Consider the following 55291-nt stretch of genomic DNA (forward strand, 5'->3'; position numbering starts at 1 on the left):
GTCCGGCCGCGTGCGTGATGGCCTGCTGATGAGCCGACAAATCCCAAACAGGACAGCCCGAGGCGTCAGTCAGGGGGCGGGTCAGGCTCATCAGCAGAACCACCAGTCACATCATCACTGTCAGGGGGTGACGACCGGGAACGCCGGGTCGGACTCGTCCAGGACCGCGAACAGCCGGTCCAGGACGGCCGGGTCGCCGCTGAGGTCGATCCCGTCCCGGCCCCGGCCGGCCAGCAGGTCGAACAGCTGCGGCTTGGTGAGGGTGGCGGTGAGGTCGGCCGGGCCCGGATCCCGGGTGACCTCGCCGTGCACCAGGACGCCGTTGTGCAGGGTCGCCCGGTGGGTGGTGCCGAGGTCGGTGAACTTCCAGACGGTGCTGAGCCGTTCGCCCCAGGCCGCGGGGCCGTTGACCCGGATCGCCAGCGAGTCGAAGACCTGGTCGACGGTGAGCGCCCCGGCGAAGCTGCCGGCCCCGAACGGCATCGCCTTCGGGGGGTTGCGCAGCTCCAGCGCGCCCATCAGGTAGCAGTTGCGCCAGGTCGCGTTCTCCGCCCCGTACCCGAGCCGTTCGAAGACCTGCGCGAGCTGCTCCTTGGCGTCCTTGCTCTCCGGGTCGGCGAACACGGCGTGCTTGAGCAGTTGGGCGGCGAACCGCAGGTCACCGGCGTCGGCGTACTCCCGGGCCTTGGCGAGGACGGCGTCCTGGCCGCCGATGCAGTCGACGTAGCGCCTGGCGCTCTCGGTCGGCGGGTGCTCCCAGAGCGAGGCCGGGTTGCCGTCGTACCAGCCCATGTAGCGCTGGTAGATGGCCTTCACGTTGTGGCTGACCGAACCGTAGTAGCCGCGGGCGTGCCAGGCGGAGGCCAGCGCGGGCGGGAGTTCCAGCTGCTCGGCGATCTCCGGCCCGGTGAGGCCCTGGTTGAGCAGGCGCAGGGTCTGGTCGTGCAGGTAGCCGTACAGGTCGCGCTGCTCGGACAGGAAGCGGGTGAGCCGCTCGGTGCCCCAGGTCGGCCAGTGGTGCGAGGCGAAGACCACGTCGGAGTCGGCGGCGAAGAGCTCGATCGCCTCGGTGAGGTAGCGCGACCAGACCCGGGCGTCGCGGACCACCGCGCCGCGCAGGGTCAGGATGTTGTGCAGGTTGTGGGTGGCGTTCTCGGCCATGCACAGGGCGCGGCGCTCGGGCAGGAAGAAGTTCAGCTCGGACGGCGCCTCGGTGCCGGGCGTGAGCTGGAAGCGGAACAGCACCCCGTCGAGCCGCTCCTCCTGCCCGGTGCGGGTGACGTCGAGGGTGGCGGGCAGCAGGCTCGGGGTGCCGTGCGAGGCGGTGTGGCCCAGGCCCATGCCGACCAGGCCGGTCGGGCCGGGCGGCAGGTCGCCGCCGGAGTAGTAGTCGCCGCGCCGCAGCATCGCGGTGCCCGCGTACACGTTCTCGGCGACCGAGTGCTCCATGAACCCGGACGGGGCGACGATCGGGACGTCCGAGCCCGGCTCGATCACGCCGTGCACGCCGCCGAAGTGGTCGATGTGCGAGTGGGTGAACAGCACGGCGGTGACCGGGCGTTCGCCGCGGTGCTCCCGGTAGAGCGCCAGGCCCGCGGCCGCACACTCGGCGGACACCAGCGGGTCGACCACCACCACCCCGCGCTCGCCCTCGATCAGCGTCATGTTCGACAGGTCGAAGCCGCGGATCTGGTAGACGCCCTCGGTGACCTCGAACAGCCCGGCGCGGGCGGTCAGCTGGGACTGCCGCCAGAGGCTGGGGTGCACGGTGTCGGGGCACTCCCCGGCCAGGAAGTCGGTGGCCCGGAAGTCCCACGCCACCCGGCCGTCCGCGGTGGTGACGGTGTCGGTGACGGGCGGGGCGATCAGCCCGCGGTCGGCGTCCTCGAAGTCGGTGCGGTCGGAGTAGTCGAGCTGGTCGTGGTGGCTCACCGTGGCGCCTCCCGGGTCGCGGGCCGCACCCGCGCCGCTCGCGGAGCGGACCCTCTGCCCACCCTCCGTCCCCGCGCCCCGCCCCGGCCCGCACTGCTGCTCCGAACCGGTGAACGGCGGGCCGCGCGTCCGTCCACAGGCCTGTGGACGGACGCGGGCTCAGGCGTCGAAGTCGTACTCCAGGATGTACGAGGCCGAGTCGAGCACCATCTCGTTGACCTCCACCGCCTGCCCGTCCTCGGCGAACGCGATCCGGTGCACCAGGAACACCGGCGTGCCGGGCGCCAGCGCCAGCCGCTCCGCCTCGTCCCCCGCGGGCATCCGGGAGCGGATCTGCTCCTGGAAGTGCACCGGCTTGTGGCCCAACTCGGCGAGCCGGGCGTACGTGCCGCCGGGGCCGGTGTCGGGGTCGGTGATCCGGCTGCCCGCAACCAGCGCGGCCGGCAGGTACGAGTCGGAGAGCAGCACCGGCTTGCCGTCCAGCACGAAGCGGCGGCTGCGCACGCAGGCGGGCTCGCCCGGCTTGAGGCCCAGCACGGCGGCGATCTGCTCGGGCGCCTCCCGCTCGGCGACGCTCAGCTGGTCCACCGCCAGCTCGCGGGAGGCTATGTCGGCCGACCAGACCGAGGCGCCGCCGCCCCACGTCCGGTCGGACAGCCGCTGGATGCCGCGGCGCCGTATCGGCCGGAACTCCCGGACGAACACGCCCACGCCCCGGCGGGCCTCCGCTATCCCCTCGCCCTGCAGCACCCCGAGCGCCTGACGGGCCGTCATCCTGGCCACGCCGTACGTCGCCATCAGGTCGTTCTCGCCGGGGAGCCGGTCGCCGGGGCGGTAGCGGCCGGCGTCGATCTCGCGCTTGAGGTCATCGGCGATCCGCTGGTACTTGGGCTGCGTGACGCGCGGGCTACTGGTCATGGCGGCGGACTTCCTTCCCCTCTTCTCTAGACATCCTACGCAGGAGCTGCCCCTGACGCATTGACATCTCTAGAGATTTCAGCTTGTCTAGAGATGTTGGGATCTGACATACCCTCATATCGGCTGCCGAGTCCCCGCCCATCGGGCGAAACCGCGTGAGGAGCCTGCCGTGTCCGTCCACCGTCGATGGTTCTCACTGCCCCGCGAGCCCGCCACCGTCGCCGCCGGACGCCACCGGGTCCGCGACCTCCTCGCCTCCTGGAACACCCCCCTCGACGAGGACACCCGCTTCACCCTCGACCTCGTCACCTCCGAACTCCTCGGCAACGCCGTCCGCCACGCCACCGGCCCCGCCGTCACCGTCGGCGTCCACGCCGACCCGCTGCACCACCGCGCCGTCATCGAGGTCTACGACTCCTCCCCCGCCGTCCCCGTCCTCGCCCCCGGCCACCCCGCCGAGGACGAGGAGTCCGGCCGCGGCCTGCTCCTGATCGCCGAACTCGCCCTCGCCCACGGCGTGGTGCGCAAGCGCGGCGGCAAGTGGGTCTGGGCCGAGATCGCCCTCCCCGGTGCCGCCGCCCGCCCGGCCGACGGCACCGCCGACCCCCCGCCGCACCGGGCCCCGCACGGCGGGATCGCGCCCTGGGCGATGACCTGCCAGTGACGGTGCCCCGGGCGGGCCGGGGCCGGGCGGGCCGGGGCCGGGCGGTCGGGGTCAGGCCGTCAGCGCCCGGTGCAGCTCCTCCGTGCCGCGGCCCAGGGAGCGCGCCGCCAGCCAGGCCGCCGCGCCCGCACCGTCCCCGGCCGGGCGGAGCGGGGCGCCGGGCCAGCGGGCGGCCAGCAGCGGGCGGAGCCGGGCGGCGAGCGGGGTCGGGGAGCTGAGCAGCCCCCCGGCCAGCACGATCGGGAGGGCGCAGTCGGGCGGACGGAGCAGGGCGAGCGTGTCGAGCAGGTGGTCGGCGGCCCGGGCGACCAGGGCGAGCGCCGCCGGGTCGCCGAGCCCGGCCCGCTCCAGGACGACGGGGGCGAGCCGGGCCAGCCGGGCCGGGGCCTGCGCGTGGACGGCGGCGATCAGCGTCGACCGCGGGTCCTCGCCCGGACCGTCCGGGCCGGTCAGCGCCTCGGCGACCGCCGCGTCCAGACCGGTGAGCGGCGCGTCCCGGTCGATGGTGGCGAGGGCGCCGGAGACCGCCTCCCGGCCGAGCCAGACGCCCGAGCCGCGGTCGCCCAGCAGCCAGCCGTGCCCGTCCGCGGTGCGGCGCAGCTCGTGGTCGAGGACCTCGGCGGCCATCCCGCCCGTCCCGCTGAGCACCACGTTCCCGTCCGGCGCGGAGCTGCCGGCGGCGTGCGCCAGCAGGACGTCGCTCACCAGCACCGGGTGCGCGCCCAGGCCGAGCCCGTCCCACAGCCCGGCGAAGTCCGGCTGCACCACCAGCCCGCCCGCGAGCCCGAGCACCCCCGCCGCGACCCGCCCCGGGTCCACCCCGGCCAGCGCGGCCCGCACCGCTCCCCCGATCTCGGCCGCCGCGGCCTCCGCCCCGTGCGCGACCGGGTTCCCCCCGCCCCCGCGCGCCTGTCCGACCACCCGCCCGTCCAGCCCCGCCACCAGGACACGCGTGCTGGTGCCCCCGACGTCCAACCCCAGCACCAACTCCGCACCGGCCACCACGCACCTCCGGCTCCATGCTCCCACCCCCCGGAGGGCCCACCCCCGAGGGCCCGCACCCAGGGGCCCGCAGCAGCACGGACTCACCGTTCCCCGATCTCCTGATTTCGCTTCCCGCCGTTCCCCGGCCCCCTGAAATCCGCTACCGCACGGCTGCCCGACGGGTCAGCATGGCGAGGTGGAGGAGACACCGAAGAGGCAGGTCCGGGCCCGGTACGACGACGAGACGGTGACGGTCTACCAGGCGTTCCGCCCGGAGATCGCCGAGCCCGCCGCGGCCGAGGGCCGGTTCCCCGCGGCGTTCAGCACGGAGCGGATGACGTGGGTGAAGCCCTCGTTCCGCTGGCTGATGCACCGCAGCGACTGGGCCCGGAGCGAGGGGCAGGAACGGGTGCTGGGGGTGGTGATCCGGCGGGAGGGGTTCGACGCGGCGCTGGAGGCGGCGGTGCTGAGTTCGTACGAGCGGGGGGTGCACGCCTCGCGGGCGCAGTGGCAGCGGGAGTTGCGGCGCAGCGCGGCCCGGGTGCAGTGGGACCCGGAGCGGGACCTGGGGCTGCAGCCGCTGGCGCACCGCTCGCTGCAGCTGGGCCTGGGCGGGGAGCTGGTGCGGCGCTACGCCGGGGAGTGGCTGGTGCGGATCGAGGACCTGACGCCGCTGGCCCGCGCGTTGCACGCCTCGCGGGACGCGGCGTTGCTGCCGCCGGAGCGGCCGTACCCGGTGCCCGCGGGTGCGGCCGCCCGGCTGGGGGTGTCCTGACCGCCCGGCCTCAGCCGTGCAGGTAGACGATGCCGAGCTTGGTGAGCCGCCAGTGCTGGGCGGCGGAGCCGTTGTCGGCGGCGAGCCGGACCAGGCGGTTGCCCTGGGCGTCGGTCTGCGTGGTGGCGGTGGCGAGCTTCGTCGGGTCCTGGGAGTCGGCGAGGGTGTAGGTGCCGTCGCCGACGGGCTTCAGCAGCCAGTGCTGGTTGCCGCCGCCGTTGCAGCGCCACTGCTCGATCGTGGCGCCGGGCGCGGTGGAGGCCCCGGCGACGTCGAGGCACATGTCGCGGTTGCCGCTGAAGTCGAGCTCGTAGCTGCCGCCGGCCTTGGCCTCGAACACGAAGGACTGGTTGAGGCCGCCGGTGGCCGGATAGGTGATGGCGGTGCGGCCGTTGGTGGCGTCGCCGTAGCTGCCGCCGCCGGCCAGGTCGAGGACCCTGCCGTCGGCCTGGTTGGTGAGCTGGTACCAGGCGCCGTCCTCGGGCCCGTCGGGGAAGGGCGCGCCGGGGGTGAGCGGGGTGATCGAGGTGCCGTCCTGCTGGTTGAGCGAGCAGAACGCCTGGGCGAGCGCGGCCTGCTGGTAGAACTGCCGCAGGCAGGCGGCCTCGGCGGCGTACCCGGCGACCCGCAGGTGGTACGACTGGCGGACGTTGTTCATGCACAGGCCGGGGATGGCGATCGGGCTGTCGCAGCCGTTGCGGGTCGTCTCGGACAGGTCGATCACGTCGCCGTTGGTGTACTCGTACGGGGAGCTGGTCCACTCGGCGCAGACCTCGTGGCCGAAGGCGACCCGGCGCTGGTCGAGGTAGCGCACCCCGGGGACGGCGGCGGCGGCTTCGCGCAGGGCGTCGCTGAGGGTGGGGACGACCCAGTTGTGGCCCCAGGCGAGGTCCTCGGGGAAGGCGGGGCAGCCGTCGGCGACCTTCCCGGCGTAGTCGTTGCGCCGGATGTCGGGGGTGATCGGGTTGAAGTAGGACTGGTAGACGAGCTGGTAGGAGTCGTCCGAGTAGCCCGCGGCCCGCATGGTGCTGCGGATGTTCGTGAGCGCGGCGACGACCTTGGGCTTGACCCCGGCGGCGCGGCGGGTGATCTCGGCGCTGCCGATGGTGTCGCGGCAGCCCTTGGACTGCGGGATCGGGAAGTACTGGGCGAGGCAGTCCATCATGATGTTCGCGAACTCGAAGTCGTCGTTGGCGCCGATCGTGACGACGACCATCTTGACGTCGTACTGCCGTGCGACGGAGGCGAGTTGGACGTCCTGCTTGGGCTCGCCGAAGTCCCCGCTGCCGGGACCGGTGGTCTTCGCCAGCTCGGGGTCGCTGACCAGGTCGCCGGTCTGGGCGCCGGAGCAGGCCAGGTCGATCGGGGTGACGCCGGGCAGTTGGGTCACGAAGATCTCGGACCGGGTGGAGCGGTGGCAGTAGTTGGTGGGCGTGTCGGTGCCGGGGACGTAGTCGTCGCCGGTGTCGGTGCCCGCGCCCTCGCCGGAGATCGCGCTGTCGCCGAGCGAGACGATCGCGGCGGGCTTGCCGGGACTGCCGGACGCGGCCCGGGCGTCGGCGGCGCCGAGGCCGCTGCCGAGTCCGAGGGCGGCGAGCAGGGCGGCGGTGGCGAGCAGGGCGGGTGGGCGGCGGCGGGCGGCGCCGCGCGGTGACCTGGACACTCATGACTCCTTGCGAGGGTGGGGGATCGCCCGGCGGCTGCCGGGCGGCGCGGAGCACGGGTGCCGAGCGGGGCTCGGCGAACATGAGGCAGGCTCACATGCTAGGTACTGACAGGTAACACAACAAGAGTCACGACGAGTTGACCCGCCGTCACCACCCTTGCCGCTCCCGGCCGGAAACGCGGCCGAGCCGCCGCCCGCACCTCACCGGGAGGATGCGGACGGCGGCTCGGCCGACCAGGGGGCTCGCGTCAGCCGACGTTGGCGCAGGAGTTGCCGAACGCCGGGTTCAGGGCGCCGATGACGTCCACCGAGTTGCCGCACAGGTTGACCGGGATGTGCACCGGAACCTGGATCTCGTTGCCGGAGGCGACACCGGGGGAACCGGCGGCGACACCCTCGGCGCCGCTGCTCGCCATGGCGGAGCCCGCACCGGCGGCGACGATGCCCACGACAGCGGCGCCGACGGCGGCGGCCTTCTTGATGCTCATTGAGTCTCCTCGATAAATCAGATCTTCCAATTGCCGCGCCGGGGGCTGCCGGTAGGAAGCACACGGGACGTGCACCAGGCCAACGAAGCCGCCCGGGCACAGTTGCGCACGCCCTCGAACAATCACCCACTCGGCCTAATCCGCCGCATTCGGGTGATCGGCGAATCCGACCGTTTCCCCGACCGCGCCGGCTCGTTCTTCCTCACGAACACCGCTCCACAGGCAGCCCCGGGCCGCCCTGGAAGCGCCGCGAAGCGACCGCTCCCCGCCGTGAGTGAGCAGTCGCGGGCGCACCCCGACGCGGCACGTACCGCCCAAGCCACGGGCGACACGAGGGTGTTGGGCCGCGTGAGTGACATTCACGGCGCATCCGGAAAACCGCGGGCGATGATGCCAATCGCCCGGCACCCGACCATCCACAGTCGGGCAGAACGTGAGGAAGAAAGCTATGCGCAACTTCAAGAAGGCCGCGGTCCTGTCCGTCGCCGCCGCCGGCCTGGTCCTCGGCTCGGCCGGTCTGGCCAACGCCTCCGCGGGCGCCGAGGGCGTCGCCGCCGGCTCCCCCGGCGTGCTCTCCGGCAACCTGATCCAGGTCCCGGTGCACGTCCCGGTCAACGTCTGCGGCAACACCGTCAACGTCATCGGCCTGCTGAACCCGGCGTTCGGCAACCACTGCGCCAACGTCGGCTGAACTGCCTGACGCAGCGCCCGCGCCGCACCGCACGCCCGTCGTGCGGTGCGGCGCACCAACTCCCTGTGTGATCTAGGAGATCAACCCCCATGCAGAACGTGAAGAAGGCCGCCGTCCTGTCGGCCGCCGCCGCCGGCCTGGTGCTCGGCTCGGCCGGTCTGGCCAACGCCTCGGCCGGCGCCGAGGGCGTCGCCGCCAACTCCCCCGGCGTGCTCTCCGGCAACGCCGTGCAGGTGCCGGTGCACGTCCCGGTGAACGTCTGCGGCAACTCGATCAACGTGATCGGCCTGCTGAACCCCGCGTTCGGCAACTCCTGCGCCAACATCGACGCCCCGGTCGTCGAGGAGCCCCCGGCCCCGGTCGGCGACGACTGCTGAACAGCCCACGGCTGATCGGTACCCCCGTGCAGACTGCCCCCCGGCCCGGTGGCCGGGGGGCCGCGCGCGTTCTCCTCGGAGCCCCGCTCCACTCACCCCGTAAGGATTGGCCGATGTCCCGGAAGACCACCGGCGCCGTGGCCGCGCTCGGCGCCGCGATGCTGCTCGGCGGCGTCACCGCGCAGGCCGCGCACGCCGAGACCGAAACCCTCGGCGGGCTCCCCGTGCCCACCACCCACCTGCAGAACACCGACCCCCAGCAGGCCGTCGGCGGCACCACCGGCGCGCTGGGCTACGCGATCGCGCCGGTGAAGGAGCTGCGGCTCGACCCGTGGGCCGGCTCCGGCGCGGACGTGCTGAACAACGGCGTCGCGGTCGTCCCCGACAACGGCGTCGCGCCGGTCGGCACCGCCCCGCTGACCGCCCCGCTGTCCGGCGGCGGCGGCGCGGAGGACCTCCCGCTGGCCGGACCGCTGCTCGGCGTGCTGCCGGGCTGAGGGCGGACGCGCGTACGGCCCGGGCCCCTCCGCGGAGGGGCCCGGGCCGTACGCGCGTCGGGCTGCCGTCAGACCTGGGCCTGGTTCAGCCCGTCGGCGAGGATGCCCACCGGGTCGGCCTGGTTCACCATCTCGCCGGTGGTGGCGGTGGTGGTGGCGGCCAGGTTCCGCACCGAGTCGGTGACCGAGATCTGGTCCTGCTCGCCGCCGAGCGAGGCGCTCGCCCCGGGGACGGCCTGCACCGGCGCGGTCACCAGGTGCGGGTCGACCTTGTCCAGGGTCAGCGCGGCGTCGGTGAGCTGGCCGCCCTGACCCTCCACGAAGGAGACCGGCTGGCCGAGGCCGACCGCCGGACCGGCCAGGTTGAGCGGGGCGGCCGGGGCGTCCAGGCCGAGGGTGCCCAGCTCGGCACCGCGGTCGACCTCGGGCAGCGGCAGCACGGCGCCCAGCGAGGGGCCCGCCTTGCCGCCGTTGATCGCGGGCAGCACGTGGTCCGGGATCGGCTGGGTGGGGCTCTGCCCGGTGTCGGTGGGCGGCATCAGCGGCGAGGTCGGGATCCCGCCGTGGATCTCGCCGCCGTCCGGCAGCAGCGGGAGCGGGGCGGTCGCCGCGCTGAGCGGAATGCTGAACGGCACCTCCTGGGTGGCCAGGCCGTTCTCGATCGCGGCCACCTCGGCCGGGGTCTTCGGGGCCGCCTGGGCCACGCCCTGGGTCGCCGCCACGCCGGCACCGACCGCCAGCAGCAGGGCGCCGGTCGCCCGCTTGGAGAGCTTCATCGTGTTCGCCGTTCGTTCGGGAAACTTCGTTCGGGAAAGTTCGTTCGGGGAAAGTCCGTTCGGGGAATCGGTTCGATTGCCCGGTAGGCACCCTGGCGAACGAGCCAGCTCCCGCGCGGATAGCGGGAGTTAACCGGAACGGCTGAATAATCCGATCTCCGCATCGTCGAAAATCCGACCGGCGCGCGGGGAAAACGGTGAACGCCGACGAATTTCCCCGTGACCCCGTAACTTTCCGAGTCGCCATTCTTTGATCCCGACGACGACGGGGCAGCACCCCTCGAACGGCATTTCAGAGAGGTATCTCCACCATGCTCAAGAAGACTTTCGCTACCGTCGGCCTGGCCGCCGCCGCGCTGGCCGCGGTGTCCACCCCCGCCGTCGCTATCGGCAACGCGGACGGTTCGGCCGGCTCGATCCAGGGCAACGGCGGCACCAACGCCACCGGCACCTGGGGCAACAACAGCCCGAACTTCCACTTCGCCGACAACCCGAACCTGTGCCTCCCGGAGATCCACAACATCGGCGTTGCGGTGCTCGGCGTGGCCGTCCCGGTCGAGGTCGACGCGCTCAACAACCAGCCCAAGCAGACCTGCGTGGTCGGCCAGGGCACCCTCGGCAGCGGCGACGGCGGCGTCTCCCACCTGGTCGGCTGACCCACCGTCACTGCCCCCGGCGCGGAGCCCCACGCTCCGCGCGGCACGACCCGCCGGGTCCGCTCCCCCGGCCCGGCGGTGGGACCGGGCGCGAGCCACGCGCCGGTCCACTGCTCCACTCCATCAGATCCGAAAAGGAAAACCCAATGATCAAGAAGGCTCTCGCCGCCGCCGGCGTCGCCGCCGCCGGTCTCGCCACGATCGCCTCCCCGGCGATGGCCATCGGTGACGCGGACGGCGCCGCCACCTCGGTCCAGGGCAACGGCGGCACCAACGCCACTGGCACCTCGGGCAACCACAGCCCGAACTTCCACACCCTGGACAACCCGAACCTGTGCCTCCCCGAGGTGCACAACATCGCCGTGGCCGTCATCGGCGTCGCGGTGCCGATCGAGGCCGACGTCCTGGACAACGAGCCGTCGCAGACCTGCGTCGTGGGCCAGAACACCGTGGGCAGCGGCGACGGTGGCGTCTCCCACCTGATCGGCTGACCTCCCGGTCGCAACCGACCGCCGGGTCCGGGGGAGCGATCCCCGGGACCCGGCGGTTCCACGTCTCCGGCCGCTCCCGGAGACCCGTTCGTCTGCGGCGCGATCGGGTGATCGGAGCACCGGTGGGCGCGTGCAGCGCCGCTCCAGCCGCACCCCTGTGTTGACGTAGAGACGCACCACCTGACGCAGAGAGGAACTTCCCCATGAAGAGCAAGCTGGGCAAGGCCGTCATCACCTCGGTCGCCGCGCTCGCCCTGGCCGGCATCGCCGCCCCCGCCTACGCGCACGTCGCCGTCGGCGGCGGCGTCGAGGGCGTGGCCACCGCCGACGAGCCCTTCGTCGCCGGGCACTGGGCGGGCTTCGCCGAGACCTCCCACATCTTCACCGCGGGCGGCGGCTACGGCTGGGCCACCGACACCGCCGTCGGCGGCGGCGAGGGCGGCGTCGTCGCGATCGACTGACGCCGGATCGAACGCGGAGGGCGCGGAGGCCGTCAACGGCCTCCGCGCCCTCCGTGCTGTCGGTTCCCCGGCGCGCCCGACGGTCCGTCAGCGCAGCATGCCCGCGGCCTCGACCGCCCAGTAGGTGAGGATCTGCTCGGCGCCGGCCCGGCGGATCGAGGTGAGCGTCTCCAGGATGGTGCGCTCGCGCTCGATCCAGCCGTTGGCCGCGGCGGCCTCGACCATCGCGTACTCGCCGGAGACCTGGTACGCGGCGACCGGCACCGGGGAGGCGTCGGCGACCTGGCGGACGACGTCCAGGTAGGACATCGCGGGCTTGACCATGACCAGGTCGGCGCCCTCCGCGACGTCCTGGGCCAGTTCGCGCAGCGCCTCGCGGGCGTTGGCCGGGTCCTGCTGGTAGGTCTTGCGGTCGCCCTTGAGCGAGGAGCCGACGGCCTCCCGGAACGGGCCGAAGAACGCGGAGGCGTACTTGGCGGTGTAGGCGAGGATGCCGGTGTCCTGGTGCCCGGCGGCGTCCAGCGCCCGGCGGACCACGGCGACCTGGCCGTCCATCATCCCGGACGGGCCGACCAGGTGGACGCCCGCGTCGGCCTGGACCACGGCCATCTCGGCGTAGCGCTCCAGGGTGGCGTCGTTGTCGACCGAGCCGTCGGCGGCGAGCACGCCGCAGTGGCCGTGGTCGGTGAACTCGTCCAGGCACAGGTCGGACATCACCACCAGCTCGTCGCCGACCTCGGAGACCACGTCGCGGATGGCGAGCTGCAGGATGCCCTCGGGGTCGGTGCCCGCGGTGCCGGTGGCGTCCTGCACCGCGGGGACGCCGAACAGCATGATGCCGCCGACCCCGGCCTCGGCGGCCTCGACCGCGGCCCGGCGCAGGGTGTCGCGGGTGTGCTGGACCACGCCGGGCATCGAGCCGATCGGCTGCGGCTCGGCGATGCCCTCGCGGACGAAGGCGGGCAGGATCAGCTCGGCCGGGTGCAGCCGGGTCTCGGCGACCAGGCGGCGCATCGCCGGGGTGGTGCGCAGGCGGCGCGGGCGGACGGACGGGAATTCGGCGGACACTTCGAAGGCTCCCTGAGTCACGGAAGAACGCGTCGGGGGGAGGCCCGCGGGCCTCCCCCCGACGTGAGGGTCAGCGCGCCTTGCGGCGCGAGCCGGGGCGGCGTTCGCTCGGCCGGTAGACCGGCTCGCCCGCCGCGGTGGCGGCGTCCCGGCGGTTGGCCCCGAAGTCGGCGAGCGCCTGGGCGAGCGCCGACGCGGACGGGGCCGGGGCCATCACGTCGACCCGCAGGCCGTGCTCCTCCGCCGTCTTGGCGGTGGCCGGGCCGATGCAGGCGATGACGGTCACGTTGTGCGGCTTGCCCGCGATGCCGACCAGGTTGCGGACGGTCGAGGACGAGGTGAACAGCACCGCGTCGAAACCGCCGCCCTTGATCGCCTCCCGGGTCTCGGCCGGCGGCGGCGAGGCGCGCACCGTCCGGTACGCGGTGACGTCGTCGACCTCCCAGCCGAGCTCGACCAGGCCCGCCACCAGGGTCTCGGTGGCGATGTCGGCGCGCGGCAGCAGCACCCGGTCGATCGGGTCGAACACCGGGTCGTACGGCGGCCAGTCCTCGAGCAGCCCGGCCGCGGACTGCTCGCCGGAGGGCACCAGGTCGGGCTTGACGCCGAAGTCGACCAGGGCCTGCGCGGTGGTCTCGCCGACCGCCGCGACCTTGATCCCGGCGAACGCCCGGGCGTCCAGGCCGTACTCCTCGAACTTCTCCCGGACGGCCTTGACGGCGTTGACCGAGGTGAAGGCGATCCACTCGTAGCGCCCGGTGACCAGGCCCTTGATGGCCCGCTCCATCTGCTGCGGGGTGCGCGGCGGCTCGACCGCGATGGTCGGCACCTCCTGCGGCACCGCGCCGTACGAGCGCAGCTGCTCGGAGAGGCCGTGGGCCTGCTCCTTGGTGCGCGGGACGAGGACGTTCCAGCCGAACAGCGGCTTGGTCTCGAACCACGAGTGCGAGGCCCGGTGGGCGACCTGCTCGCCCACCACGGCTATCACCGGGGTCGCCGGGTCCACCGGGGCGGAGACCGGCGAGGGCAGCACCCGGGCGGCCTTCAGGTCGGCGGCGATGGCGGCCAGCGTGGAGGTGAAGGTGCGCTGCCGGGTGGTGGTGCCGGACAGCGTCGCGGAGAGCGCCGCGTCGGGCTTGCGGCCGTGCGCCACCAGGGAGTTGGCGGTCGCGGGCAGCTGGCCCAGGGTGGTGCGCACCACCAGGGTGGTCTCCGGCGCGCCCAGGTCGACGACCTGCCCGGCCAGCAGCGCCTCGGCGTCCACGAAGCGGACGTCCGCGCCCTGGCCGCCGCGCAGCGGGACGCCCGCGTAGGCGGGCACGCCCACCGACTGGGCGACGCCCGGGACAACCTCGAACGGCACGCCCGCCTGGGCGCAGCGCAGCATCTCCTGGGCGGCGCAGCCGTCCAGGCCGGGGTCGCCGTCCACGGTGCGGACCAGGTGGCGCCCGGCCTTGACCGCGTCGGCGGCCAGGTCGGCGAGCTCCCGGCCCGCGTCGGCCGGGTCGATGACCTGGACGCCGCTGGGACAGTGGGTGCGGACCGCGGCGGCGGTCAGCGGGTCGGCGATCAGCACGTCGGCGGTGCCGAGCACGTCGACGGCGCGCAGGGTGAGCAGCCCGGGGTCGCCGGGGCCGGCGCCGAGGAAGGTGCAGCGCCCTGCGGGCGGGTGGAATCCGGCGGCGGTCATCGGGCGCGCTCCCCCATCAGGTTGGCCGCTCCGGTGTCGAGCAGCCGGGTGGCCAGGGCGCGGCCCAGGGCCGCGGCCTGCTCCTCGGCGGTCTCGTCGGGGACGAGCGGGCCGTTGGCGGACATCTTGAGCAGTTCGGCGCCGTCGGTGGTGCCGACCACGCCGTCCAGGCGCAGTTCGGTGCCCGCCCAGGTCGCCAGCGCGGCGACCGGGGCGGAGCAGCCGGCCTCCAGGGTGGCGAGCAGGGCGCGTTCGGCGACCACGGCGGCCCGGGTGGGGCGGTGGTCGAGCCGGGCCAGGACGGCGGCCAGGGTCGGGTCGACGCACTCGACGGCGAGCGCGCCCTGCCCGGGGGCGGGCAGCATCAGCTCGGGGTCGAGGTGCTCGGTGATCTCGGCGGAGCGGCCGAGCCGGTTGAGCCCAGCGGTGGCCAGCACCACGGCGTCGAGCTCGCCGGAGGTGACGTAGTTGATCCGGGTGTCCACGTTGCCGCGGATCGGCACCGTCTCCAGGTCGGCGCCGCGGGCCCGGGCCCAGGCGTTCAGCTGGGCCATCCGGCGCGGGGAGCCGGTGCCGACCCGGACGGTGCGGCCGGTGCTCTTGCCGACCAGCTCGGCCAGGGTCAGGCCGTCGCGGGCGACCAGCGCGTCCCGGACGTCCTCGCGCTCGGGGACGGCGGCCAGCTGCAGCCCGGCGGGGGCGGCGGTGGGCAGGTCCTTGAGCGAGTGGACGGCCAGGTCGATCCGGCCCTCCAGCAGGGCGTCGCGCAGCGCGGAGACGAACACCCCGGTGCCGCCGATCTGGGCCAGCGACTCGCGGGAGACGTCCCCGTAGGTGGTGATCTCGACCAGCTCCACCCGGCGGCCGGTGACCTTGGCCACCTCCTCCGCGACCATGCCCGACTGGGCCATGGCGAGGGCGCTGCGGCGGGTGCCGAGGCGCAGCGGAGTCACTGTCTCTTGACCATTCATGAGGTGATCGTCCTGGTCGTGCTGGGGGGCTGACGGGGTGTTCATCTGGTGGCTCCGGCGGGCGGGGCGGTGGCTCCGGCGGACGGGGCAACGGCGGCCTGGGCGGCGGGGATGCCGCCCGGCGGGATCGAGGACCCCGCCTGGGCGCCGATCGGGGTGCCGGAGACAGCGTGCACTGCCGCGGGGTCCAAGTCGAACAGTTCGCGCAGGGCCTCCGCGTAGGAGGCCCCGCCGGGTTCGGCGGCGAGCTGCTTGACCTTGACGGTCGGGGCGTGCAGCAGTTTGTCGACCACCCGGCGCACGGTCTGCGAGATCTCCGCGCTGGAGCGCTCGTCCAGGTCGGGCAACCGGGAGGCGAGGCGGGCGAGTTCGCTGCTGACCACCTCGGAGGCCATGGCGCGCAGGGCGACCACGGTCGGGGCGATCCGGGCGGCGCGCTGCGCCTGGCCGAAGGCGGTGACCTCGTCGGCGACGATGGTGGCGACCGCGTCCACGTCGCCCGCGCCGGGGGTGGCGGCGTGCGCGTGCGACAGGCTCTCCAGGTCGACCAGCAGGGCGCCGTCCAGGTCGCGGACGGCGTGGTCGACGTCCCGGGGCATGGCCAGGTCGAGGAAGGCGAGGGGTTCGGGCGCGTTCCGTGCGGCGAGCGCCGCGGCGACCTCGGGGGCGTCGATCACGGTGCCGGCCGCGCCGGTGCAGGAGATCACCAGGTCGACGTCGGCCAGCGCCTGCGGGACCTTGGCGAGGTCCAGGGTGCGGGCGGCGCCGCCGAGGATCTCCACCAGCCGCTCGGCGCGGGCCGGGGTGCGGTTGGCGATCAGCAGGTCGGTGACGCCGGAGCGGGCCAGGGTGGCGGCGGCCAGCGAGCTCATCGAGCCCGCGCCGACCACCAGGGCGCGCTTGCCCGCGATCGGGCCGGCCCCGGCGGCGACCTGCTCCAGGCCGAAGGTGACCAGCGACTGCCCGGCCCGGTCGATGCCGGTCTCGCTGTGGGCGCGCTTGCCGACCCGCAGGGCCTGCTGGAACAGCTCGTTCAGGCCGCGGCCCGCGGTGTGCTCCTCCTGCGCCTTGGCCAGCGCGTCGCGCAGCTGGCCGAGGATCTGGCCCTCGCCGACGACCATCGAGTCCAGGCCGCAGGCCACCGAGAACAGGTGGTGGACGGCACGGTCCTCGTAGTGCACGTACAGGTGGGGGGTGAGCTCGTCCAGGTCGACGCCGCTGTGCCCGGCGAGCAGCTGGGACAGCTCGGCGACGCCCGCGTGGAACTTGTCCACGTCGGCGTACAGCTCGATCCGGTTGCAGGTGTTGACCAGCGCGGCCTCGCCGACGGTCGCCGAGGCGGCCGCCTCGTGCAGCACCCGGGTCGGGCTGTCGCCGGTGAGCGCGGCGCGCTCCAGCACGCCGACCGGCGCGGTCCGGTGGCTCAGACCGACTACCAGAAGACTCATGCCCCCACCTCGTCGTGACGGATGTTCGTGCTCACGCCGGCATCACCGCGGACAGGTCGTCGTCCGGACCGCCCTTGGCGGCGGGCGCGGTCTTCGCCGGTGCGGTCTTCGCCTGCTCGGCCTTGCCGCCGCCGGCGGCCCGGCGCAGCTTGGCGGCGGCGGCGCGGACCGGGCCGGGGGCGCGGTCGAGCACCGAGTCGCCCGCGGACGGCTCGTCGCCGGCCTTGCGCTGCTCGTGGAAGGCGAGGATCTGCAGCTCTATCGAGAGGTCGACCTTGCGCACGTCCACCCCGTCCGGCACGGTCAGCACGGTCGGGGCGAAGTTCAGGATGCTGGTCACGCCGGCCTCCACCAGCCGGTCGCAGACCTGCTGGGCGGCACCGGGCGGGGTGGTGATCACGCCGATGGAGACGTGCTGGGTGGCGACGATCTCCTCCAGCTCGTCCATGTGCCGCACGGGCAGGCCCGCGGCGGTGCTGCCGACCACGTTCGGGTCGGCGTCCAGCAGCGCGGCTACCCGGAAGCCGCGGGAGGCGAAACCGCCGTAGTTGGCGAGGGCGTGGCCCAGGTTGCCGATGCCGACGATGACGACCGGCCAGTCCTGGGTGAGGCCCAGCTCGCGGGAGATCTGGTAGACGAGGTACTCCACGTCGTACCCGACGCCCCGGGTGCCGTAGGAGCCCAGGTAGGAGAAGTCCTTGCGGAGCTTCGCGGAGTTCACCCCGGCGGCGGCGGCCAGCTCCTCGGAGGAGACGGTCGGCACGGAGCGCTCGGAGAGCGCGGTGAGCGCCCGCAGGTAGAGCGGGAGGCGGGCGACGGTCGCCTCCGGGATGCCCCGCGCGCGCGAGGGTCGGCGCGCGGCTCCGGGGTCGGGCGTCTGCGAACTGCTGGGTGAGGGTCGGCCGATTGCCACGTTGCTCCTGCGGGTGAAGCTGGGCTTGGACCGCCAGGCTATGCGTTTGTGAACGTGTGCACAAAGATGGTGTCCGATTTGTCCCCGAACAGTGACACGCATCACTCGTAACCCGCCGAACCGATCAGCGCCCGCGGGCCCTCCACCCCGGCCGGCCACGGCCCCAGCGGTGCCACCCGGCGCAGCAGCGGGACGTCCTCCCGGGCGCGCACCGAGCGGGACGGGCCCAGCCGCGGCCAGGGCACCACCGGCTGCGCGGGCAGCTGCACCTCCGCGCAGCCCGTCCGGCGGCAGTGCCGCAGCAGCTCCACCGTGGCCAGCGCGTCCCCCAGCGCGGTGTGCGCCGGGAACCAGCCCAGCCCGGCCGCGTCCACGCACGCGGACAGGCCGAAACCGCCCGCCTCCGGCAGCAGCCGGCGGGCCATCCGCATCGTGCACAGCAGCGGCAACGGGGGGAGCGTCACCCCGATCCGCGCGAACTCCCGCTCCAGGAACGCCCGGTCGCAGGTCACGTGGTGGCCGACCAGCACCCGGCCGGCCAGCAGCTCCAGCAGCCGGGGCGCGATCTGCCGGAACCGCGGCGCCCCGAGGACGTCCTCCTGCGCTATCCCGTGCACGTGGGTCGGCCCGACCGGTCCGACCGGGTCCACCAGCGTGGCGAACTCGCGCTCGACCCGCAGCCCGGCGTCCAACTGCACCACGGCGACCTCGACCACCCGGTGGCGCCAGGGGCTACGACCGGTGGCCTCGACGTCGACGACGGCGTAGCCGTTCATCGCGCCCTCCTCTTGCACAGCCCCCGGCGGACACGGAAACCGTTCGATCGTAAGCCGAGAAGTCAGCGAACTCCTAGGGCGATCTTCATCGGACGTTCACGAAGCACCGGTTCCGCGGGGCCCGCTCAGGCCCCGAGCGCCTTGCGCAGCCGGGCCTCGTCGACCCGCCAGAAGTCGTGCTGGCGGCCGTCGACCAGCGTCACCGGGATCTGCTCGGCGTACTGCTCGTACAGCGCCGGGTCCTGCAGGATGTCCTTCTCCTCGAAGGCGGCGCCCAGCTCGGCGGTGACCTTGAGGATGACCGCCCGGGCGTCCTCGCACAGGTGGCAGCCGGGCTTGCCGATCAGGGTCACGGTGGTGTCGGCGGGGTTCTTCTTCGCGCGTCGCAGCAGGCTCACCGGTTCATTGTGCCGCCGCGCGTTCACTGCCCCGGCACTCCGGCGACACGGGGTCGGTCGGCCGCGCTGACTATGCTCGTCGCATGGCAGCGCTGCGAAGGCTCACCCGGGCAAGGCGTTCCACCGCGGACCTGACCGCCCTGGCGGGAGAGGCCGCGGCCGACGCCGCCGAGGCCCAGCTCCCGGCGGCGGACGCGAGGTCCCCGGAGGGGGACCACACGCCGGTGCCCGGGGACGTCCGGGCGGCCGCGTTCTTCGACTGCGACAACACCATCCTGCGCGGGGCCGCGATCTTCTACCTCGGGGTCGGCCTGTACCGGCGGCGCTTCTTCTCCCGCCGCGACCTGCTCCGCTTCGCCTGGCAGCAGGCCGCGTTCCGGCTGCACGGCGCCGAGAACCCGGACCACATCGCCGACGCCCGGGACAGCGCGCTCGGCCTGGTCGCGGGCAAGCGCACCGCGGACCTGGAGCAGATCTGCGAGGAGATCTTCGAACCGGTGCTGGCCGAGAAGGTCTGGCCCGGCACCCGGGCGCTGGTGCAGATGCACCTGGACGCCGGGCAGCGGGTCTGGCTGGTCACCGCCGCGCCGCAGGAGGTGGCCCGGCTGATCGCCCGCCGCCTGGGCATGACCGGCGCGCTCGGCACCGTCGCGGAGACCCGGGACGGCGAGTACACCGGCCGGCTGGTCGGCGGGATGCTGCACGGCCAGGCGAAGGCCGCCGCGGTGCAGGCGCTGGCCCGCCGCGAGCAGTTGGACCTGGCGCGCTGCGCGGCGTTCAGCGACTCCGCCAACGACATCCCGATGCTGAGCCTGGTCGGCCACCCGTACGTGATCAACCCGGACGGGGCGCTGCGGCGGCACGCGCGGGCGATGGGCTGGCGGGTGCGGGACTTCCGGACCGGGCGGAAGGCGGCCCGGATCGGCGTCCCGGCGGCGGCCGGGCTCGGCGTGCTGGCCGGGGCGGCCGCGGCGGCCGTCGCGGTGCACCGGCGGCAGCGGGCCTGAACCCAGGCCCCGGCGCGGCAGCGGGCCCGGACCCCGGCCCCGGCCGGCCCCGTCAACGCGGCGTCGACGACACGCCCTCCGGAGGGTGATCCCGGCAGGTCAGCGGGGGTGAATCCGGCGGGGGCGTCCGGCAGTTCGGGAACGTCCGGCCCTGACCGGAACTGATCGTTCGACAGTCGGCCAAAGTCATGGGTTGGGATCGCGGATCGCGGGGAAACCCGGCCCGCGCCCCGGTGTTCGGTCACCTGGCGTGCACAACCGGTCACATTGAGCCGGATGGATGGCGCCAACTCCGGTCACTGACAGGTGAATATGCGCAAGAAGTGGACCTCATCCGACCACTTCGACCACGCGGTGTAGCTGTCATTGCACAAAGCGTTATTCTCTCCTGGATGCACCCCACCCGAACGTCCCCGTGACGGGTGGCCAGTGCGGCGTGCTCTCCGCACAGGCGGAGGTGATCCGTCCACAGTTCTGCCTCTGGGAGTCCCGTGTACCCACCCGTCCGGAACGACGCGCCAGCCACCTCCCGCCCGTCGACCGCCACTCTGCGCCGCGGTGTGCGCCTGGAACGGCTGTGGGCCGCGATCCGCGAGTTCGAACTGATCGCGCCCGTGCCGCAGCCCGCGGTGGCCGGTGCCGCGTTCGCCGCGCCGGCCCCCGCCGCGTTCGCCGGGCCGCTGCTGCGCTCGACCGCCACCGGCCCCACCGCCGGCCCCGCCGCCGCGGGCGGCAGCGCCCCGGCCACCGGGGCGCGCGGCCGCACCGTGCCCGCCCCCGGCACCCGCGGCCGCTCCCGCAGCGCGCCCGCCGGGCCCGGCTACGACACCGAGCACAACCCGGTGGTGGAACTGGTCGAGCGGGCCCAGAACGGCGAGAGCGAGGCCTTCGGGCGGCTCTACGACCACTACGCCGACACGGTCTACCGGTACATCTACTACCGGGTCGGCAGCCGGGCCACCGCCGAGGACCTGACCAGCGAGACCTTCCTGCGCGCCCTGCGCCGGATCGGCACCTTCACCTGGCAGGGCCGCGACTTCGGCGCCTGGCTGGTGACCATCGCCCGCAACCTGGTGGCCGACCACTTCAAGTCCAGCCGGTTCCGGCTGGAGGTCACCACCGGCGAGATGCTGGACTCCAACGAGTGCGAGCGCAGCCCCGAGGAGTCGGTGCTGGAGTCGCTCTCCAACGCCGCCCTGCTGGACGCGGTGCGCCGGCTCAACCCGCAGCAGCAGGAGTGCGTCACGCTGCGCTTCCTGCAGGGCCTCTCGGTGGCCGAGACGGCCCGGATCATGGGCAAGAACGAGGGCGCCATCAAGACGCTGCAGTACCGGGCGGTGCGCACGCTGGCCCGCCTGCTGCCGCCGGACGCCAGGTGATCCGCCGACCGTGGACGCGATAGCCCACAGACCGTCGTCGCCGCCCCCGGCGACCGACGGCCCGTCAACCCGCCCCTGGCGCCTGCACGTCCGGGTGACGGGGCGGTCATCTGCTCTGCTTAATACGCCAGGGGGGTCGTGCGTAACCGACTCCCGACACCGCTCGTTGGCCAGCGTGCAATCCCCCACCGGGCCCGCAGTCAAGTGGGAACTCGTACTGTCACCCGATGGTGTGGTTTCGGTCTGCCGGGACAACCAACTGGCAGGCCACGGTGTCGAAAACGACGAAGGGAGGTGTGGCCCGTGACGGCAAACGTGCTGGAGCACCGGCGGGCGAAGTCCTTCGCCGAGGCGCTGGAGGCCCACCAGAGTGACCACCGGAGCAGCGGCTCGCACCGGGCCGGCTCCGCCGCCATGACCGAACTCCTCGCCATGGCCGACGCGCTCGGTGCGGTCCCCGCCCCCGAGCTCGCCGCCGAGACGCGGACGGTCCAACGCGCCCAGCTGATGGCCGCGTTCGAGCAGGAGTGGGCGGGCGGCGCCCCCACCGCGGTCCTCCCCGCCCAACGCAGCCGACGCCTCCGCGGCACCCGCTGGGGCCGCCGCCTCGCCATCGGCGGCCTGGTCGCCGGCGTCGCCGTCGGCTCCCTCGCCGGAGCCGCCGCCGCCTCCACCAACGCCCTCCCCGGCGACGCCCTGTACGGCATGAAGCGCGGCCTCGAAGGGCTGCGCCTCGACTGGGCCGACGACGACACCGAGCGCGGCGCACTGCTGCTCCAGCAGGCCACCACCCGGCTCGACGAGGCGCAGACCCTGCTCGACCGCGCCAACGGTCCGGCCGCGCTCAGCCCCGACACCGTCGACCAGGTCCGCCGCGCGCTCGACGACATGCACGCGGAGGCGCTGCGCGGCCGCGACCTGCTGCGCGCCGTCTACCGCACCAACGGCTCGCTCACCCCGATGCGCCAACTCGCCGGTTTCGCCGGGGAGGACCAGCGCTGGACGGCCCTGCAGTCCAAGCTGCCGTCCGGGCTCAGCAGCCAGGCGTCCAAGGTCGACCAGCTCTTCGACGACATAAGCGAGGACGTCGCGCCGCTGCGGCTGGGGCAGCTCCCCGGCCAGGGCGGCAGCGGCGGCAGCGGGGCGGCCACCGGGGGCGGCGGCGAGAGCGGCGGCACCGGCAGCGGGACGGGTCAGCAGCCGCTGCTGCCCGGCACCGGCGCCTCCGGCGGCGCGAGCGGCGGCCACGCCCCGAGCACCGCTCCCAGCGCCCGCTCCACCCCCGCGCCCGGCGCCTCCACCGCGGGCGGTCTCGGCGACCTCCTCGGCGGCCTCACCGGCACCGGCGCCACCCCCGCGCCCTCCGGCTCCGCCGCCCCCGCGACGGGCAGCACCCCCGCCCCGTCCGGCTCCCCCGCGGCACCCCCGGCGGACACCGGCCAGGGCATCACCGTCCCGCCGCTCATCCCGGGCCTGCTGCCCGGACTGACGCTCAAGTAGCGCAGGCACACCGACAGGACGCGCGCCGACCGGGGCGCGGGGAACCGCGCGCAGCGGTTCTCCCCGCGCCCCGGTTTCGCTTCCGCCTCAGCCGAAGACGGAACGCCGTTGCACCAGCAGCTTGTACAGCGTGTGCTGGATGGTCTCGCGGACCTGGTCGGTGAGGTTGAAGACCAGCATCGGGTCCTCGGCCGCGTCCTTCGGGTAGCTGTCGGTGGGGATGGGCTCGCCGAACTGGATGGTCCACTTGGTGGGGAGCGGGATCGCCCCGAGCGGCCCGAGCCAGGGGAAGGTCGGCGTGATCGGGACGTAGGGCAGGCCGAGCAGCCGGGCCAGGGTCTTGAAGTTGCCGATCATCGGGTACGTCTCCTCGGCGCCGACGATCGAGCAGGGCACGATCGGGACGCCCGCCCGCAGCGCGGAGGCGACGAAGCCGCCGCGGCCGAAGCGCTGCAGCTTGTAGCGGTCGGCGAAGGGCTTGCCGATGCCCTTGAAGCCCTCGGGCCAGACGCCGACCACCTCGCCGCGTTCCAGCAGGGTCTGGGCGTCCTCGTTGCAGGCCAGGGTGTGTCCGGCCTTGCGGGCGAGCTCGTTGACCACGGGCAGGACGAAGACCAGGTCCGCGGCGAGCATCCGCAGGTGCCGGTCGGCGTGGTCGTGGACGGCGACCTGGGTCATCAGGGCGTCGAGCGGGATGGTGCCGGAGTGGTTGGCGACGATGAGGACGCCGCCCTCGGCGGGGATGTGCTCGGTGCCGCGGACCTCGATCCGGAAGTACTTCTCGGCGAGCGGCCGGAGCAGGGCGAGGAAGACCTCCTCGGTGAGCTCCTTGTCGAAGCCGAAGTCGTCGACCTCGTAGTCGCCGGTGAGTCGGCGGCGCAGGAAGCCGAGGCCGTTGGTGGCGCGCTCCTCCCAGCCCTTGCCGAGCAACCGGGTGGCGGTGGCGCCGAGTTGTCCGGCGAGGGCGGTGCCGAGGCCGTCGGCGATCCGGTCGGCGAGGCCGGGGCGGGGTTCGGGGCCGCTCCAGCTGGGGGCGGACTCGATCGGGATGACCTTGGCCGCCGGGTCGGCGGATTCCCGGGCGGCTGTCATCGCGGCCTCGTTTCCTGGTGCGGGGTGGGCTGGTGGTGGTCGCCGAGCATCCCGGCGAGCCGGTCGGTGACGCGGTCGGTGACGGCGGTGAGCCGCTCGGGCGGGAGCGGCCCGGCGGAGGTGTGCGCGACGAAGTCGGCGAAGGCCCCGGCGGTGGTCCAGCGCGGGGCGTAGCCGAACCGGTCGCGGAGCTGGGCGGTGTCCACCACCCGTCCGTGGGTGAGGAGTTGGAGCTGTTCCTGGGAGAACGCCCGGTCCGCGGGGGCGGACAGCTGCCGGGCCAGCCGGCCGACCAGGCCGAGCGCGGGGCGCAGCAGCGGGACGGTGGGGCGGCCGAGGCGGCGGGCGCACTGGGAGAGCAGCAGGACGCCCTCCCCGGCGACGTTGTAGGTGCCGGGGGCGGCGCCGAGCGCGGCCAGCCGGAGCACCTCCAGGGCGTCCTCCTCGTGGACGAACTGCAGCCGGGGGTCGTACCCGAAGGCGGTGGGCAGCACGGGGAGGCGGAAGTACGCGGCGAGCGGGGTGTCGCCGTCCGGGCCGAGGATGTTGGCGAAGCGCAGCACGGTGACGTCGACGTCGGGGCGGCGGCGGGCGAAGCCGCGGACGTAGCCCTCGACCTCGGCGGCGTCCCGGGCGAAGCCGCCGGGGGGCAGCGCCTTGGGCTGCGTCCGCTCGCCGAACACGGCGGGGTCGCGGGGCGCCGAACCGTACACGGCGGTGGTGGACTTCACGACCAGGCGGCGCAGGCCGGGGGCCTGCTGGCAGGCGCCGAGCAGCTGCATGCTGCCGATGACGTTGCTCTCCTTCACCGCGGCCCGGCCGCCGTGGCCGAGCGCGGTGACGTTGAGGTGCACGACGGTGTCGACGCCGTGCTCGGCGATCACCCGGGCGACGGCCGGGCGCCGCGGGTCGACCTGGGCGTAGTGGACGCCGGGCGGCAGGTCCGGCGGCGGCGGGGCCGCGTCGACGCCGACCACCCGGTCCACCTCGGGGTGCGCGGCGATCCGTTCGGCGAACCGCGCGCCGAGCGGCCGCGCCACCCCGGTGACGAGCACGACCTTGCCCACGTTGCCCCGACCTCCCTGGACGCCCACCCTGGTCTGCACCGTACCGCGCGGAGGCCGCGGGGGCGGAAACGCCACTGCCCGCCCCGGGGATTTCTCCTGGGACGGGCAGCGGCACACCGTCGGCGCCAGTTCTACCTGCGTCGCTGAACGCGTGTGCGGGGTCGTCCCCCGCGTGAGCGAGGACGGCGCCGAACGGTGTTACTTCTTGTTGCGACGCTGGACGCGAGTCCGCTTCAGAAGCTTGCGGTGCTTCTTCTTGGCCATACGCTTGCGACGCTTCTTGATGACAGAGCCCACGGAATTTCCTCGCTCACTCGGACCCGCGCCCGTGAGAGACGGGAGTCCATACGACTGACGGAGGGCCTAGCCTACCGTCCGCGTCGCGTTTGCCGTAATCGGTACCCCTGCCGGGGCTCCGGCCTACGCGCTCTCCAGGCGCACGTAGGACTCCTGGAGGTACTCGTGCACCTTCTGCTCGGGCACCCGGAAGGAGCGTCCGACCCGGATGGCCGGAAGCTCGCCGCTGTGCACGAGGCGGTAGACCGTCATCTTCGAGACCCGCATCACCGAGGCGACCTCGGCCACGGTCAGGAAGACGACATCCTGCAGGGGACGTTCGCCGGAACTCATGACCCATCACCCGACCCTTACCCGTGTGCAAGGCACCGGCTTCCCCTCCGGTGACTCCACCGGCACACGTGTATCCCCAGAGTAGTTATGGGTGGTACGGGTGGGAAGAGGGGGGCCCTCACCTGTTGTACGGTGCGAGATCCGCCCGTTGCAGTACGTAGTCGCTCAGCGGAACGTAGCAGCTCGGGGCCGAGCCGTCCTCCAGCGGTACGACCACCTCGACCAGGCCGTCCGCCTCGGCGGCGAACGGGGCGACGTCGTTGCAGTCCGCGATGCCCCCGGCCGGGATGCCGAGGCGGCCCGCGCCGCACAGCCAGCCGTGGTCGCCCAGCACCAGGTCGGGCGGGCGGTGCCCGGCGTCGGCGAGGGCGGTCAGGGCGAGCCGGACGGGCAGCGGGGAGTGGGTGTGCGCTAGGTCGCCGGGGCCGGGGCGGCCGGGGCCGTCGGGGCCGTCCAGGGCGCGCATCACCAGGACGCCGTCGAGCACGTCGAGGTAGCGCGGGCGCTCGCCCTCGGGGGTGGGCTCGCGGAAGCGCACGCCCCGCGCGGGGGTGTGCACGGTGCAGCCCGCCGCTTCGAGCGCCTCGGCCAGCGCGCGGTGGAAGCCCGCGAGCTTGGTGGGGTGGCCGGTGCCCGCGAGCACGCTGCCGCGCCGGTCGGCGGTGCGGCGCAGCAGGAGGGCGAGCCGGTCCAGGGCGTCGAGGGTGCGGTCGGGGTCGATGGAGTCGGGGCCCCGGACGTGGCGCGGGTCGGGGTTCACGCCGACGCGTTCGGCCATCAGCCGCAGCACGGCGGCCTCGTCCCGACGGGGCTCCGGGTCCAGCCCCATCAGGGACTTGGGGTCGCCCTGGGCGAACAGCCGGTAGTGCCGCAGGTTGTTCTGCCGGGGGGTCGGGACCTCGGGCCCGGCCAGGCGGTGCTTGACCAGGTAGGCACGGAGCTCGTCGCGGGCGGTCACGGGATCAGTCCGTGCTGCGGGAGGACGGCCCGGCGGGTGGCCAGGACGGCCTGGTCGAGGCGGTCGGCGGGGTCGTAGCCGCCCTCGTGGAAGTCGGACCACTGCGGGGTCGTGCCGTCGGTCATCCGCAGCGGGGCGGGCCGTCGGGTCAGCCGGTACACCTCGGCGCGCCACTCCTCGGGGGTGTCGGTGGCCGGGTCGACGGGGTGGCCGGCGGCGGTGGCGACCAGGTGCGTCCAGGTGCGGGGCACCACGTCGACCACGGCGTACCCGCCGCCGCCGGTGGCGATCCAGCGACCGTCGGCGTGCTCGTGGGCGAGGCGGTGGACCGCCTCGGCGACGATCCGCTGGGCGTCGACGGTGACGGCGAGGTGGGCGAGCGGGTCCTCGACGTGGGTGTCGGCGCCGTGCTGGCTGACGATCACCTGCGGGCGGAACGCGGCCAGCAGTTCGGGCACCAGGGCGTGGAAGGCGCGCAGCCACCCGGCGTCGCCCGTCCCGGCGGGCAGCGCGAGGTTGGCGGCGGTGCCCTCGGCGCCCGGCCCGCCGGTCTCGGTGGCCCAGCCGGTCTGCGGGAACAGCGTGGTGGGGCTCTCGTGCAGCGAGACGGTCAGCACCCGCGGGTCGTCCCAGAACGCCTGCTGCACGCCGTCGCCGTGGTGGACGTCCACGTCCACGTAGGCGACCCGCTCGGCGCCGAGTTCGAGCAGCCGGGCGATGGCCAGCGCCGGGTCGTTGTAGATGCAGAACCCGGACGCCTGACCGGGCATCGCGTGGTGCAGCCCGCCCGCGAAGTTCACCGCGTGCGGGGTCTCCCCGCGCCACACCGCCTCGGCGGCGGCCACCGACTGCCCGGCGATCAGCGCGGAGGCGGTGTGCAGCCCCGGGAACGCCCAGTTGTCGTCCGTCCCCAGCCCGTGCGCGGCGTCCACCGCGGACGGGTCGGCGGCGGCCCGCTTCACCGCCGCCAGGTACTCGGCGGTGTGCACCAGCCGCAGCGTGGAGTCCCCGGCGGGCGGCGCCGAACGCACCGTCACCGACGGCTGCCTGGTCAGGCCCAGCGACTCGACCAGCCGCATCGTCAGCGCGAGCCGCGTCGGGTCCATCGGGTGCCCGGGCCCGAAGTCGTATCCGGTCTCGGCCTCGTCCCAGAACAGGTGCAGGCCGCAGGTGGTGTCCGCCATGACCCACACCGTAGCGGGGTCGGACCCGGCTCCCGGCGTGCCGGTCCGGAGGCGGAGCGATTCGGCCCGCCGGTCGCAGATTTGATGATCGATCAGGCATTAACCGACCGGATTGTGACTTTCCGTCGACCGCTTGGCGCGGAGCGTAGTCGCGGTGCTACGTTCCGCAGCACCTCACCGAAAAGTTTCGCCCCGGCGGTGCTGGAACACCCCGGGGCACGGCACAGGACCACTCCCATGCGTTAGGAGCCAGCAATCCCATGCGAGTTCATCGTAATACCCACCGGTCCCACTTCACCGTCTTCCCGAACGAAATGCTGCAACAGGTCGGGTTGCGCAACGCGCCGCGGGGGCTGCTCACCTTCCTGCTCTCCCTCCCCGACGGGGTGCGGATGACCGCGCAGGAGATGGCGACCCGCACGCACGAGACCCTCTACGCGACCCGCAAGGCCCTCCGGGAGCTGACCGCCGCCGGGTACTACAAGGTCGCCAAGGTCCGCATCGCGAAGGGGCGGATCATCTCCGTCCAGCACGTCACCGACACACCCTTCCAGTTCACACCGGGTGTCGAAGGGCCGGTACCCGGTCCGGCCCCACGTCCAAAGACAAAGACTCGGAAGAAAGAAACCACCCCCCTCCCGCCCCTCCCGCCTGAACCTGAACCACTCGCGCGCGAGCGTTCGCAGACCCCGGCAACCGGACCCGCCCCCGCACCGGCCCGGGTGCCCCGGCCCCGCCCGGCCGCCCCGGACGGGCGGACCCACCAGGCCGCCGAGTTGCTGCTCCGCGTCGTCAGCCGACAGCCCCTGCTCCGCATCGGCGAGGTCGAGGCTCTCCGGCTGGCCCCGCTGGTCCTCGAGTGGCTCGACCGCGGCTACACCGAGGCCGTCCTCGCCGCCGCGCTCCTCCCCGGCCTGCCGACCCTGCTGCACAGCCCGGCCGGGCTCCTGGAGCGCCGCCTGATCGACAAGCTCCCGCCGCCGCTGGCCGCCCCGGCCGCCCCCGCCCACCGCTGCACCGACTGCCAGCGGCCCTCCGCCCGCCCCGGCGTCTGCCCGAGCTGCCAGCAGGCCAAGGACGGCCCCGCCTACAGCGGGGCCACCTACGCCCGCCCCGTCCGCGCGGCCCGCTGAGCCGCGCCCACCGAAAGCACGGCCCCCGCATGCCCGAATCCCTGTCGATCTCCGAGGCCCGCCCCCACCTCTGCCGGTTGGCGCGCCACGTCTCCGACACCCGTGACCGCGTCACCCTCACCGTCCACGGCCGCCCCGCCGCCGTCCTCGTCAACCCCCGCCAACTCGCCGACCTGGAAGCCACCCTGGCCTGGTACCGCACCCGCCTGCCCGCGCCCACCCCCGGCCCCTCCGCCTGAGCCGCACCCCGGAGCAGGCAGTGCCGGGCCCCGACGAGGCCCTTCCCCCGCCGCGGCCGCGCGGACCCTTCGGCGGACGGTCGTGGTCAGACCTGCTCGAAGCCGTCCGCCGCGGGGCGGGTGACCTCGTCCAGCACGGCGGCGAGGAGGTGGGGGAAGCGGGCGTCGAGTTCGTTCCGGCGCAGGGTCACCAGCCGGGTCTTGCCGCTGAGGCGGGTGGAGGTGATGCCCGCTTCGCGCAGGATCCGCCAGTGGTTGGACAGCGTGGAGCGCGGGACCGCCAACCCCTCGGGGCTGCAGGTGGTTTCGCCGTCCGTCGCCAGGCGCCGCAGCAGTTCCAGGCGCACGGGGTCGCCGAGGGCGTGCAGCACGGTCGCCAGGTCGAGGTCTTCCGGCTGGGGCTGGGGCAGTGCGCGCATCCGCTTCCTCCTCCGCGGGACGGGTGTCTAGTATGGCCCTCGGTTCAACAATTCGGGAAAGTCGAATTGATCTTGGAGGGGTGACCGTGAAGGTGCTGACCACGCTGGCCCGGCTGTACGTGGACGACCTGGACCGCGCACTGCCCGCCCTGCGGGAGCTGACCGGCCGGGAGGTCGGGCGGCGCTTCGCCCACGGCGACGTGGAGGTGGCGGGCATCGGCGGCTTCCTGCTCGTCGCGGGCACCGAGGAGGCGCTCGCCCCGTACCGGGACGTCCAGGCCACCGTGCTCGTCGACGACCTGGACGGGCTGCAGGCGCTCCTGGAGGCGCGCGGCGGGGAGGTCGTCTCCGGCCCGAACCGGGTGCCGACCGGCCGCAACGCCGTCGTGCGGCACCCCGGCGGGGTCGTCCTGGAGTACGTCGAGCACACCGCCTGAGCCCGCGACGCCGCCGCTCAGGCCGGGATCGACGCCAGGTCGGGCCGGTCGTCGGCCGGGGCGGGCGCGAAGTGGGGGGCCAGCGGGAGGATCGCCAGGACGAGGAGCATGGGCGCGCAGAAGGCCCAGCGGTAGTCGGAGAACTCGGCGAGGGCCCCGACCAGCGGGGAGCCGACGAGGAAGCCCACGTAGTTGAAGAGGTTGAGGCGGGCGACGGCGGCGTCGCTGGCGTGCGGGAAGAGGCGGCCGCCCGCGGCGAAGACCTGGGGGATGATCGCGCAGATGCCGAAGCCGAGGACGGTGAAGCCGAGGACGCCGGTCCAGGTGCCGGGGGCGAGGACGGCGATCAGGAAGCCCGCGGCGGCGACGGCGGTGCCGGTGCGGACGACGGGCAGGACGGTGAAGCGCTGGACGGCGCGGTCGCCGACCGCGCGGCCGAGCAGCATGGCGACCATGTAGCCGAGGTAGGAGAACTTGGCGAGGTCCTCGGGGCTGTGCAGGCCGTCGGTGAGGTACTTGACGCTGTAGTTGGAGACGGAGGCGTCGGCGATGTAGGCGAAGGCCATCACGGCGCACAGCGGGAGCAGCGGCCGCCAGGGGATGCGGCGGGCGGCGAGGGCGGCCGCCTCGCGGACGGCGTCGCCGAGTTCGGCGGGGCCGGCGAACCGGCGTCCGGCGAGGAGCGCGGCCGGGACCAGCACGGCCGCGGCGCCGCCGAACAGCAGGGGCAGCCCGGCGTCCTGGTGGGCGCCGAACGCGGCGAGCGCGGCGCCGACGATGCCGCCGAGGCTGAACGCGGCGTGGAAGCCGATCATGATGCTGCGGCCGTAGCGGTGTTGGAGGCCGACGCCGAGCATGTTCATGGAGGCGTCGAGGGCACCGACCAGCAGGCCGAACAGGCCGAGGGCGACGGCGAGTTGCCACAGCCGGGAGCCGAGGCCGGTGAGGGCGAGGGTCAGGCAGAGCGCGGGTTGGACGACCCGCAGGACGCCGCGCGCGGTGGTGCGCTTGACGAGCGTCTCGGAGGTGATCGAGCCGACCCCGGCCAGGATCGGGACGGCGGCGAGGAAGAGCGGGAGCAGGCCGTCGCTGAGGCCGTAACGTTTCTGCAGATCGGTGATGCAGGTGACCAGCAGCGCGAAGGTGGTGCCCTGGAGGAAGAAGGAGACGGCCAGCGCGGCCCGGGCCTGCCGGAGCCGGGGGGTGGGTTCGGCCGTGGCCGTGACCTGCATCGGGACCTCGCTCACCACCGACGCTACCGGCCGGTACGCAACTGTTGGGCAGAGCGTAGGCGGTCGGCGGCGTCGGCGGGAGGGGTCCGGCGGGGTCAGTTCGGCAGCGGCCGCGGCCCGGTCCGGCGGCGGCCCCGGCTCAGTTCGGCAGCAGGGCGATCGCCTCGTCCAGCGCGGTGAGCAGCCCGGTCGCGCCCGCCGAGGTGAGCTTGGCCGGGTCGGTGAGCGCCGCGTAGCCGTACACGTCCATCCCGGCGGCGCGGGCGGCCAGGACGCCGTTGCGGCTGTCCTCCAGGACGAGGCAGCGCGCCGGGTCGACGCCCATGGTGCGGGCGGCGTGCAGGAACAGGTCGGGGGCGGGCTTGCCGACCCCGACGTCCTGGGCGGAGAACAGCAGCTCGTCGGTGAAGTACCCGGACAGGCCGGTGAGGCGGTGCGCGGTGCGGATCCAGGAGTGGTGGGCGGAGGAGGCCACGCAGTAGCGGACGCCGTGCTCCTGGAGGTGGCCGAGCAGCTTCTCCGCCCCGGCCACCGGCCGCAGTTCGCGCTCGAAGGCGGCGAACACCCGGGCGTGGAACAGGTCGTCGAAGTCCTCCGGGAGCACCGCCCCGTACCGCTCGGCGATCACGTCGTGCACGGTGTGCGCGGCGGTGCCCATGAAGTCCCGGTAGGAGTCCTCGATCGTGGTGGGGTGGCCGAGCTCGGTGAGGTACTCGGCGAGCACCCGGTTGGAGATCGGCTCGCTGTCCACCAGCACGCCGTCGTTGTCCAGGATCAGCAGGTCGTAGCCGTCGCGGCCGGTGTCGTCACTCACGTCGCCCGAGCCTACTTGCCGCCGCCGGCCAGCTCCCGGGAGCGGTCCCGGGCGGCCTCCAGCGCGCCGAGCATGGCGGCCCGGACGCCGTGGTTCTCCAGTTCGCGGATGGCGGCGATGGTCGTCCCGGCCGGGGAGGTGACGGCCTCGCGGAGCTTGACGGGGTGCTCGCCGGAGTCGCGGAGCATCACCGAGGCGCCGATCGCGGACTGCACGATCAGCTCGTGCGCGACCTGGCGGGGCAGGCCGAGCAGGATGCCCGCGTCGATCATCGCCTCGACCAGGAAGTAGAAGTACGCGGGGCCGGAGCCGGACAGCGCGGTGGCCGCGTCCTGCTGGCCCTCCGGGACGCGCAGCGCCTTGCCGACCGAGCGGAAGATCGCCTCGGTGCGGGCCAGGTGCGCCTCGGTGGCGTGCGAGCCGCCGGAGATGACGCTCATGCCCTCGTCGACCAGGACGGGCGTGTTGGGCATCACCCGGACCACCGGGGTGCCGGGGGCGAGGCGCGCCTCGAACCAGGCGGTGGGGATGCCCGCGGCGGCCGAGACGACCAGCTTGTCGGCGGCGACGTGCTCGGCCAGTTCCTCCAGCAGGGTGCCCATGTCCTGCGGCTTGACCGCGAGGATCAGGGTGTCGGCGAGCTTGGCGGCCTCCGCGTTGGTGACGGTGGTGACGCCGTAGCGGTCGGCGAGCTCGGTGGCGCGCTCGGCCCGGCGGGCGGTGACCAGGACGTCAGCGGGCGCGGTCCCGGCCCGCAGCAGCCCGGAGAGCAGGGCCTCGCCGATCTTGCCCGTCCCGAGGAAGGCGATCTTCTGGCCGGCGGTGGTGCTGTCGCTCATGGTGCGTACCCTCCGTGCGCTGCGGTTGCTGGCCGCCCATCTTGCCCCGGGACGCCCCCGCCCCGACGGACCTGTCCACCCTGCGGTCGGCCCGCCCTCGCCCCGGCCCCCGTAGGGGGAAACTCAGGGGTGCGGGCTCTGGATTCCGGGGGCGGGCGGGAGCACCGTGGAGGCATGGGACACGGAGAGTTGTCAGGACGTGAGAACCGCCAGGTCGCCGTCGCCGCCGCGACGCTCGGGCCGTGGCGGACGGCGGCGGCGGTGGGCACGGTGGTCGGCGGGGCCGCGCTCGCGGTGGACGTGATCACGCTGCACTGGTCGCTGGACATCCTGGCCGGGCCGGTCAGCTGGGGGTTGTTCTTCTTCTTCCTGGTGGGCACGGTCGGCGGCCGGCTGCGCAGCGGCGGCGACCGGCGGCTGCGCCGCTGGGCGGACGAGCACCCGTGGCAGTCCGCGCTGCCCGCCGCCGGGGCGCTGCTGGTGCTGGACACCCTGGCGCTGTGGCTGCTGGGCTCCCACGGCCTGTTCGGGGCGCTGTTCACCTCGCTGCTGCCGGCCGGCGCGCTGCTCGCGGTGGCGGGCGTGGTGGGGGCGGTGAAGGCGGCCCGCAAGGGCTGACGCCACGTCACGTCCGCCCCCCGCTGTCGGGTGTGTCGGCGGTGGTCGGCATACTTCCGGCCGTGCCGACGACAGATGAGCCAAGGCCGGACGACAGCGTCCCCGGCAGACCCGACGACCCCTTCGAAGGGCTGGTGCTGGACGAGGAGTTCGTCCGGTCCGCGACCGCCAAGGAGGCGTCCGGGCGGGCCCGGATGCTGACCGAGCGGTGGAAGAACGACCCGCCGCCGGAGAACGGGCCGTGGCGCCCGACGACGGAGGTCCGCCCCGTCACGGAGATCCGCCGCTCCCGGTGGCGCCGCCGGGCCCGCCCGGTGGGGCGCCGTCCGGGGCGCCCGCACCCGGTCCGCAACGCGCTGCTGGTCCTGGGGGTGGTGGCGGCCGTGCTGGTCGGGCTGGTCGTCACCGACCGCGGCGGCTCGAAGCCGCCGAAGTCCTCCGCGCTGCCCACCGTGGGCGCGGAGACCGCCCCGCCGAGCAGCGCCCCGCCGAGCGTGGACCCGGACGTGCCGACCCCGGAGCACCCGTGGGCGGGTTCGCCCGCCGAGGCGTGGCCGAACGGCGTGGACGGCATCGGGCTGCCCACCAGCATGCCCGCCACCGGCGTGTTCAGCGCGAAGCAGGTCGCCGCGAACGTGGAGGCGGTGAAGGCGTACCTGGTCGCCGGCAACCTCGACCCGCAGGTGCTGTCGGGCGGCAGCGTCCAGCACGTCCTGGACCTGATGGACGGGCCGGACGCCGAGGACCTGGCCGCGGCGCTGGCGCACCCGAGCGCCGAGCACGACCCGACGACCTGGGTGAGCCGGTTCGACCCGGCCCGGGCGGTGCCGGTCACCGACCAGGTGAAGGTGCAGGGCCGGATCAGCTTCGAGGGCGACGGCGAGCGGGGCATGCTGGTGCACACCGACGTGACCTACGTGTACGCGCTGCGCCCCGGCCCGGACGCCGGGAAGGCCGTCCCGGGCGACGGCGGCACCGCGCTGCCCGCCTCCTGGGCCCAGGTGGACCGCAGCCGGGTGGTGGACCGGGAGATCGTCCGCCGGGTGCAGGACTTCCGGTTCTACGACCCGAAGCACTACGAGGTGACGCCCGGGAAGCCGCGGCTGGGCGAGGGCCGCAGCGACTTCGGCAACAACCGGTGCGACGCGCACTCCGGCTACCTGGAGCCCGAGTTCGAGTTCACGCGGGCGGCCGCGACCGGTCCGGCGCCGAGCGGCCCGGCCACCGACCCGTACGACCGGACCAAGCCGCTGCAGGACGGCGAGGAGTGCGGCACGCTGACCCGCAGCTGACGGACGCTCAGGCCCGCCGCCGGGCCGCCTTGCGGGCCTCGCGCTCCGCCCGGGCGGCCCGGCGGCGGTGCCAGGTGGCGTTCTCCTGGTCGTAGGCGGCGCGCTTGAGGCCCTCGCCGGGGGCCTCGACCAGGCTGCGGGCGAAGTAGGCGGCCAGGGCGCCGACGAAGCCGACCAGCCAGACCCCGGCGAGCTGCTTCTCCTCGGCCATCCAGCCGGTCAGCGCGTCCTTGCCCTCGGTGAGGATCTTCCAGTTCCGCAGGCCCGCCATGGCGGAGCAGAGGCCGAGGGCGAGGGTCAGCAGCAGGGTGAGCGGGGCGGCGTCGGAGATCCGGACGCCGGAGACGCCCAGCCGCAGCGCGAGCGCCCCGGCGGCGGTGGCCGCGAGGGCGCCGAGCGGGACGAGGACGCGGCGCAGCCAGTAGCCGGTGCCGCGGTCGACCCAGGTGGTGCCGAACCAGCGGATCGGCGGGGGGACGGGGGCCCCGTCCGCGGTGGTCGTCGTACTCGCCGTACTCGTCGTACTCACGGTCCGATTATCACCACGAGCGGGGTCCGTCCCCCGGGTGCCACGCGTCTCAGCCGAGCTTGGAGACGTCCCGGACGGCGCCCTTGTCGGCGGAGGTGGCCATCGCGGCGTACGCCCGGAGCGCCGCCGAGACCTGGCGGTCGCGGTTCTTCGGGCGGTAGCCGCCCTCGGACTCCAGCTTGAGCCGGCGCTCGTGCAGCTCCTCGAAGGAGACGTCCAGGTTGATGGTGCGGGCCGGGATGTCGATGGTGATCGAGTCGCCGTCCTCGACCAGGGCGATGGCGCCGCCGGAGGCCGCCTCCGGCGAGATGTGGCCGATCGAGAGGCCCGAGGTGCCGCCGGAGAAGCGGCCGTCGGTGATCAGCGCGCACGCCTTGCCCAGGCCGCGGCCCTTCAGGAAGGAGGTCGGGTAGAGCATCTCCTGCATGCCCGGACCGCCCTTGGGGCCCTCGTAGCGGATGACCACCACGTCGCCCTCGGTGACCTGCTTGGTCAGGATCTTCTCGACCGCCTCGTCCTGGGACTCGCAGACCACGGCCTTGCCCTGGAAGCGCCAGATCGACTCGTCCACGCCCGCGGTCTTCACCACGCAGCCGTCCTCGGCGATGTTGCCGTAGAGCACCGCGAGGCCGCCCTCGACCGAGTAGGCGTGCTCGACGCTGCGGATGCAGCCCTTGGCGGCGTCGGTGTCCAGCGACTCCCAGCGCTCGGACTGGCTGAACGCCTCGGCGGAGCGGACGCAGCCGGGGGCGGCGTACCAGAGGTCGACGGCCTCCTCGGAGGCCGAGCCGCCGCGCACGTCCCAGGTCTTCATCCACTCGGCGAGCGAGTCGGAGTGCACGGTGTGCACGTCCTCGTGCAGCAGGCCGCCGCGGTACAGCTCGCCGAGGATCGCGGGGATGCCGCCGGCCCGGTGCACGTCCTCCATGTAGTACGAGCCGTTGGGGGCGACCTTGGACAGGCAGGGCACCTTGCGGGAGATGCTGTCGATCACCCGCATGTCGAAGTCGACCTCGGCCTCCTGGGCGGCGGCCAGCAGGTGCAGGATCGTGTTGGTGGAGCCGCCCATCGCGATGTCCAGCGCCATCGCGTTCTCGAACGCGGCGCGGGTGGCGATGTTGCGCGGCAGCACCGACTCGTCGTCGCCGCCGTAGTAGCGGTTGGTGATGTCGACGACGGTGCGGCCGGCCTGCTCGTACAGGGCGCGGCGGCCGGTGTGGGTGGCCAGCAGCGAGCCGTTGCCGGGCAGCGAGAGGCCGATCGCCTCGGTCAGGCAGTTCATCGAGTTGGCGGTGAACATGCCGGAGCAGGAGCCGCAGGTCGGACAGGCGTTCTCCTCGATGATCGAGATGTCCGCGTCGGAGACGTTCTCGTTCACCGCCTGGGAGATCGCGTCGACCAGGTCCAGCTTGCGGACGGTGCCGTCGACCAGGGTGGCCTTGCCGGCCTCCATCGGGCCGCCGGAGACGAAGACCGTCGGGATGTTGAGGCGCAGCGCGGCCATCAGCATGCCGGGGGTGATCTTGTCGCAGTTGGAGATGCAGATCAGCGCGTCGGCGCAGTGCGCGTTGACCATGTACTCGACCGAGTCGGCGATCAGGTCGCGCGAGGGCAGCGAGTACAGCATGCCGTTGTGGCCCATCGCGATGCCGTCGTCGACCGCGATGGTGTTGAACTCGCGCGGGATGCCGCCCGCCTGCTTGATCGCCTCGGAGACGATCCGGCCGACCGGCTGCAGGTGGGTGTGGCCCGGGACGAACTCGGTGAAGGAGTTGGCAACCGCGATGATCGGCTTGCCGAAGTCCTCGCGGGCTACGCCCGCGGCGCGCAGAAGGGCGCGGGCGCCCGCCATGTTGCGACCCTGGGTGACCGTGTTGGACCTCAGCTGGGGCATCGTTGCCGCTCCTTCAGGAGACTCTCGGGGGCTGTCGAGCCTACGCCCGCACCGGCCGCTTCCGGACACGGTGTCCGCGATGCGGTCAGTGCGGGCGCCCCGGCGGACGCCGCGGCGCTACGGCCTGGGCAGCACGAAGACGTCCAGCAGGTACGGCTCGACGACCCGCCCGTCCGGGAACTCGGCGAGCAGCGCCTCCCGCTCCGCCGCCAGGACCGGGGCCCGCTGCTCCGGCTCCAGCACCGCGAAGTACGAGCGGGAGGTCAGGTCGTCGATCACCCGGTCCACCGGGACGGTCCGCTCCCAGCGCAGCCGCTCCGAGCGCACCTCCAGGCCCGAGGCCGTCAACCTCTCCGGCCGGGCGTTCCCCCCGCCGGTGTAGTGGTAGGTCGACAGGGCGGTCCTCAACCGCTCCTGCTGGGCAGCCAGCCACGGCACCTCGTAGTCCTTGACGTTCCACCACACCGCCAGCGCCCCGCCCGGGCGCAGCACCCGCACCGCCTCCGGGACCGAGCGCTCCGGATCGGTCCAGTGGAACGCCTGGGCGTACGTCACGAAGTCCACCGAGGCGTCGTGGAACGGGAGTTCGTCACCCACCGCCTTCACCACCGGGATCCGCGGGCTGACCTCGCGCAGCACCGCGGCCATCCCCTCGCTGGGCTCGACCGCGACCACCCGGGCCCCGCGCCCGGCCAGCAGCCTGGTCGCGATGCCGGTGCCCGCGCCCACGTCCAGCACGTCGGCCCCGTCCAGCGGGCGGCCGGAGAGCCGCTCCAGCACGTCGAACAGCTCGTCCGGGTAGGACGGCCGGGCGGCCTGGTACTGCGCGGCCACCGGGCCGAAGGAGTTGGCGTGCGCCTTGAGGTCGTGCATCGGGGTGTCCTCCTCGATCGGGAATCCGTTGACCGTGCGGTCGACCCTAGGCCCGGACGCGCGGCCCGTGCACGGGTTCCCCTGTGGGCGGACGGCCCTTCAGCTGCCGGGCCGGGCGGTCGCCAGGTGCAGCCTGGTGAACGCCAGCGCCTCCGCCAGGTCCGCCTCCCGCTCGGCCGGGGAGCCCGACTTGCGGGTGTTCACCTCCAGCACCACGTGCCCGTCGAACCCGGTCCGCGCCAGCCGCTCCAGCAGTTCCGCGCACGGCTGCTTGCCCCGCCCCGGGATCAGGTGCTCGTCCTTCCCCGACCCCGACCCGTCCGCCAGGTGCACGTGCGCCAGCCGGTCGCCCATCCGCTCCACCAGCTCCAGCGCGTCCGTCCGGGAGGTCGCCGCGTGCGACAGGTCGACGGTGAAGTGCCGGTACGCCTCGTCCGTGACGTCCCAGCCCGGGGCGTACGCCAACACCTCCCGGTCGCGGTAGCGCCACGGGTACATGTTCTCCACCGCGAACCGGACGTCGGTCTCCCCCGCCATCCGGTTCACCCCCGCCACGAACTCCCGCGCGTACTGCCGCTGCCACCGGAACGGCGGGTGCACCACCACGGTGTCCGCGCCCAGCCGCTCCGCCGCCTTCCTGGCCCGCACCAGCTTCGTCCACGGGTCCGTCGTCCACACCCGCTGGGTGATCAGCAGGCACGGCGCGTGCACCGCCAGGACCGGCACCCCGTACCGGTCGGAGAGCCGCCGCAGCGCCTCCACGTCCTGGCTCACCGGGTCGTTCCAGACCATCACCTCGACGCCGTCGTACCCCAGCCGCGCCGCCAGCTCGAACGCCGTCTCCGTCGTCGACGGGTACACCGACGCCGTCGACAGCGCGACCTTCGTCCCCGGCACGTGCAACGCCGGGTGCGGCGGCGGCCACCCCGGCCGCTCCAACTTCCGCCGCGCCGCCCTGGCGGCCCGCGCCGCCTTCAACGGCAGGGGGCCGCGCCTCGACCGCCGCTCGTCCGCCGAATCCGCCACGCCCACCAGACTAAGTCAGGCCGGGGAACGCCGAGGAACTGCTGCGCCGGACGCTGCGGAACCGGGGGCGCGGGGAACTGCGCGGCCGGCCGGGCACCCGCAGCCGGGTCGCGACGCAGGACGGTCACTTGCACCGTCTCGCGATCCTGCTGACGTGCGACTCCGCTTCGCGCAGTTCCCCGCGCCCCCGTCGGTGCGCCTGCTGCTCGCGTCCCCGGCCGCGCTACGCCTCGATCGCGATGCGGCTCTCGTGCCCGTCCATCGCGTCCAGCCGCCGCAGGATGATCCCCTCGCGCAGCGCCCACGGGCAGATGTCGAGCTCCTCCAGCCCGAAGAGGTCCATCGCCGCGTCGGCGACCAGCGCCCCGGCCAGCAGCTGGCGGGCGCGGCCGGGGGAGACGCCGGGGATCTGCGCGCGTTCGCCCGGCGTCATCGCGGCGAGGCGGGGCAGCCACGCGGAGAGGCCGGAGCGGGTGAGCTTGCGGGGGACGCGGACGCCCGCGCCCTCGGGGGCGGCGCCGGTCATCCGGGCGAGCTGCTTGAAGGTCTTGGAGGTGGCGACCGAGTGGTCGGGCGGTCCGAGTCGGGTGAAGTCGCCGACCGTCCCGGCGATCTCGGCGCGGATGTGCCGCCGCAGTTCGCGCAGGTCGCCGGGGTCGGCGACCTCGCCGGGGAGGCGGGAGGTGAGGCGTCCGGCGCCGAGCGGGAGGGAGGTGGCGACGTCGGGCTGCTCGTCGAGGCCGCAGGCGATCTCCAGCGAGCCGCCGCCGATGTCGAGGTTGAGCAGCCGGCCCGAGGACCAGCCGAACCAGCGGCGGACGGCGAGGAAGGTCAGCCGGGCCTCGTCCTGCCCGGACAGGACGGTGAGCGCGACGCCGGTCTCGTCCTCGACCCGGCGCAGCACCTCCTCGCCGTTGGCGGCCTCCCGGACGGCGGAGGTGGCGAACGGCAGCAGGTCGACGACGCCCTTGTCCTCGGCGACCCGGAGCGAGGAGGCGACCATCGAGACCAGGCGCTCGACGCCGACCTCGCTGATCGCCCCGTTCTCCTCCAGCAGCTCGGCGAGGCGCAGTTCGGCCTTGTGGGAGTAGGCGGGCAGCGGGGCCGCGCCGGGGTGGGCGTCCACCACGAGGAAGTGGACGGTGTTGGAGCCTACGTCGAGCACACCGAGTCGCATGACCGTCCAACCTAGCCCAAACCGGTGACCACCAGGGGTGCGGGCGGGGTCACAGCATGCCGTCCCAGAGCTGCTCGACGATGACCGCCCACCAGTTCTCCGGGTCGCGCAGGGCGGTCCGGTCGAGCGCGGCCAGCGCCCACTGGAACTCGGCGACGGCGGGCCCGGCCTGCTCGGGGGGAAGGTCGAGCAGGCGGGGGCGGCGTTCGGCGAGCAGCGCCAGGCAGCGGGTGAAGGCGGTGAGGTCGGTGTTGCAGTAGCGGGCCTCGCAGGTGTCGGGGTCGACGGCGCGGACCCGGCCCTGGGCGGTGTCGACGGTGAGCAGCGCCCAGCCGTCGGTGCCGATCAGGCGCTGGCCGAGCAGCGCGGTGCGGGCGGCGGCGGTGGCGCGGCGGCCGCGGCCGAGGGCGCCGAGGTGCTCGGTGAGGTCGGGCAGCGGCGGGGCGGCCTGTTCGGCGATGCCGTCGGTCTCGGGCAGGTGGAGGGTGAAGAAGCCGGGCACCTCGCGGGGCAGTCCGGTGCGCTGCAGCGGGCGGGCGACGGCCTCGGGCAGGTCCGCGGCGAGCGTCTCGGCCGGCTCGAAGCGGCGCACGGCGTCCTCGCCGAACAGGGCGGCCAGCCGCTTGCCGAGGCCGGTCTCGTCCTCGGGCTGGGCGGGCGGCACGGCGGGCGGGAACGGCACCCGGTTGTAGGCGCTGCGGGTGCGGGCCACCAGGGCCCGCACGGCGGCCGCCCGGTGGTCGTGGCGCGGCCCGTACGGCTGCTCGAACTCCAGCCGTACGCCGGGCAGTTGCTCGGCGACGGCCTGCTCGGAGTAGCTGCCGGGGAGCATCGACAGCCGCAGGTCGGTGCGCAGCGCGACCAGATTCTCGGCCGGGACGCCCCGGGCGGCGAGCTGCTCCCGGGCGAGCAGGGCCGGGTGCGGGCGGCCGTGCGCGGAGCGGACGGTGAGCGACTGCAGTTCGTCCTTGTCGTCCCGGTAGCTGAGGGTGGCCCGGGTGCCGGGGCCGGTGACCGGGGGCAGCGCCGGGTTGTGGCTGCCCGCGCCGAGGCGGTCGCGGTGCAGCTGCTCGACCACCGGCACCGGGACGGACGGGTAGACGACGAGTTCGCCGGTGACCCGGTCGACCACGGCGCAGGCCGCGCCGATCTCCTCGGGGGCGTGGCGGGCGCCGGTGAGCGGGTCGGTGAGGACGGGCGCGGGCTCCGGCCAGAGCACCCAGCCGAGGTCGAACTCGTGGCACCTGACAGGCCGCGCCCCCTCCTGCGGGAGGTCGCCGTTGACCCAGCGGTGGGCGGTGGCGAGGGCCTGTTCGCGGGTGATCATCGGCTGGTGCTCCCGGTGGTGGTGCGGTGGATGGTGAGCCGGGAACGCGGCGGTGCGGGCGCGGCGGCGGGGGCGGCGCCCTCCTCGGACGCCCCGGTCTCCGGGGCGGCGGCGCCGACCAGGGCGGGCTCGGGCTCCGGCTCCGGCTCGGGGGCGCGGTCCGGGACGGCGACGGTGGCGGGCAGCGGCGCGGCCAGGTCGACCGGCCGGTCCGCGGCGTCCACCGCGATCGCCCACAGGCCGTGGTCGGCCGGGTAGAGCGGGGTGGGCGCGGCGTAGCCGGTCTGGTGGTCCAGGTAGCTGAGCACGCCCTTGTGGTTGACCGCGTTCCAGGTGTGCGAGCGGCCGAAGGCGTCGACGGTCAGCAGCACGGCGCGGGTGCCGGTGCCGTGGGCGAGCAGGGCCCGGCCGAGCTTGTCGTGCGCGTCGGGGCCGTCGCCGAGGTCGAGGAAGCGGGTGCCGAGTTCGAGTTCGGCGCGGTCGCGGCCGCCGCGCTCGCCGGCCGGGCCGTCGGGCAGCCGGGGCGCGGCGCAGGTCGGGACGCCGCCGAGGGTGTCCACGGCGGACAGCGCCACGTCCACGCAGTTGTTGGCGCGTCCGGCCTCGGTGCGGCCGCCGCCGTTGAGCACCTCGATCCACTCGCCGACCATCGGGTCCGGCGCGGGCACCGGGGTGCGGCGCACCGCTTCGGCCTGGTGCGCCGGGTCGACCGGGCCGAGCCCGCCGGGCAGGCCGTACGGGCGGCTGTCGGCGAGGGTCCGCTCGCGCTCCCCCTCCGGCAGCGGGCCGAGGGCGCCGCCGCGGCGGCCGTTGGCGATCACCAGCCAGGCCGCGGACACCTGCCCGGGGTTGACCGGCAGGCCCTGCTCGTCGGTCGCCGACTGGCGCCGGACGTCCACCGGCGGCTCGTAGCCGCGCACCGGGCCGCCGGGCGCGTGCTGGCCGATCCCGCCGCCGCCGACCGGCCCCACCGGGCCGGTCGCCACCGCGCGGCCGCCGACCGGCTGCTGGCCGACGCCGACCACCGCGGCCGCGCCGCCGGAAGCACCGGACGCACCGGGAGCACCCGCGGTGCCGCCCGCCGCACCCGCCACCGGGCCGGTGACCGGGGCACCGGCCGCACCGGGGGCGCCGGGAGCGCCCGCCGCACCGGCCGCCGCGCCGGCCGCCGCGCCGGGAGCGGCCCCGACCGCGCCGCCGACCGGGCCCGCGCCCGTCACCGGGGCGCCCGCCACCGGAGCGGTGGTCGGCATGCCGCCGACCGGGGCGGCCGAACCGCCGCCGACCGGGCCGAGCTGGAACGAGGAGCCGTTCGACGCGGCCGACCCGCCGAAGGAGGACGCCGGGTCCGCCGCGTGGTGGCCGCCACCGCCGCCGATCCCGCCGCCACCGCCGCCACCGCCGCCACCGGACGACCAGATGTCCCCGGCCGACACCGGCGGGACGCTCGGCGCGGGCGGCGCCGCCACCGAGTCGACGTGCACCGAGATCGGCCCGCGCACCGGCGGGACGTAGTCGCCGCCGGAGCCGCCGGAACCGCCGGAACCGCCGAAGTCACCGGAGCCGCCGCCGTAGGAGCCGCCGTAGGACGGCGCGGGGTACGAGGCCGCGGTCGAGCCGCCGTACGACCCGTGCGAGCCGCCCGAGCCGTTCTGGTAGCCGCCACCGCCACCGCCGTAGCCGCCACCGCCGCGGTGCCCGCCGCCGTTGTCGACCGGCCCGGGCTGCGGCCCGGGACCGCCCGTCACGCCCTGCACCGTGCTGACCGCCTGGGCCCCCGCGGTGTCGACCGTCTGCTGGACGGTCCCCAGCAGGCCGCCGTGGTCGCCGCCCGGTGCGCTCTGGCCGTTCGCGCCGCCGGGCCAGTTGCCCGGCCCGTTCGGGCCGCCGTGCCCGCCGTGGCCGCCCTGCGCCCCGAAGGGCCCGCTGCCCTGCTGCTGCCCGTCCAGGACGGCGACCGGCTTCCCGTCCGCGCCGAGCAGGTCGACCGGACGGCCGTCCGCGCCGAACTGCACGACCTGCCCGTCGGGGCCGGTGGCCCGGCCCGAGGCGTCGACGGTGAGCGGGTGGCCGTCGTTGCCGACCAGCAGGTGGCCCTTCTGGTCGGTGACCAGGCCGGAGACCTGGGTGCCGTCGGCCATCATCACCGGGTGGCCGTCGTCGCCGAGTTCGAGCTTGCCGCCGTGGCCGATCGCGAGCGTGATGCCGGTGCCGACCAGGGCGCCGGTCAGGCCGACCAGCAGCGGCTTGCCGTTGGCGCCGAGCAGCGGCTTGCCGTCCTCGCCCATCGCCACGCCGGTGACCGGGGAGCCGTCGGGGCCGACCAGCTGCTGCTGGCCGTCCGGGCCCTGGGTGACCGTCAGGCCCTCGACGCCCTTGACCCGCTGCCCGTCCTCGCCGACCAGCACCGGGTTGCCGTGCCGGTCGGTGCGCACCGTGCCGTCGGCCTTCAGCTCGGCGTGCAGGCCGGCGACGCTCGCCACCTCCACCGAACGGGCCACCCCGGCCTTCGCCAGCGCCCCGGTGACCTGCCCGGAGCGGGCCGCCATCGAGGACTCCCGCTGCTCGCCGTGCAGGCCCCGGCCGTCGGCCTGGGCGATCCGCTCCAGCGCGACCAGCGGCGGCTCCTTGGCCAGCGACCTGGCGGCCTCGCCCATGTCCCGGCCGAGCTGCTCCAGCAGTTGGCCGATCTTCACCTTGGCGTGCTCGACCGCGGCCAACTCCTCGGCCTCGGCGGCGACTTCCTTCACCGCGCCGACGGCCGCACCGACCGCGCCGGTCACCAGCCCGCCCAGCCCGGTGGTCATCTCCTTGCCGGCCGAGGCGATGTCGGCCTTGGCCTTGGCCTCGGCCGCGTCGGCGGCCCGGATCTTCTCGGTCAGCTCGGTGAGCACCGCGATGATGTCGGCCTTGGCCTGGTCGGCCGCCCCGGCCGCCTTGTCCAGCGCGGCGGCGACCAGGGCCGCGGCCGCGGAGGCGTCGTCCAACTGGCCGCGTCCGCCGCCGCTGAACTGCCGCCAGTGGTCGGCGAACGCCTCCACCGCGCGGCCCTTGTTCTCCCCCGAGACCCGCTGCGCGGAGGCCGCGCCCCGGGTCACCAGGGCGTCCGCCTCCGACCCGAACTCCCGCCACAGGGCGGCCGCCTGACGCAGTCCGTCCTCGTCCGCCTGCGGCCACGCGTGGCCGGTCCGCGCCAGCGCGGGGGCGAGTTCCTCCGGCAGGTTCCTGGACACGTGCTCCCCCTTCGGGTGGTGCGGCTCGGCGCGCGTGCAGCGGCCCGCCTCCTGGTCTGACTCCGGTTCAGGCCCGGCCGGTTGCGGTCGGGTGGTTCAGCGAGGGCGCGGTGAAGTCCGCGCTGACGTCCTGATCGGTGCGCTCGCTGTTGTCCGCCATCGTGTGCAGCCCGCGGCCGATCCGGCCCAGCCGCTCCGACAGCCCCTGCAACCCGGCCAGCGCGCCCTCCCGGGCCTCGCCGTACGCGGTGCCGAACGGCGCGCCGGGCTCGTCGGAGCCCCACGGCGCGCCCAGCGCCGCCAGCCCGCTCTCCAACTGATGCGCCGCTTTACCGAACTCGTCCGAGATCTTCTCGAACTCCCGTCCCTCGCCGTGGAGTTCCCACGACCGGATGACGACCTCGTCGCCCATCTGCACTCCCCCGTGCAAGGGCGCTCGCGCGCCCGACCTACCGGCTGGGCCATCCTAGGACCACTCCCGGCCGCCGCCGACCGGCCTGCGGTCCTTTTCACAGCCGCTTCACCTTCGCCACCCGCCCGAAACCCGCCGAACCGGGACGGATCGGAACGAACCACCGGCAAAGCCGCGTCGCCGCACCCCGGGCCGCCCCGTCCAGGCCATACCCTTACCGGGTGGCACCAGCTGACAGCACCAAGAGCAAGAAGACCGAGAAGCCCGCCAAGGGCGCCAAGACCTCCAAAGCCGCCAAGGGCGCCAAGGCCCCCGCGTCCAAGGGCCCCGCGTCCAAGGGCCCCGTCGTCGACCTGGCGATGCCCACCGTCCGCGAGGTCGCCCTCGACTTCCCGCGCGCCTGGGTCGAGTTCACCGACCCCGACGACGAGGACCAGGTGTTCCGCTGCGACCTCACCTGGCTCACCTCCCGCTGGGGCTGCATCTTCGGCAAGGGCTGCCACGGCATCCAGCCCGGCCGCGGCGCCTCCGACGGCTGCTGCACCCTCGGCGCCCACTACTCCGACGAGGAGGACGAGCAGCGCGTCGCCGGGCACGCCGCCCGGCTCACCCCCGACATCTGGGAGCACCACGCCGAGGGCACCGACGCCAAGGGCCGGATCCGCCGCGACGGCGGCATCACCATGTTCGACGAGGACGGCGACCGGCAGACCCGCCGCGTGAACGGCGCCTGCCTGTTCCTCAACAGCCCCGGCTTCCCCGGCGGCGCCGGCTGCGCCCTGCACGTGCTCGCCCTGCGCGAGGGCCTGGAACCGCTGGAGACCAAGCCGGACGTCTGCTGGCAGCTGCCGGTCCGCCGCACCTACGACTGGATCGACCGCCCCGACGACACCCGCTACCTGCAGGTCTCCATCGGCGAGTACGACCGCCGCGGCTGGGGCCCCGGCGGCCACGACCTGCACTGGTGGTGCACCGGCTCCCCCGAGGCGCACCGCGCCCCCGACCCGGTCTACGTCTCCTACCGCCCCGAGCTGACCGAGCTGATGGGCCCCGCCGCGTACGAGCAGCTGGTCGCCCTCTGCAAGGCCCACGACACCCGCCTGGCCCCGCACCCGGCGGACCAGTAGCCCCGGCAGCGGGCCCCCGCCGGGGGCCCGCTACTTGTCGATGTCGCCGACCACGAAGAACATCGAGCCCAGGATCGCCACCATGTCGGCGACCAGCGTCCCCGGCAGCAGCTCGGTCAGCGCCTGGATGTTGTTGAAGGACGCCGAGCGCAGCTTGAGCCGCCACGGCGTCTTCTCGCCGCGCGAGACCAGGTAGTACCCGTTCAGGCCGAGCGGGTTCTCGGTCCAGGCGTACGTCTCGCCCTCAGGGGCCTTGAGCACCTTGGGCAGCCGCAGGTTGACCGGCCCGGCGGGCAGCTCGGCCAGCCGGTCCAGGCAGGCGTCGGCGAGGTCGAGCGCGTTGGCGGTCTGCTCCAGCAGGCACTCGAACCGGGCCAGGCAGTCGCCCTCCTCCCGGACGGCCACCTTCAGGACGTCCTGCAGCTGCCCGTACGCGAGGTACGGCTCGTCGCGCCGCAGGTCGAAGTCGACGCCGCTGGCCCGGGCGATCGGCCCGCTGACCCCGTACGCGTGGACGTGCTCGCGGGAGAGCACGCCGACGCCCGCGGTGCGGCCGCGGAAGATCTCGTTGCCGAGGACGAGGTCCTCGAAGACCGGCAGCTGCCCGCGCACCACGCCGACCGCGCGGCGGACCCTGCCGAGCCAGCCGGCCGGCAGGTCCTCTTTGAGGCCGCCGACCCGGTTGAACATGTAGTGCATGCGGCCGCCGGAGGCTTCCTCCAGCACGTGCTGGAGCTCCTCGCGGCCGTTGAAGGAGTGGAAGATCGGCGTGATGCCGCCCAGTTCCAGCGGGTAGGAGCCGAGGAACATCAGGTGGTTGAGGACCCGGTTCAGCTCGGCCAGCAGCGTGCGCAGCCACACCGCCCGCTCGGGCACCTCCATGCCGAGCATCCGCTCGACGGCCAGCACCACGCCCAGCTCGTTGGCGAACGCGGACAGCCAGTCGTGCCGGTTGGCCAGCATGATGATCTGCCGGTAGTCCCGGGCCTCGAACAGCTTCTCCGCGCCGCGGTGCATGTAGCCGATCACCGGCTCGGCGCTGGTGATCCGCTCGCCGTCGAGGACCAGCTTCAGGCGCAGCACGCCGTGCGTGGACGGGTGCTGGGGGCCGATGTTGAGCACCATGTCGGTGCTGCCGCCGTCGCCGGGGAGCGTCTGCGCGCCCGGACCGATGCCGACCGTGGTCTCCGTCATGGCCGTCGCCTCCTTCTACGAGGGGAGAGTCTGCCATCCCGGCAGGCCCGCGAGGTCCTCCGGTACCGGCATGCGGACGGCCTGGACCAGCCAGTGGAACGCGCCCAGCCCGGCCGGGTCGGTCAGCTCGGCCGCCTCCCCCGCCCCGGCCAGCGCCCGCAGGTAGGCCGCCGGGTCGCTGCTCGCCAGCGCGAGCGGCGGCCGGGCCCCGCTGACGCCGAGCGCCCGCAGCGCCTCGCGCTGGGTGGCCAGCAGCGCCGGGTGCCCGGCCACGGCCGCCGCGTCGAGCGCGACGTGCGCGGTCAGGTCGCAGGAGCCGTCCGGGACGGGGGCGCACTCGCGGCCCTCCCGGAACCCGGTCAGGGTGCCGAACGGCGGCCGGGCGGCGCGCAGGTGCGCGTAGTCGACGGCCACCGCCAGGCCGCGGTCCAGGGCGCCGACCGCGGCGGCCCAGGCGGCGTCCCGCGGCCCGCCGAGCTCGACCCGCTCCCCGTCCGGCCACCAGCGCCCGGCCCAGGCCGCGTCCGCGTCCGCCACCGGTCCGCCGAGCCGCTCCGCCCCGTCCGGCGCGACCTCGACGTACCGCAGCCGCCCCTGCCCGTCGGGCTCGGCGAGGTCCAGCGGGACGTTGTCCAGCCACTCGTTGGCGAACAGCAGGCCCGCGGCGCCCGACGGCAGCTCCGCCGACCAGTGCACCTCCACGGGCAGGCCGGCCGGGCGGTCGGCCAGTTCCACCGCCCGCAGCCGCACCCGCCCGCGCAGGCCGTCCGGCAGCAGGGCCCGCACCGCGAGGACGAGTTCGCCCCGCCCGGCGCCGACGTCGACGAAGTCCAGCCGCTCCGGCCGCCCGAGCGCCGCGTCGACCCCCGCCAGCAGCCGGACGACCGCGGCGGCGAACCGCGCGGAGGCGTGCACGGAGGTGCGGAAGTGCCCGGCGGGGCCCTCTGACCTGCGGTAGAAGCCGCCGTCGGGCCGGTACAGGGCGTGTTCGATCGCGGGCCGCCACCGCATCCAGGTCATGGCCCACGACGTTACCGGGCGCCCGCGCCTCCACCCTGGGGAGTAGCCGCGGATCGCCCTCGCGGCGGAGCAGAACCCGCTCCCGGACTCCCTAGGCTGGAAGCGTGCACCGACTCAACGCCTGGTTCCGCCGACACCCCGTGGTCGTCGACTCCGGCTGGGCGCTGCTGGTCCTGATGCTGGGCGTGCTCGCCGCCGTCGAGTCCACCGGCGTGCCGGGCTCCCCGCTGCCGTCCTGGAAGCACTACGCCGGCGTCGCGGTGGCCTTCCTGCTGCCCGCCCTGATGGTGGTGCGCCGCCGCTGGCCGGACGCCACCACCGCGGCGGCCGTCGTGCTCGGGCTCGGCCAGGTCGCGTTCGGCGTCGACCCCAACGCCTCCAGCATCGCCTACCTGGTGTTCGCCTACACCGGAGCCGCCTTCGGCCACGCCTGGACGTCCCGGCTGGCGCTGGCCGCGAGCCTGGCGGCCGGACCGCTGACGCTGTGGCGGCTGACGCCCCCCGACCAGCGCGGGGACGGCTACAAGGCGGTGTTCCTGGCCGCCCTGATGACCACCCCGTTCGTGCTGTGCTGGGCCTGGGGCCGGCTCACCCGGGTCCGCCGCGCCTACCTGGTCGAACTGGAGGACCGGGCCGCCCGGCTGGAGCGCGAGCGCGACGCCCAGGCCCAGGTCGCGGTCGCCGCCGAACGGGCCCGGATCGCCCGCGAGCTGCACGACGTGGTCGCGCACAACGTCTCGGTGATGATCGTCCAGGCCGACGGCGCCGCCTACGTGCTGGACTCCTCCCCGCAGCAGGCCAAGGAGGCGCTCGGCACCATCGCCTCCACCGGCCGCCAGGCCCTCGCCGAGATGCGCCGCCTGCTCGGCGTGCTGCGCACCGCCGACACCACGGGCGAGTACGTGCCGCAGCCCGGCGTCGAGGAGCTCCCCGAGCTGCTGGAGCAGGTCCGCACGGCCGGCCTGCCGGTCGACTTCACCGCCACCGGCGAGGTCCGCGAACTGCCCCGCGGCCTGGAACTGACCGTCTACCGGATCGTCCAGGAAGCCCTCACCAACGTCCGCAAGCACGGCGGCCCGAACGCCCGCGCCAAGGTCGCCGTCGACTTCCGCCCCGCCGACCTGGAGGTCCTGGTCGAGGACGACGGCCGCGGCTCCACCCGCGAACAGCTCGTCGGCGGTGCCGACGGGCTCGGCCACGGCCTGATCGGCATGCGCGAACGCGTCGGCATGGTCAGCGGCAGCCTGGACGTCGGCCCCCGGCCCGGCGGCGGCTTCCGGATCCGGGCCGTGCTCCCCCTCAGAACGCCCAAGTGAACGTAGAAGGAGACCCGACCCGCATGCCGATCCGCGTGATGCTCGTCGACGACCAGGAACTGCTCCGCACCGGGTTCCGGATGGTCCTGCAGTCGCAGGGCGACATCGAGATCGCCGCCGAGGCGGGCGACGGCCAGCAGGCCGTCGACGTGCTGCGCACCGCCGAGGTCGACGTGATCCTGATGGACGTCCGGATGCCCCGGCTCGACGGCGTCCAGGCCACCCGCCGGATCTGCCTCGACGACCACGGCCACCCGGTCGAGGGCGCCCCCCGGGTCCTCATCCTCACCACCTTCGACCTGGACGAGTACGCCTTCGCCGCGCTCAAGGCCGGCGCGTCCGGCTTCCTGCTCAAGGACGTCCCGCCCACCGAGCTGGTCGCCGCGATCCGCTCCGTCCACGGCGGCGACGCGGTGGTCGCCCCGACCACCACCCGCCGCATGATCGACCGCTTCGCCGAGGTCCTCCCCACCCCCGCGAGCACCCCCGGCTCCCCCGTCCTCGCCCCCCTCACCGACCGCGAGCGCGAGGTCTTCCTGCTCGTCGCCCAGGGCCTCTCCAACGGCGAGATCGCCGCCCGCCTGGTCCTCTCCGAAGCCACCGTCAAGACCCACGTCGGCCGCATCCTCGCCAAGCTCTCCCTCCGCGACCGCGTCCAGGCCGTCGTCCTCGCCTACGAGAACGGCCTCGTCCGCGCCGGCGAAACCCCCTGAGCCCGCTGCCCCGCGCACGGGTGGGTGGGCGGGCGGCAAACCCCCGTACCATTGACCGGTACGTCTGGTACCCCTAGAGGACTGGAACGGAAGAGTGCTGCCCGACTTCGGAGACCCCTCCGACCCCGGTAACCGCCCCGCCCGGCTCGCCGTCGGCGTCGTCGGTGCGGGCCGCGTCGGCCCCGCCCTGGGCGCCGCCCTGCAGCTCGCGGGCCACCGCGTGGTCGCCGCGTCCGGCGTCTCCGCCGCGTCCCGCCGCCGCGCCGAGGCCCTGCTGCCCGGCGTCCGGCTGGTGACGCCCCCGCAGGTGATGGCGGCCGCGGACCTGGTGCTGCTGACCGTCCCGGACGACGCGCTGCCCGACCTGGTGCAGGGCCTGGCGACGACCGGCGCCGTCCGCCCCGGCCAGCTGCTCGTCCACACCTCCGGCGCGCACGGCGTGGCCGTCCTGGAGCCCGCCACCCGCGCGGGCGCGCTGCCGCTGGCGCTGCACCCGGCGATGACCTTCACCGGCACCTCGGTCGACGTGGCCCGGCTGGCCGGCTGCCCGTTCGGGGTGACCGCCCCGGAGGAGCTGCGCCCGGTCGCCGAGGCCCTGGTCGTGGAGATGGGCGGCGAGCCGTCCTGGATCCCGGAGGAGGTCCGCCCGCTCTACCACACGGCCCTCGCGCACGGCGCGAACCACCTGGTCACGCTGGTCGCGCAGGCGATGGAGCTGCTGCGCACCGCGGGCGTCCAGGAGCCGGGCCAGATGCTCGGCCCGCTGCTGGGCGCGGCCCTGGACAACGCCCTGCGCTCGGGCGACCTGGCGCTGACCGGCCCGGTGGCCCGCGGCGACGTCGGGACGGTGCGCACGCACCTGGGCCGACTCGCTACGGTGACCCCGGACATCGGCCAGGCGTACCGGGCGATGGCGAGGGCGACCGCGCAGCGCGCGGTGGCCAACGGCACGTTGAAGCCGGAGCCGGCGGCGGCGCTGCTGGACGTACTGAACGAGGAGAAGCACTGATGGCACGCGACAGGCGCCCGGCGAAGGCCCCGAAGCCGGCGAAGGTCCGCAAGGCGGTGCTGACCCGCACCGTGGAGGAGTTCGAGGCCGCGTTCTGGCCGGACGAGCAGCCGGTGGACAACGCCGTGGTGATGACCATGGGCGCGCTGCACGAGGGCCACGCCGCGCTGGTGCGCGAGGCCCGCCGCCGGGTCGGCAAGGACGGCCGGGTGGCCGTGACGGTGTTCGTGAACCCGCTGCAGTTCGGCGCGGGCGAGGACCTGGACCGCTACCCGCGCACCCTGGACGCGGACGTCGCGCTGGCCGAGGAGACGGGCGCGGACGTGGTGTTCGCCCCGTCCGTGGACGAGGTGTACCCGAACGGCGAGCCGCTGGTGCGGCTCTCCGCGGGTCCGATGGGCGAGGGCTTCGAGGGCGCGTCCCGCCCGGGCCACTTCGACGGGGTGCTGACCGTCGTCGCCAAGCTGCTGCACATCACCGACCCTGACTTCGCGGTGTTCGGCGAGAAGGACGCCCAGCAGCTGGCGATCGTCCGCCGGATGGTCGCCGACCTGGACTTCGACGTCGAGGTGGTCGGCGTCCCGACCGTCCGCGAGCAGGACGGCCTGGCGCTGTCCTCCCGCAACCGCTTCCTCTCCGAGGCCGAGCGCACCCGGGCGCTCGCCCTCTCCCGCGCCCTGTTCGCCGGCCGGGACGCCGGCGCGCAGGGCCCGAAGGCCGTCCGCGAGGCGGCCGCCGCCGTGCTGGAGGGCGCGGACGGCATCTCCCTCGACTACCTCGCCCTGATCGATCCGCTGTCCTTCACCGAGGCGCCGGACGACTTCCAGGGCGAGGCGGTGCTCGCCGTCGCGGCCAAGGTCGGCTCGACCCGGCTGATCGACAACGTGAGCGTCATCGTCCGCTAGCCCGGACGCCCCGGGGCGGTCGGCCTCCCGAGTCCCGCCCGCCCCGTCCACCACCGGTACGCACCACCAGGCATGCACTCACAGGAGGCGTGACCCATGTTCCGCACCATGCTCAAGTCCAAGATCCACCGCGCCACCGTCACCCAGGCCGACCTGCACTACGTGGGCTCGGTGACGGTCGACGAGGACCTGCTCGACGCCGCGGACCTGCTCCCCGGCGAGCTGGTCCACATCGTCGACATCAACAACGGCGCCCGGCTGGAGACCTACACCATCGCCGGGCCGCGCGGCTCGGGCGTCATAGGCATCAACGGGGCCGCCGCCCGCCTGGTCCACCCCGGTGACCTGGTGATCCTGATCGCCTACGGGCAGATGGACACCGCCGAGGCCAAGGCGTACCTGCCGAAGGTGGTCTTCGTCGACGAGCACAACCGGATCACCGGCCTCGGCGGCGACCCCGCGGACGCCCCCGAGGGCAGCGGACTGCTGCGCGGCGACGCCGCGTACGGTGGTGCGAACGGCGCGGCCGACGCCGCCGCGCGCTGAAGGAGTAGCTGAACCCATGTCGCACCGCCTGACCGCCCCCGCCCCCGGCTGGACCACGAGCACCGACGTGGTCGTGGTCGGCTCCGGCGTGGCCGGGCTCACCGTCGCGCTCAACGCCCGCAAGGCCGGCCTGCGGGCCATGGTGGTCACCAAGGCGGTGCTGGACGAGGGCTCCACCCGCTGGGCCCAGGGCGGCATCGCCGCCGCCCTGGGCGAGGGGGACACCCCCGAGCAGCACCTGCAGGACACCCTGGTCGCGGGCGCCGGCCTGTGCGACGAGGAGGCGGTGCGCGCCCTGGTCACCGAGGGCCCGGACGCGGTGCGCCGGCTCATCGAGGTCGGCGCCGAGTTCGACCTCGACGAGGACGGCGAGATCGTGCTGACCCGCGAGGGCGGCCACCACCGCCGCCGGATCGCGCACGCGGGCGGCGACGCCACCGGCGCCGAGATCGAGCGCGCCCTGGTCGCCGCGATCGAGGCCGACCCGGGCCTGGAGCTGATCGAGCACGCCCTCGTCCTGGACCTGCTCACCGACGCCGGCGGCCACGCCTCCGGCGTCACCCTGCACGTGATGGGCGAGGGCCAGCGGGACGGCGTCGGCGCGATCCTGGCCCGGGCCGTGGTGCTGGCCACCGGCGGCATGGGCCAGGTCTTCGAGGCCACCAGCAACCCGGCGGTCTCCACCGGCGACGGCGTCGCGCTCGCCCTGCGGGCCGGGGCCGAGGTCACCGACCTGGAGTTCGTCCAGTTCCACCCGACCGTGCTCTGGCTCGGCCCGGACGCCAAGGGCCAGCAGCCGCTGGTCTCCGAGGCGGTCCGCGGCGAGGGCGCGCACCTGGTCGACGCGGACGGGGTGCGCTTCATGGTCGGCCAGCACGAACTGGCCGAGCTCGCCCCGCGCGACATCGTCGCCAAGGGGATCATCCGCCGGATGCACGCCAAGGGCACCCGGCACATGTACCTGGACGGGCGGCACTTCGGCGCCGAGATGTGGGAGCACCGCTTCCCCACCATCCTGGCCGCCTGCCGGGCCAACGGCATCGACCCGGTCACCGAGCCGATCCCGGTCGCCCCGGCCGCCCACCACGCCTCCGGCGGCGTGCGCACCGACCTGCACGGCCGCACCACCGTCCCCGGCCTGTACGCCTGCGGCGAGGTCGCCTGCACCGGCGTGCACGGCGCCAACCGGCTGGCCTCCAACTCCCTGCTGGAGGGCCTGGTCTTCGCCGAGCGGATCGCCGCCGACCTGGCCGCGCTGAACGCCGCGGGCCGGCTCCCGGCCCGGACGGTCAACATCGGTGCCGCGCAGGCCGCGACGCCCGTCCCGCTGCTGCCCGCCGAGGCCCGCGGCGAGCTCCAGCACCTGATGTCCGCCGGCGCGGGCGTGCTCCGCTCCGCGGAGTCGCTGGCCGCCACCGCCAAGGGCCTGGCCGCGCTGGCCGACCCGGCCCGCGGCGCCGACCCGTCGGTGGAGACCTGGGAGGCCACCAACCTGCACCAGGTCGCCACCGCCCTCACCGCCTCCGCCGCCCTCCGCGAGGAGACCCGCGGCTGCCACTGGCGCGAGGACTTCCCCGACCGCGACGACGCCCACTGGCAGCGCCACGTCGTCCACCCGCTCGCCGACTGACGCCCCGCGCCGGTCCCCCGCGCCCCACCGGGGCGCCGGGAACCGCTCGGGGCGGAGGCCGACGACCGTCTACCGTTGACCCGACCGCCCTTCGCACCGCCCGAGGAGCCGAGCCACCGCCGACACCGGACCCGACCAGCCGTCGCTTCCGACCTCGCGCAGTTCCTCGCGCCCCACGGTTCCGCCTCCCGCCGCCCTTTGGAGCTCCTCACCATGTCCCACTCCGAACTGCCCCTCCTGTCCACCGAGTCCGGCGGCTGCGGCGACGGCTGCGCGTGCGGCGAGGGCGAGGAGTACGAGACCGGGCTCGACCCGGCGCTGGCCGCGCTGCTGGAGGAGGCCGGGCTGGACCCGGTCGAGGTCGAGGACGTGGCGATGATGGCCCTGTCCGAGGACCTGGCGGGCGGCGAGGACGTCACCTCGGTGGCGACCGTCCCGGCCGAGGCCGTCGCGACCGCCGACTTCACCGCCCGCCAGGCGGGCGTGGTGGCCGGTCTGCGGGTGGCGGAGGCCGTGGTCTCGCTGGTGTGCGAGGAGGAGTTCGAGGTCGAGCGGCACGTCGAGGACGGCGAGCTCGTCGCCCCCGGCCAGGTGCTGCTGTCGGTGCGCAGCCGCACCCGCGACCTGCTGACCGCCGAGCGCTCGGCGCTGAACCTGCTCTGCCACCTGTCCGGCATCGCGACCGCGACCCGCGCCTGGGCGGACGCCCTGGAGGGCACCGGCGCGGTGGTCCGCGACACCCGCAAGACCACCCCGGGCCTGCGGGCGCTGGAGAAGTTCGCGGTGCGGGCGGGCGGCGGCGCCAACCACCGGATGGCGCTCTCCGACGCGGCGCTGGTGAAGGACAACCACGTGGTCGCGGCGGGCGGCGTCGCCGAGG

General features: G+C 74.6%; 57 protein-coding genes (1 of these 57 cut by a window edge). 24 read left to right on the plus strand and 33 right to left on the minus strand.

Features of this window, described 5'->3' with window-relative positions; genetic code table 11:
- Positions 1-120 precede the first annotated feature (120 nt).
- Positions 121-1932 (minus strand): alkyl/aryl-sulfatase, encoded by a 1812-nt coding sequence (locus QSK52_RS10820; protein ID WP_285735754.1) that lies wholly within the window; start codon positions 1930-1932, stop codon positions 121-123.
- A 159-nt stretch (positions 1933-2091) separates the two neighbouring features.
- Positions 2092-2850: a GntR family transcriptional regulator gene (locus tag QSK52_RS10825; RefSeq protein WP_285735755.1), complete on the minus strand. Its 759-nt coding sequence runs from the start codon at positions 2848-2850 to the stop codon at positions 2092-2094.
- A 169-nt stretch (positions 2851-3019) separates the two neighbouring features.
- Between QSK52_RS10825 and QSK52_RS10830 the strand changes: the two genes are divergently transcribed.
- Positions 3020-3514 (plus strand): ATP-binding protein, encoded by a 495-nt coding sequence (locus QSK52_RS10830; protein ID WP_285735756.1) that lies wholly within the window; start codon positions 3020-3022, stop codon positions 3512-3514.
- A gap of 51 nt (positions 3515-3565) precedes the next feature.
- On the opposite strand, the gene QSK52_RS10835 is transcribed toward QSK52_RS10830, so the two are convergent.
- Positions 3566-4519 (minus strand): N-acetylglucosamine kinase, encoded by a 954-nt coding sequence (locus QSK52_RS10835; protein WP_285735757.1) that lies wholly within the window; start codon positions 4517-4519, stop codon positions 3566-3568.
- Between the two features lie 175 nt (positions 4520-4694).
- Here QSK52_RS10835 and QSK52_RS10840 point away from each other — a divergent pair, with 175 nt between their 5' ends.
- The gene (locus QSK52_RS10840) at positions 4695-5273 is read left to right on the plus strand and encodes a DUF4291 domain-containing protein (protein WP_285735758.1); all 579 of its coding nucleotides are present in this window, start codon (positions 4695-4697) and stop codon (positions 5271-5273) included.
- A gap of 10 nt (positions 5274-5283) precedes the next feature.
- Here QSK52_RS10840 and QSK52_RS10845 read toward each other — a convergent pair whose 3' ends face one another.
- Both QSK52_RS10845 and QSK52_RS10850 read right to left on the minus strand, forming a co-directional pair.
- Positions 5284-6936, minus strand: coding sequence for an RICIN domain-containing protein (locus QSK52_RS10845; protein WP_285735759.1), 1653 nt, complete (start codon positions 6934-6936; stop codon positions 5284-5286).
- A 251-nt stretch (positions 6937-7187) separates the two neighbouring features.
- Entirely contained in the window at positions 7188-7427 is a 240-nt protein-coding gene (locus QSK52_RS10850; RefSeq protein ID WP_033252290.1) for a chaplin, read from the minus strand.
- Between the two features lie 448 nt (positions 7428-7875).
- Between QSK52_RS10850 and QSK52_RS10855 the strand changes: the two genes are divergently transcribed.
- From QSK52_RS10855 to QSK52_RS10865, 3 genes are all read left to right on the plus strand, one after another.
- A complete protein-coding gene (locus QSK52_RS10855; RefSeq protein ID WP_033252291.1) occupies positions 7876-8118 on the plus strand; it encodes a chaplin in 243 nt (80 codons plus the stop codon).
- A gap of 89 nt (positions 8119-8207) precedes the next feature.
- Positions 8208-8495 (plus strand): chaplin, encoded by a 288-nt coding sequence (locus QSK52_RS10860; RefSeq protein ID WP_285735760.1) that lies wholly within the window; start codon positions 8208-8210, stop codon positions 8493-8495.
- Positions 8496-8608: 113 nt separating this feature from the next.
- On the plus strand, positions 8609-8992 hold the full coding sequence (locus QSK52_RS10865; RefSeq protein ID WP_285735761.1) for a hypothetical protein: 384 nt from the start codon (positions 8609-8611) through the stop codon (positions 8990-8992).
- 68 nt (positions 8993-9060) lie between these two features.
- Here the strand turns inward: QSK52_RS10865 and QSK52_RS10870 are convergent, their stop codons facing one another.
- Complete coding sequence (locus QSK52_RS10870) at positions 9061-9768, minus strand: hypothetical protein (protein WP_285735762.1); 708 nt, start codon at positions 9766-9768, stop codon at positions 9061-9063.
- 311 nt (positions 9769-10079) lie between these two features.
- Between QSK52_RS10870 and QSK52_RS10875 the strand changes: the two genes are divergently transcribed.
- From QSK52_RS10875 to QSK52_RS10885, 3 genes are all read left to right on the plus strand, one after another.
- Complete coding sequence (locus tag QSK52_RS10875) at positions 10080-10424, plus strand: hypothetical protein (protein WP_014136472.1); 345 nt, start codon at positions 10080-10082, stop codon at positions 10422-10424.
- Between the two features lie 146 nt (positions 10425-10570).
- A complete protein-coding gene (locus QSK52_RS10880; RefSeq protein ID WP_033252293.1) occupies positions 10571-10915 on the plus strand; it encodes a hypothetical protein in 345 nt (114 codons plus the stop codon).
- Between the two features lie 203 nt (positions 10916-11118).
- Positions 11119-11376 (plus strand): hypothetical protein, encoded by a 258-nt coding sequence (locus QSK52_RS10885; protein ID WP_285735763.1) that lies wholly within the window; start codon positions 11119-11121, stop codon positions 11374-11376.
- A gap of 87 nt (positions 11377-11463) precedes the next feature.
- On the opposite strand, the gene hemB is transcribed toward QSK52_RS10885, so the two are convergent.
- From hemB to QSK52_RS10920, 7 genes are all read right to left on the minus strand, one after another.
- The gene (gene hemB, locus QSK52_RS10890; protein ID WP_285735764.1) at positions 11464-12444 is read right to left on the minus strand and encodes a porphobilinogen synthase; all 981 of its coding nucleotides are present in this window, start codon (positions 12442-12444) and stop codon (positions 11464-11466) included.
- Positions 12445-12514: 70 nt separating this feature from the next.
- The gene (locus QSK52_RS10895) at positions 12515-14134 is read right to left on the minus strand and encodes a uroporphyrinogen-III synthase (RefSeq protein WP_285735765.1); all 1620 of its coding nucleotides are present in this window, start codon (positions 14132-14134) and stop codon (positions 12515-12517) included.
- The gene (hemC, locus tag QSK52_RS10900; RefSeq protein ID WP_285735766.1) at positions 14131-15105 is read right to left on the minus strand and encodes a hydroxymethylbilane synthase; all 975 of its coding nucleotides are present in this window, start codon (positions 15103-15105) and stop codon (positions 14131-14133) included. Before hemC ends, QSK52_RS10895 begins: the two co-directional genes overlap by 4 nt.
- Before the next feature lie 41 nt (positions 15106-15146).
- Positions 15147-16553 (minus strand): glutamyl-tRNA reductase, encoded by a 1407-nt coding sequence (locus tag QSK52_RS10905; protein ID WP_285735767.1) that lies wholly within the window; start codon positions 16551-16553, stop codon positions 15147-15149.
- A 31-nt stretch (positions 16554-16584) separates the two neighbouring features.
- Complete coding sequence (locus QSK52_RS10910) at positions 16585-17460, minus strand: redox-sensing transcriptional repressor Rex (RefSeq protein ID WP_285736025.1); 876 nt, start codon at positions 17458-17460, stop codon at positions 16585-16587.
- 107 nt (positions 17461-17567) lie between these two features.
- On the minus strand, positions 17568-18242 hold the full coding sequence (locus QSK52_RS10915; RefSeq protein WP_285735768.1) for a 3'-5' exonuclease: 675 nt from the start codon (positions 18240-18242) through the stop codon (positions 17568-17570).
- Between the two features lie 125 nt (positions 18243-18367).
- Positions 18368-18640, minus strand: a complete 273-nt coding sequence (locus QSK52_RS10920; RefSeq protein ID WP_285735769.1) for a glutaredoxin family protein — start codon at positions 18638-18640, stop codon at positions 18368-18370.
- 83 nt (positions 18641-18723) lie between these two features.
- On the opposite strand from QSK52_RS10920, the gene QSK52_RS10925 reads away from it, so the two are divergent.
- The 3 genes from QSK52_RS10925 to QSK52_RS10935 all read left to right on the plus strand — a co-directional run bounded on the left by QSK52_RS10925 (position 18724) and on the right by QSK52_RS10935 (position 22526).
- Positions 18724-19647: an HAD family hydrolase gene (locus QSK52_RS10925; protein WP_285735770.1), complete on the plus strand. Its 924-nt coding sequence runs from the start codon at positions 18724-18726 to the stop codon at positions 19645-19647.
- Positions 19648-20213: 566 nt separating this feature from the next.
- Complete coding sequence (locus tag QSK52_RS10930; RefSeq protein WP_435053227.1) at positions 20214-21026, plus strand: ECF subfamily RNA polymerase sigma factor, BldN family; 813 nt, start codon at positions 20214-20216, stop codon at positions 21024-21026.
- 303 nt (positions 21027-21329) lie between these two features.
- Positions 21330-22526, plus strand: a complete 1197-nt coding sequence (locus QSK52_RS10935) for a DUF5667 domain-containing protein (RefSeq protein ID WP_285735772.1) — start codon at positions 21330-21332, stop codon at positions 22524-22526.
- Between the two features lie 87 nt (positions 22527-22613).
- On the opposite strand, the gene QSK52_RS10940 is transcribed toward QSK52_RS10935, so the two are convergent.
- The 6 genes from QSK52_RS10940 to QSK52_RS10965 form a co-directional block, all read right to left on the minus strand.
- Entirely contained in the window at positions 22614-23618 is a 1005-nt protein-coding gene (locus tag QSK52_RS10940; RefSeq protein ID WP_285735773.1) for a lysophospholipid acyltransferase family protein, read from the minus strand.
- Positions 23615-24685 (minus strand): NAD-dependent epimerase/dehydratase family protein, encoded by a 1071-nt coding sequence (locus QSK52_RS10945; RefSeq protein ID WP_285735774.1) that lies wholly within the window; start codon positions 24683-24685, stop codon positions 23615-23617. The genes QSK52_RS10940 and QSK52_RS10945 overlap by 4 nt, the downstream gene beginning before the upstream one ends.
- Positions 24686-24883: 198 nt before the next feature.
- Positions 24884-24982, minus strand: a complete 99-nt coding sequence (locus QSK52_RS10950; RefSeq protein ID WP_003948845.1) for a 30S ribosomal protein bS22 — start codon at positions 24980-24982, stop codon at positions 24884-24886.
- A 123-nt stretch (positions 24983-25105) separates the two neighbouring features.
- A complete protein-coding gene (locus QSK52_RS10955) occupies positions 25106-25315 on the minus strand; it encodes a helix-turn-helix domain-containing protein (RefSeq protein ID WP_014136488.1) in 210 nt (69 codons plus the stop codon).
- A gap of 118 nt (positions 25316-25433) precedes the next feature.
- Positions 25434-26273 (minus strand): phosphatase, encoded by an 840-nt coding sequence (locus tag QSK52_RS10960; RefSeq protein WP_285735775.1) that lies wholly within the window; start codon positions 26271-26273, stop codon positions 25434-25436.
- The gene (locus QSK52_RS10965) at positions 26270-27457 is read right to left on the minus strand and encodes an acetoin utilization protein AcuC (RefSeq protein WP_285735776.1); all 1188 of its coding nucleotides are present in this window, start codon (positions 27455-27457) and stop codon (positions 26270-26272) included. Before QSK52_RS10965 ends, QSK52_RS10960 begins: the two co-directional genes overlap by 4 nt.
- Positions 27458-27771: 314 nt before the next feature.
- Between QSK52_RS10965 and QSK52_RS10970 the strand changes: the two genes are divergently transcribed.
- Positions 27772-28590 carry a hypothetical protein gene (locus tag QSK52_RS10970; protein ID WP_285735777.1) on the plus strand — a complete coding sequence of 273 codons (819 nt, stop codon included), beginning with the start codon at positions 27772-27774 and terminating at the stop codon, positions 28588-28590.
- A 29-nt stretch (positions 28591-28619) separates the two neighbouring features.
- Positions 28620-28829 carry a type II toxin-antitoxin system Phd/YefM family antitoxin gene (locus tag QSK52_RS10975; protein WP_285735778.1) on the plus strand — a complete coding sequence of 70 codons (210 nt, stop codon included), beginning with the start codon at positions 28620-28622 and terminating at the stop codon, positions 28827-28829.
- Positions 28830-28915: 86 nt separating this feature from the next.
- On the opposite strand, the gene QSK52_RS10980 is transcribed toward QSK52_RS10975, so the two are convergent.
- On the minus strand, positions 28916-29248 hold the full coding sequence (locus tag QSK52_RS10980; RefSeq protein WP_285735779.1) for an ArsR/SmtB family transcription factor: 333 nt from the start codon (positions 29246-29248) through the stop codon (positions 28916-28918).
- 80 nt (positions 29249-29328) lie between these two features.
- Here QSK52_RS10980 and QSK52_RS10985 point away from each other — a divergent pair, with 80 nt between their 5' ends.
- Positions 29329-29685 carry a VOC family protein gene (locus tag QSK52_RS10985; protein WP_285735780.1) on the plus strand — a complete coding sequence of 119 codons (357 nt, stop codon included), beginning with the start codon at positions 29329-29331 and terminating at the stop codon, positions 29683-29685.
- A 17-nt stretch (positions 29686-29702) separates the two neighbouring features.
- On the opposite strand, the gene QSK52_RS10990 is transcribed toward QSK52_RS10985, so the two are convergent.
- The 3 genes from QSK52_RS10990 to proC all read right to left on the minus strand — a co-directional run bounded on the left by QSK52_RS10990 (position 29703) and on the right by proC (position 32570).
- On the minus strand, positions 29703-30917 hold the full coding sequence (locus QSK52_RS10990; RefSeq protein WP_285736026.1) for an MFS transporter: 1215 nt from the start codon (positions 30915-30917) through the stop codon (positions 29703-29705).
- 139 nt (positions 30918-31056) lie between these two features.
- Positions 31057-31731 (minus strand): HAD family hydrolase, encoded by a 675-nt coding sequence (locus QSK52_RS10995; RefSeq protein WP_285735781.1) that lies wholly within the window; start codon positions 31729-31731, stop codon positions 31057-31059.
- A gap of 11 nt (positions 31732-31742) precedes the next feature.
- Positions 31743-32570, minus strand: a complete 828-nt coding sequence (proC, locus tag QSK52_RS11000) for a pyrroline-5-carboxylate reductase (protein ID WP_285735782.1) — start codon at positions 32568-32570, stop codon at positions 31743-31745.
- Between the two features lie 189 nt (positions 32571-32759).
- On the opposite strand from proC, the gene QSK52_RS11005 reads away from it, so the two are divergent.
- Both QSK52_RS11005 and QSK52_RS11010 read left to right on the plus strand, forming a co-directional pair.
- A complete protein-coding gene (locus tag QSK52_RS11005) occupies positions 32760-33188 on the plus strand; it encodes a hypothetical protein (RefSeq protein ID WP_285735783.1) in 429 nt (142 codons plus the stop codon).
- A 62-nt stretch (positions 33189-33250) separates the two neighbouring features.
- Positions 33251-34480, plus strand: coding sequence for a hypothetical protein (locus tag QSK52_RS11010; RefSeq protein WP_285735784.1), 1230 nt, complete (start codon positions 33251-33253; stop codon positions 34478-34480).
- Positions 34481-34487: 7 nt separating this feature from the next.
- Here the strand turns inward: QSK52_RS11010 and QSK52_RS11015 are convergent, their stop codons facing one another.
- The 8 genes from QSK52_RS11015 to QSK52_RS11050 all read right to left on the minus strand — a co-directional run bounded on the left by QSK52_RS11015 (position 34488) and on the right by QSK52_RS11050 (position 44951).
- Positions 34488-35009, minus strand: coding sequence for a hypothetical protein (locus QSK52_RS11015; RefSeq protein WP_285735785.1), 522 nt, complete (start codon positions 35007-35009; stop codon positions 34488-34490).
- Positions 35010-35058: 49 nt separating this feature from the next.
- A complete protein-coding gene (gene ilvD / locus QSK52_RS11020; RefSeq protein WP_285735786.1) occupies positions 35059-36903 on the minus strand; it encodes a dihydroxy-acid dehydratase in 1845 nt (614 codons plus the stop codon).
- Positions 36904-37020: 117 nt separating this feature from the next.
- Positions 37021-37776 (minus strand): class I SAM-dependent methyltransferase, encoded by a 756-nt coding sequence (locus QSK52_RS11025; RefSeq protein ID WP_285735787.1) that lies wholly within the window; start codon positions 37774-37776, stop codon positions 37021-37023.
- Between the two features lie 99 nt (positions 37777-37875).
- Positions 37876-38679, minus strand: coding sequence for a sugar phosphate isomerase/epimerase family protein (locus QSK52_RS11030; RefSeq protein WP_285736027.1), 804 nt, complete (start codon positions 38677-38679; stop codon positions 37876-37878).
- Between the two features lie 346 nt (positions 38680-39025).
- On the minus strand, positions 39026-39979 hold the full coding sequence (locus QSK52_RS11035; protein WP_285735788.1) for a Ppx/GppA phosphatase family protein: 954 nt from the start codon (positions 39977-39979) through the stop codon (positions 39026-39028).
- Between the two features lie 49 nt (positions 39980-40028).
- Positions 40029-41306 carry an SUKH-4 family immunity protein gene (locus tag QSK52_RS11040; protein ID WP_285735789.1) on the minus strand — a complete coding sequence of 426 codons (1278 nt, stop codon included), beginning with the start codon at positions 41304-41306 and terminating at the stop codon, positions 40029-40031.
- Positions 41303-44539 carry a toxin glutamine deamidase domain-containing protein gene (locus QSK52_RS11045; protein ID WP_285735790.1) on the minus strand — a complete coding sequence of 1079 codons (3237 nt, stop codon included), beginning with the start codon at positions 44537-44539 and terminating at the stop codon, positions 41303-41305. The genes QSK52_RS11040 and QSK52_RS11045 overlap by 4 nt, the downstream gene beginning before the upstream one ends.
- A gap of 67 nt (positions 44540-44606) precedes the next feature.
- On the minus strand, positions 44607-44951 hold the full coding sequence (locus QSK52_RS11050) for a WXG100 family type VII secretion target (RefSeq protein WP_285735791.1): 345 nt from the start codon (positions 44949-44951) through the stop codon (positions 44607-44609).
- 221 nt (positions 44952-45172) lie between these two features.
- Here QSK52_RS11050 and QSK52_RS11055 point away from each other — a divergent pair, with 221 nt between their 5' ends.
- The gene (locus tag QSK52_RS11055; RefSeq protein ID WP_285735792.1) at positions 45173-46078 is read left to right on the plus strand and encodes a hypothetical protein; all 906 of its coding nucleotides are present in this window, start codon (positions 45173-45175) and stop codon (positions 46076-46078) included.
- Between the two features lie 30 nt (positions 46079-46108).
- Here QSK52_RS11055 and QSK52_RS11060 read toward each other — a convergent pair whose 3' ends face one another.
- Positions 46109-47272 (minus strand): NADH-quinone oxidoreductase subunit D, encoded by a 1164-nt coding sequence (locus QSK52_RS11060; RefSeq protein ID WP_285735793.1) that lies wholly within the window; start codon positions 47270-47272, stop codon positions 46109-46111.
- A gap of 15 nt (positions 47273-47287) precedes the next feature.
- Positions 47288-48292 carry an SAM-dependent methyltransferase gene (locus QSK52_RS11065; RefSeq protein ID WP_285735794.1) on the minus strand — a complete coding sequence of 335 codons (1005 nt, stop codon included), beginning with the start codon at positions 48290-48292 and terminating at the stop codon, positions 47288-47290.
- 104 nt (positions 48293-48396) lie between these two features.
- Between QSK52_RS11065 and QSK52_RS11070 the strand changes: the two genes are divergently transcribed.
- From QSK52_RS11070 to nadC, 7 genes are all read left to right on the plus strand, one after another.
- A complete protein-coding gene (locus QSK52_RS11070) occupies positions 48397-49608 on the plus strand; it encodes a sensor histidine kinase (protein ID WP_285735795.1) in 1212 nt (403 codons plus the stop codon).
- A 23-nt stretch (positions 49609-49631) separates the two neighbouring features.
- Positions 49632-50321 carry a response regulator gene (locus tag QSK52_RS11075; RefSeq protein ID WP_285735796.1) on the plus strand — a complete coding sequence of 230 codons (690 nt, stop codon included), beginning with the start codon at positions 49632-49634 and terminating at the stop codon, positions 50319-50321.
- A 94-nt stretch (positions 50322-50415) separates the two neighbouring features.
- Positions 50416-51330 carry a Rossmann-like and DUF2520 domain-containing protein gene (locus tag QSK52_RS11080; protein WP_285735797.1) on the plus strand — a complete coding sequence of 305 codons (915 nt, stop codon included), beginning with the start codon at positions 50416-50418 and terminating at the stop codon, positions 51328-51330.
- Entirely contained in the window at positions 51330-52235 is a 906-nt protein-coding gene (gene panC / locus QSK52_RS11085; RefSeq protein WP_285735798.1) for a pantoate--beta-alanine ligase, read from the plus strand. Before QSK52_RS11080 ends, panC begins: the two co-directional genes overlap by 1 nt.
- Positions 52236-52331: 96 nt before the next feature.
- On the plus strand, positions 52332-52781 hold the full coding sequence (panD, locus tag QSK52_RS11090) for an aspartate 1-decarboxylase (protein ID WP_285735799.1): 450 nt from the start codon (positions 52332-52334) through the stop codon (positions 52779-52781).
- Between the two features lie 16 nt (positions 52782-52797).
- On the plus strand, positions 52798-54411 hold the full coding sequence (locus tag QSK52_RS11095) for an L-aspartate oxidase (RefSeq protein WP_285735800.1): 1614 nt from the start codon (positions 52798-52800) through the stop codon (positions 54409-54411).
- 213 nt (positions 54412-54624) lie between these two features.
- A protein-coding gene (nadC, locus tag QSK52_RS11100) for a carboxylating nicotinate-nucleotide diphosphorylase (RefSeq protein ID WP_285735801.1) crosses the window boundary here: on the plus strand, positions 54625-55291 show its 5' portion. Its footprint extends 305 nt past the window's final position; the window shows 667 of its 972 coding nt (coding positions 1-667); the start codon lies at positions 54625-54627; the stop codon falls past the right edge of the window.

It is taken from the genome of Kitasatospora phosalacinea, from assembly GCF_030268885.1.
GTDB lineage: Bacteria > Actinomycetota > Actinomycetes > Streptomycetales > Streptomycetaceae > Kitasatospora > Kitasatospora phosalacinea_C.

Excerpts from the sequence above, each read along its gene's own strand:
- QSK52_RS10825 (WP_285735755.1), bottom strand. The coding sequence starts at position 2,850 with ATGACCAGTAGCCCGCGCGTCACGCAGCCCAAGTACCAGCGGATCGCC.
- QSK52_RS10850 (WP_033252290.1), bottom strand. The coding sequence starts at position 7,427 with ATGAGCATCAAGAAGGCCGCCGCCGTCGGCGCCGCTGTCGTGGGCATC.
- QSK52_RS10855 (WP_033252291.1), top strand. The coding sequence starts at position 7,876 with ATGCGCAACTTCAAGAAGGCCGCGGTCCTGTCCGTCGCCGCCGCCGGC.
- QSK52_RS10860 (WP_285735760.1), top strand. The coding sequence starts at position 8,208 with ATGCAGAACGTGAAGAAGGCCGCCGTCCTGTCGGCCGCCGCCGCCGGC.
- QSK52_RS10865 (WP_285735761.1), top strand. The coding sequence starts at position 8,609 with ATGTCCCGGAAGACCACCGGCGCCGTGGCCGCGCTCGGCGCCGCGATG.
- QSK52_RS10870 (WP_285735762.1), bottom strand. The coding sequence starts at position 9,768 with ATGAAGCTCTCCAAGCGGGCGACCGGCGCCCTGCTGCTGGCGGTCGGT.
- QSK52_RS10875 (WP_014136472.1), top strand. The coding sequence starts at position 10,080 with ATGCTCAAGAAGACTTTCGCTACCGTCGGCCTGGCCGCCGCCGCGCTG.
- QSK52_RS10880 (WP_033252293.1), top strand. The coding sequence starts at position 10,571 with ATGATCAAGAAGGCTCTCGCCGCCGCCGGCGTCGCCGCCGCCGGTCTC.
- QSK52_RS10885 (WP_285735763.1), top strand. The coding sequence starts at position 11,119 with ATGAAGAGCAAGCTGGGCAAGGCCGTCATCACCTCGGTCGCCGCGCTC.
- QSK52_RS10895 (WP_285735765.1), bottom strand. The coding sequence starts at position 14,134 with ATGACCGCCGCCGGATTCCACCCGCCCGCAGGGCGCTGCACCTTCCTC.
- hemC (WP_285735766.1), bottom strand. The coding sequence starts at position 15,105 with ATGAATGGTCAAGAGACAGTGACTCCGCTGCGCCTCGGCACCCGCCGC.
- QSK52_RS10905 (WP_285735767.1), bottom strand. The coding sequence starts at position 16,553 with ATGAGTCTTCTGGTAGTCGGTCTGAGCCACCGGACCGCGCCGGTCGGC.
- QSK52_RS10915 (WP_285735768.1), bottom strand. The coding sequence starts at position 18,242 with ATGAACGGCTACGCCGTCGTCGACGTCGAGGCCACCGGTCGTAGCCCC.
- QSK52_RS10925 (WP_285735770.1), top strand. The coding sequence starts at position 18,724 with ATGGCAGCGCTGCGAAGGCTCACCCGGGCAAGGCGTTCCACCGCGGAC.
- QSK52_RS10940 (WP_285735773.1), bottom strand. The coding sequence starts at position 23,618 with ATGACAGCCGCCCGGGAATCCGCCGACCCGGCGGCCAAGGTCATCCCG.
- QSK52_RS10955 (WP_014136488.1), bottom strand. The coding sequence starts at position 25,315 with ATGAGTTCCGGCGAACGTCCCCTGCAGGATGTCGTCTTCCTGACCGTG.
- QSK52_RS10965 (WP_285735776.1), bottom strand. The coding sequence starts at position 27,457 with ATGGCGGACACCACCTGCGGCCTGCACCTGTTCTGGGACGAGGCCGAG.
- QSK52_RS10970 (WP_285735777.1), top strand. The coding sequence starts at position 27,772 with ATGCTGCAACAGGTCGGGTTGCGCAACGCGCCGCGGGGGCTGCTCACC.
- QSK52_RS10975 (WP_285735778.1), top strand. The coding sequence starts at position 28,620 with ATGCCCGAATCCCTGTCGATCTCCGAGGCCCGCCCCCACCTCTGCCGG.
- QSK52_RS10980 (WP_285735779.1), bottom strand. The coding sequence starts at position 29,248 with ATGCGCGCACTGCCCCAGCCCCAGCCGGAAGACCTCGACCTGGCGACC.
- QSK52_RS10990 (WP_285736026.1), bottom strand. The coding sequence starts at position 30,917 with ATGCAGGTCACGGCCACGGCCGAACCCACCCCCCGGCTCCGGCAGGCC.
- proC (WP_285735782.1), bottom strand. The coding sequence starts at position 32,570 with ATGAGCGACAGCACCACCGCCGGCCAGAAGATCGCCTTCCTCGGGACG.
- ilvD (WP_285735786.1), bottom strand. The coding sequence starts at position 36,903 with ATGCCCCAGCTGAGGTCCAACACGGTCACCCAGGGTCGCAACATGGCG.
- QSK52_RS11025 (WP_285735787.1), bottom strand. The coding sequence starts at position 37,776 with ATGCACGACCTCAAGGCGCACGCCAACTCCTTCGGCCCGGTGGCCGCG.
- QSK52_RS11035 (WP_285735788.1), bottom strand. The coding sequence starts at position 39,979 with ATGCGACTCGGTGTGCTCGACGTAGGCTCCAACACCGTCCACTTCCTC.
- QSK52_RS11040 (WP_285735789.1), bottom strand. The coding sequence starts at position 41,306 with ATGATCACCCGCGAACAGGCCCTCGCCACCGCCCACCGCTGGGTCAAC.
- QSK52_RS11050 (WP_285735791.1), bottom strand. The coding sequence starts at position 44,951 with ATGGGCGACGAGGTCGTCATCCGGTCGTGGGAACTCCACGGCGAGGGA.
- QSK52_RS11060 (WP_285735793.1), bottom strand. The coding sequence starts at position 47,272 with ATGACGGAGACCACGGTCGGCATCGGTCCGGGCGCGCAGACGCTCCCC.
- QSK52_RS11065 (WP_285735794.1), bottom strand. The coding sequence starts at position 48,292 with ATGACCTGGATGCGGTGGCGGCCCGCGATCGAACACGCCCTGTACCGG.
- QSK52_RS11075 (WP_285735796.1), top strand. The coding sequence starts at position 49,632 with ATGCCGATCCGCGTGATGCTCGTCGACGACCAGGAACTGCTCCGCACC.
- panC (WP_285735798.1), top strand. The coding sequence starts at position 51,330 with ATGGCACGCGACAGGCGCCCGGCGAAGGCCCCGAAGCCGGCGAAGGTC.
- panD (WP_285735799.1), top strand. The coding sequence starts at position 52,332 with ATGTTCCGCACCATGCTCAAGTCCAAGATCCACCGCGCCACCGTCACC.
- QSK52_RS11095 (WP_285735800.1), top strand. The coding sequence starts at position 52,798 with ATGTCGCACCGCCTGACCGCCCCCGCCCCCGGCTGGACCACGAGCACC.